A 55,147-nucleotide genomic window follows, 5' to 3' on the forward strand; every position below is an offset into this window, starting at 1 on the left:
GCCGCGGTGGACATCTCGCCCGACGGCCGGCTCCTGGTCGTCGGCCTCGGCGGGGTGATGAACTTCGACGATCTGGGCGGGATCCAGGTCTGGGACATCGCCGACCCCCTCGATCCGCGCCTGCTGGCCCGGCGGCCGGGCGGGCATGCCAACGCCACGATCAGCGTCGACGTCGACCCGGCCGGCAAGCTCGCCGCCACGAGCTCGGTCGACCGGACCGTCGTCCTGTGGGACCTCGCCGATCCCCGCAGTCCCCGGCCCTTCCCCGCCCCCATCAGCCGGGACGACCTGCCCAACGTCGCCGCCTTCGCGCCGGTCGGCGCCACCCTGGCCGTCGGCGGCGACGGCCTGACCTTCTGGGACGTCACCGACCCGGCCCACCCGCGGCAGAAGGGCGATCGCCTGGCCGTGCCCGGCGACCCCCGCCTCGTGTCCGGGGCCTACCGCTGGGACGGCGAACGCTTCGCGGCGGTCTACAACGACGGCACCGTCGTCGTGTGGGACCTGCGGACCGGCCGCTTCCACCCCGTGACGAGCAAGAAGGGCGGCGCGCCCCAGTCGGTGGCCTACTCCGGCGACCGGATCGCCGTCGACTGGTCGGACCAGGAGGTGACGCTGTGGGACGTCGCCGACCTGGCCAGGCCCAAGCGGCTGGGGGAGCCGCTGACCAGCCAGGGCGGCCTGCTGACCTCGGTGGCCTTCTCGCCGTCCGGCGGGCTGCTCGCGGTCGACGGGCCCGACGGGGTGGTGACCCTCCGGGACCTGCGCGACCCGGCGCGGCCGGTCGCCGTCGGCTCCGGGCTGCCCCACCGGGACACCGTGTCGACCGGCCTCGTCTTCAGCCCCGACGGCCGCACGCTGGTGTCGACGTCCTACTCCGGCGCCGCCACCCTGTGGGACGTGGACGCCGCGCTCGGCCTGCGCATGATCGACCCGGTCGTCAGCCGGAGTCCCCAGGCCGAGGGCGTCCGCGGCGACGAGACCGGGAACCCCGCCCACGTCGACTTCTCCCCCGACGGGCGGCTGCTCGCGGCCGGCGAGGGCGATCACGTGCTGCTGCTGAACGCGGCGACCAGGAACCCCATCGCCTATCCGCTGCGCGGGCACACCTCGATCGTCAAGGCCGTGGCGTTCTCGCCCGACGGCACCCGGCTGGTGACCGCGAGCGCCGATGAGCTGCTGGTCTGGGACCTCGCCGACCCCTCCGGGCCGCACCGCCTCGGTGCGCCGCTGCGCCGCGACCCCGGGGTGGCGAGTTTCGTCACGTTCGCCCCCGACGGACGGCTGCTGGCCGGGACGGGCCACTTCGGGGTCACCGCCTGGGACGTGACCGGCCCGGTGCTCCGGGAGATCGGCGTGCCCGAGGGGCTCGGCCAGCCGCTGGTGTTCTCCCGGCAGGGCCTCTTCGCGGTCGCGCCGCCCTACGGCGCGGTCGTCCTGTGGGACGAGGCGGGACCCGTGGCCACCCTGCGCGAGGTCACCGGCCCGGCCGCCTTCTCCCCGGACGGGCGTTACCTCGCCGCCGCCGACGGCGACGGCCGGATCTCCCTGTTCGACATCGCCGACCCGGCCCGCCCGCTGCTGGTCAGCGGACCGTTGAGCGGGCATTCCGGATATGTCAACACGCTGGCCTTCAGCCCCGACGGGCGTCTGCTGGTCTCGGGCGGACGCGAGGGGGCGCTGTTCGTCCGCGACCTGACCGATCCGCACCGGCCCCACGTGCTCGCCGGGCCGATCGCCCTGCCTGACGAGGCGACGTCCGCCGTCTTCGCGCCCGACGGGAGGACTCTGGCGATCGCGGGCTGGTCCGAGGACGCGCCCCGATGGGACCAGAGCGTGACGCTGTGGGACGTGTCACGGCTGTCGGCGCTCCAGCGGGACCCCGTCGCGCGGGCCTGCGCCATCACCCGCGGCGGGCCGAGCCTGACCGACTGGACCCGGAACGTCCCGGCCCTGCGTTACGAGAACGCCTGTCCCTGACGTCCGGCCACGATCGCGTCGAAGTCGGGGATGCGCGCCGAGATGCCGTCGCCGGTGAAGTCGCCGATCCAGCCGTCGTCGTCGTGGAAGAAGCGGATCGCGCAGAAGTCGGGGCTGGTGCCCATGTCGAACCAGTGGGTGGTCTTCGCCGGCACGCTCAGCAGGTCGCCCGCCTCGCACAGCACGGCGTGGATCCTCCCGCCGACGTGCAGGTAGAAGATCCCGGCCCCCCGGGCGAAGAAGCGGACCTCGTCGTCGTCATGGGTGTGCTCGTCGAGGAACTTCGCCCGCGCCCCGGCGACCACCTCGGGGTCGGCGTCGGGCCCGAGCTGGGCCACGTCGACGAACGTGTAGCCCTCGTCGGCGTTCACCTTGGCGATCTGGTCGGCGTACGCCGCCAGCACGTCGTCGGCGGAGGGACCGGCCGGGACGACGTCCCAGCGGCGCAGGCGGACGCCGATCCCGGACAGCGTGTCGGCGATCTGGGCCTGGTCTTCGGTCCGCTGGAGGAGGGCGGCGTCCTCGGTGTAGACGGTGAGGTAGGTCATGCCCTCCAGGGAACCACTCCGCCCGGGTGATCGCCATAGCATGATCGCTTACACTGCTACGCTCCGTGATCGTGACAACACTCTCATGTACCGACCTGGAAAGACTCGTCAGATGATCGATCTTCGCGGGCCCGACGTCCGCCTCAGGAGCCTGAGACCGTCCGACCTCAAGGTCTACACGCAGGTCTACACGAGCGCCGTGCTCACCCGCTATCTCGGCGTCGACCGCATGGACGACGACCGGGCGCGGGCCACCTTCCTGGCGGGGCTGCGCTCCGACCGGCGCATCACCCTGGCCGTCACCGAACCGGACGACGACGCCGTCCACGGGCTGATCGGGCTGCTGCTGGAGGACTACGGCAGCAACGCCATGATCACCGGGCTGGTGCTGCTGCCCGGCTCGCCCGTCCAGGGGCGGGGCGCGCAGGCGGGCCGCCTGCTGATCGACTACGCCTTCACCAGCCTCGGCATCCACCGGGTCTGGGCCTGGCGCCGCCGCGACCACGGGCTGATGGAGCGCATCATGCTCGACGCCGGTCTCCGCCCGGAGGCCACTCTGCGTCAGCTGTTCCGGACCCAGGGCCGCTGGCACGACGTGACCACCTACGCCGCGCTGTCTCACGAGTGGGACCTGGTTCACGCACCGTAGAAGAACCGCCACAACAGGGCGGCGGCATACGTCCGGTAGGGCGCCCACGGCAGTGCCCTGGCCTGCACCTCCGCGATGGAGGGCAGCCCCTCCAGCTGCCAGGCCCGCTCGACGGCCCGCCTGATCCCCTGGTCGCCGGCCGGCAGCACGTCGGGCCGGTGCAGCTGGGCGATGAGGAAGTTCTGCGCCGTCCACAGGCCCACCCCCCGCACCTGCGTCAGCGTCCTGACCACCTCGGCGTCGTCCTGCGACGCCATGTCCTCCAGGTCGATGAGGCCGTCGAGCTGGCGACGGGCCAGGTCGAGCAGGTAGGTCGTCTTCGCCCCGGACAGCCCGCAGGCCCGCAGCGCGCCGGCGCCCATGGCCAGGATCCCCTCCGGCGTCGGGAAACCGCCGGTCGCCGCCTTGATCCGGTCGAAGAAGGTGAACGCCACCGCCGTCGAGATCTGCTGGCTGACGATGTGCAGGACCATCCCCGAGAAGTTGGTCGGGCCGAACCGCTCAGGGCTGAACCACGCGAACGGGTCGGGCTCGCCCACCTCGCCGATCAGCCGCGCGAGCACCGGGTCGGCGGCCAGGTGCCCGTAGGCGTCGAGCCTGGTCATGGGGCCATTATGGAGCGGTGGAAATCGACGTTCTCGCCAACCCCGTCTGGGCCGCGCTGACCGGCCCGCACGCCCACCTCGCCGTCGTCAGCGGCCGGACCAGGCGTTATCCCCTCGACGTGTCGCCGTTCGCGGCGGTCCCCGACGTCTTCGGGCCGGACGACTGGGCCGATCTCGACGGGCAGGTCCTGACCACCTGCGAGGGCCCGGCGGCCGAGGGATGGGAGACGCAGTTCGCGCTGCCCGGCGTGCAGATGGAGGGCTCCGGCGTGGCCGGGGCGGAGTCCGACGTGGTGACGCTGGGGCGAGACGACGTGCCGGAGATGCTCGATCTGGTGGCCCGCACCCAGCCGGGGCCCTTCGCCCCCCGGACCATCGAGATGGGCGCCTACCTGGGTCTCCGCGAGGAGGGCAGGCTGATCGCGATGGCCGGGGAGCGGCTGAAGGTGCCCGGGTGGACGGAGATCAGCGCCGTGTGCACCGACCCCGCCCACCGCGGGCGGGGTCTGGCGTCGCGACTGCTGCTGGCGGTGGTGGCGGGCATCCGCGCCCGGGGCGAGCGGCCGTTCCTCCACGCCGCCACCGCCAACGTCAACGCCGTCCGGCTGTACGAGTCACTCGGGTTCACCGTCGCCCGGAACGTGACCTTCCGGGTGCTGCGGCCTCAGGAGACCCTGACCCGGGACACCGCCGAGGTGGTGTAGCCCGAACCGGCGCCGACCGCGCTCAGGGTGACCTTCCCCTCGGGGGTGCCCGCCGGGATCGCGGCGGTGAAGGTGACCGTGCCGGTGGCGTCGGCGACGGCCCGGCCGAGGACGGTGGCGTCCAGCTTGAACTCCACGCTCTCCCCGGCCCGGTAGCCGCTCGCCTTCACCGGGTTCGAGCCGCCCGCGACCACCGCGTTCGTCACGATGAGGTTCCCCGGCTTCAGCGAGGCGGCGTACTCGGCGCACGCGTCGCCGGGCTTGCCGAAGGCCGGAGTGGTGACGGTGCCGTCGTCCTCGCGGACGGTGAGGGTGCCGAAGCCGCCGTCGCCCATGACCGCCCCGGCCGTGTTGGTGACAGAGACCTTGAACGACGTCGACGCGGTGCCCGTCGCGACCGTGTCGCCGAGGGTCCCGGCCGGGACCGTCACGCAGGTCTGGCCCGGCGCGAAGGTCACCTTGCGCATCGAGATGCCGGCGCGGCCGGTGGTCGTGCCGAAGACGCTGACGTAGCCGGTGACCTCGTGGGCGGCCGGGGCCGACAGCGCCACCGCGATCGACGCCGTGCCCGGGCCGGAGCCCTCGTCGACCCGGGCCGGGGCGACGTCCACCGCGATCTGCTGACGCGGGACCCGGGCGCCGACCGCCCGGTTCTCGGCCGCCAGGTCGGACAGGTAGACGCCGGTTCCGGTGAACGACACCTGGCGGACGTCGCTCGTGTCGATCCCCGACAGCGGGATGTTCACCTGCTGGAGGATGACCTTCTTCAGCCACGGGGAGGTGACGCCCGGCAGGCGGGTGACGGCGCGGGGGTTGAGCGTGGAGACGGGCGCCGACCACGTCTTCCCGGCGCCGTCGGTGACGGTGATCGTGACGTCGGTCGAGGTGGCGACGGTCTCGTCGGCGGCGACCTTGACGGAGAGCTGCTCGTAGCCGGACAGGTCTCCCTGCGGGACGGCCACGCTGACCGTGCCCGACCTCAGCCGCATCATCGGCGACGACGGGATGTTGAACGCCCACGTCGCGGGCGACCAGTGCGGCAGCGCGGCCTGGTTGGTCGCGGTCGCGCAGAACGGCTGCTCCTGCGGGATCTGGAGGCCGCCGTTGCCGCCCATGCTGGAGCAGAGCCCGGCCTCACCGGAGACGGTGACGTTCGCGTCGGCCTTCTCGAAGGTGGCCAGGTCCTTGCGGGAACCGGCCGGCTGGGTCGCCGCGCTGGTCACGTCGGCGAAGGCGATCGAGGGGACCGACACGGCCGAGCCGTCGAACAGCGGCAGGAACCGCTTCTCGCCGCCGAGGACGAGCCGGAAGAAGCCCGGCATGTAGACGGCGCCGACCTTCTCCTGTTCGGGCGCGGTCAGCCGCAGGGTGTCGGCCGCGGCCGGGTTGCAGACCGGGTCGTTGGCGCCGTTGCCGCCCACCGACCAGTCGTCGCCGGTGCTGGCCGGGAAGCCGCCCGGCGTCCAGATGGTGTTGAAGAAGTTGTGGTTGGCGCCCTGGACCAGCACGGCCGAGCGGAGGACGTCGTCGTCGAAGCTGTGCCGGGAGTCGTCCACGATGTGCTGGCCCATGAGGTTCTCCACGTCGCCGTCGCAGTACGGGAGGATCGTGGCCGTCACGGTGTTCGGGAGCGAGATGCGGTCGTAGTCGACCGGCGCCAGCGGCAGCACGGCCTTGATGCCGAACTGCTTGTACAGCGGCAGCGCGTCGTTGAGCGTGGCGGCGGCCACCACGCCCTCACCGCCGCGCGAGTGCCCCATGATGCCGACGTTCTGGAAGTCGAAAGCCCGCTTGAGGTCGGCCGGGGTGACCGCGCCCGTCAGCGCCTGGGCCAGCGTGACGTCGCGCTTGGTGAACGCGTCGTGGTAGACCACCGGGTCGCCGTCGTCGGCGTTCTCCAGCATGGTCAGCGTGTCGAGGATGAGCTGACCCCGCGCCTGCGCGCCGTAGTCGGCGGCGAGCTGGTTGTCGTTGGAGTTGATCGCGTTGGCCGAGATGGAGACCACGGCGTAGCCGTTGCTCGCCAGGGCGCGGGCCGGCAGGTCGTAGCCGATGTAGCTGGGGATCGTTGCCCGCTGCGAGGTGCTGTCGGGCGACGGCTTGCAGGGCCAGCGGTTGGGGTTGGTCGCGCCGGTGCCGTAGCAGGAGCCGTGGCGGCCGTGCAGGAAGACGACCAGCGGCTTGCGCTCGCGGCTGACCGGAAGATAGATCTTCCCGGTCAGCTCGCCCCGGATGCCCCCGATGTTGAGCAGCGGGACGGCCTGGTCGCCGAAGTCGTACACCCCCTCTTTGACCTGGAACGTTCCGGTCTCGGACGGGTCGTCGGCGAGCGCGGCCTTGGCGAGGGCGGGCACCTCGGCGGCGGCGCTCACGCGGGCCGGGGCGGCCTCCTCCAGCACGTCGGCGGTGATCTCGCCGGCGGCGGCGACCGCCGGGTCGGCGGTGACGAGGAAGAGGGACTTTCCGTCGGCCGACTCCGTGGCCGGGCCGAGCACCTTCCCGTCGGCGAGCAGCGAGGGGGCGCTCGAGTCCATCGGCAGCTTGTCGTCGAGGTTCAGGGTGACTCTGTAGCCACCCGCCACGCGGGTCACAGACCAGTCGTCCTCGACGGCGGCCGAGGCGGGGGCGGCGGTGAACGTGGCCAGGCAGGCGAGGGACATTAACGCGGCCGTGCCGCGAAGGGTGTTACGCAAGGGGGAGCCTTACTCGTACGAGCCGGTTTGAGCGATTCGCACGTTATGTGCGGTTTGTTACCGCAGCTTCCTGATCATGTTTCCCGGATGTTCCATGGCCATTTCCCATTGACTATGTAGGGAATGTGGGTAACTTGGCTGGCATGAGTGTCACCGACCGGTTACTCGCCAATGCCGAGACCTACGCCGCGAGCTTCGACCAGGGCGCGCTGCCGCTGCCCCCCGCGCTCGGCGTCGCCGTGCTGGCCTGCATGGACGCCCGACTCAACGTCTACGGAGTGCTCGGCCTGAAGGAGGGCGACGCCCACGTCATCCGCAACGCCGGGGGAGTGGTGACCGCCGACGAGCGCCGGTCGCTGGCCATCTCCCAGCGCCTTCTCGGCACCACCGAGATCATCCTCATCCACCACACCGACTGCGGCATGGTCACCTTCACCGACGACGGCTTCAAGGAGTCGATCCGCGCCGAGACCGGCCTGAAGCCCGACTGGCCGGCCGAGGCGTTCGCCGACGTGGAGGAGGACGTGCGGCAGTCGATCGGCCGCATCCTCGCCGACCCGTTCATCCCCCGCAAGGATGCGGTGCGGGGGTTCGTGTACGAGGTCGAGACCGGCCGCCTCCGCGAGGTCAAGGCCTGAGATGACCAGGACCCTGACGCGCGACCTGCGCCTGCTGGCGGCCGTCGACCTGGCGGAGGCGCGTGACCGCAGGTCGCGGCTGCTGGCGGAGCGCGGCGGGGCCTCGGCGGCGCTGCTCGCCCAGGTGCTGACGGCAGCCATCGAACTCGGCGCGGCCGAGGGCCGGCTGGCGGAGTCGGGGCAGGCCTGCGACGGGCTGCGCGCCCGGCTGCGCGAGGCGGTGCTGTCGCTGTCGGAGGCCGCGGGGGCGGTCGACGGCGACGCCCCGGCCACCGCCGTGGCCGAGGCCCGCGCCCGCATCTCCCGGGTGGCCGCCGAGGTGGCCGTGCTGGCCGTCCCGCCGGCCCGGCGGGAGTTCGTCTGAGCGGTCAGGAGACCCGCGCGAACCTCTTCCTCGTCAGGCGGGCGCGCAGGTCGCCGGTCGGCTGACCCGGCCGGAAGGCCCCCCGCGCGCGCAGCGCGGGCACCAGGTGGCGGGTGATCGCCCGCAGGTCGTGGGGGAGCACGGCGGGGCGCAGCCGGAAGCCGTCGATCCCGGCGGCCTGCCAGTCGAGCAGCAGGTGGGCGAGCCCGGCCGCCGAGCCCGAGTAGACGTGGGCGTCGCCTTCGTACACCTCGCCGTCGAGGTCGTCGAGGCGGCCCTTCTGCTCCGGGCCGCCCAGGAAGACGGCGACGTCGGCGAAGACCGTCACGCCGGGAGCCGCGCGCCGCGCCCGCTCGGCCAGGACGGCGGCCTCGCCGCGCCCGTGCGGGGTCACGAACACCACGTCGCAGCCGCGGGCCGCCACGTCGACCGGCAGGTCGGGACCGGCCAGCCTGGTGACCAGGGGGCGGCCGGGCAGGCGGGGGCGCAGTTCGCCGGTGGCGTGCCAGCCGGCCCGCCCGCCGCTGGCGCGGTCGAGGGCGGCGATCCCGGCCGCGAGGTCGGCCCGCCCGGAGGCGGGGACCAGGCCGATCCTTGACGTCAGCGGCGCGACCGCGGTGGCCACCAGCATGGCGTCGAGCGGGCCGACGACCTCGTCCTCGGGGCAGGTGCGCAGGCGGATGACGTCCTCGAACGTGACGAAGTCGAGGTGCCCCCGTTCGGCCTCCTGGACCAGGTAGGTCCAGTAGGCGGCGGTGAACAGGGCGTCGGGGCTCGCGCCCTCGGCACGCCAGGCGGCGGGATGCCACCCGGCGCCGTCGAGGGCGGCGGCCAGATGCAGGGTCATGTGATCTCCTCGAAGGCTAATTACCCACTAAACTAGTAGGACTTGACGGAAATAGCTATCTCGTGTTCGCTTGGGGCATCCCCAGCGTGAGAAGGCAGGTCCGCGATGACCACGACCGCGCCGGCCGTCCGGTCCGGCACCAGTCCGAAGGTGGCGCCCACCCGACACCCGTTCCGGTGGCTCGCCGCCGCGGGGGTGGTGCTGCTGCTCGCCATGGCGGCCAACTCCCTCGTGACCAACCCGGCCTGGGAGTGGGAGGTGGTGGGGGAGTACCTGTTCGCCCCCTCGGTGCTCCGCGCGGTGCTGCTCACCCTGGAGCTGACGGCGCTCGGCAGCGTCTTCGGGTTCCTGCTCGGCGGGGTGCTCGCGGTGATGCGGCTGTCGCCCAACCCGCTGCTGTCGTCGGTCGCCTGGGGGTACGTCTGGGTGTTCCGGGCCGTGCCGCTGATCCTGCAGCTGCTGTTCTGGTACAACCTGGCGCTGCTGTATCCCCGGCTGTCGTTCGGGATCCCGTTCGGCCCGGGGTTCTTCGACGTCGGCACGATGGACCTGATCGGGCCGGTCACGGCGGCGGCGCTCGGGCTGGCGCTGCACCAGGCCGCCTACGCCGCCGAGATCGTGCGCGGCGGGCTGCTCGCGGTCGAGCCCGGTCAGCGGGAGGCCGCCGCCGCGCTCGGCATCCCGCGGACCCGGCGGTTCTTCCGGATCATCCTGCCGCAGGCCATGCGGAGCATCGTGCCGAACGCGGGCAACGAGATCATCGGCCTGGTCAAGGGCACCTCGGTGGTCTACATCATGGCCCTGCCCGAGCTCTTCTACCAGGTCCAGGTCATCTACATGCGCAACGGCCGGGTGGTCGCGCTGCTCCTGGTCGCCGCCGTCTGGTACCTCGCGCTGACCACGGTCCTGTCCGTCGTCCAGCACTACATCGAACGCCACTACGGACGGGGCCGGGCATGATCGAGATCGACGGGGTGCACAAGAGCTTCGGCCCCCTCCACGTCCTGCGCGGGGTCAGCCTGACGGTCGGGAAGGGCGAGGTCACCGTCGTCCTGGGGCCGTCGGGGTCGGGCAAGTCGACCCTGCTGCGCACCATCAACCACCTGGAGAAGGTCGACGCGGGCACGGTCGCCGTCGACGGCGAGCTCGTCGGCTACCGGCGGGCCGGCGACGTGCTGCACGAACTGCCGGAACGCGACATCCTCCGGCAGCGCACGAAGATCGGCTTCGTCTTCCAGAACTTCAACCTCTTCCCTCACCTGACCGTCCGCGAGAACGTCGCCGAGGCCCCCCTCTCGGCCCAGCGCCGTCCGAGGGCCGAGGTCGCCGCGACCGTCGACCGCCTGCTGCTGCGGGTGGGCCTGTCGGACAAGGCCGACGCCTACCCGGGCACGCTGTCCGGCGGCCAGCGCCAGCGGGTCGCCATCGCCCGCGCGCTGGCCCTCGACCCGAAAGTCGTGCTGTTCGACGAGCCGACCTCCGCCCTCGACCCCGAACTGGTCGGGGAGGTCCTCGACGTCATGCGCGACCTGGCCCGATCCGGCACCACCATGGTCGTCGTCACCCACGAGATCGGCTTCGCCCGCGAGGCCGCCGACACCGTGGTCTTCCTCGACGAGGGCCTCGTCGTCGAACAGGGACCGCCCGGCCAGGTCATCGACCATCCCCGGCACGAGCGCACCCGCGCCTTCATCAGCCGCGTCCTCTGACCCCTAGCCCGTCACACACAAGGAGACACCCCTCATGCGTCGTTTCGTCGTGCCCGCAGCCCTCCTGCTCGCCCTGTCCGCGTGCGGCGCGGATCCCGCTCCCGAGAACTCGGCGGCGCCCCCGCCTCCGGCCGCCTCGTCCGACGGCGGTGTCAACACCAGCCCCGACCAGCAGCGCATCCGCGCCCAGAAGGTCGACGCCATCGCCGCGCAGGTGCCGCCCGCCATCGCGGCCGACGGCAAGCTGCTCGTCGGGCACAGCGGCGAGGGCGCGCCCCCGCTCGGGTTCCTGGCCGACGACGACACCACCTACATCGGCGTCGAGACCGACCTCGCGCAGCTCGTCGCCGACGTGCTCGGCCTCGAGTACGCCAGCGAGATCACCTCGTGGGAGAACCTCTTCGTCGGCGCGAAGTCGAGCAAGCTCGAAGCGGTCTTCAACAACGTCACGGTGACCGAGGAGCGCAAGGACATCTACGACTTCGCCACCTACCGCGTCGACCAGCTCGCCTGGCAGGTCGCGGCTGACAGTCCCATCACGGCCATCGCCAAACCGGCCGACATCGCCGGTCTTAAGGTCTCGGTCGGGTCGGGCACCAACCAGGAGAAGATCCTGCTCGACTGGGACAAGGCCAACAAGGACGCCGGCCTGAAGCCCGCCGAGATCTCCTACTACAACCTCTACGGCGACGCCCTGCTCGCCCTGAAGTCGGGCCGTATCCAGGCCTATTTCGGCCCCAACCCGAGCGTCGCCTACAACGTGGCCGTCGGCAAGGACACCAAGATCGTCGGGGTCGCCTCCGGCGCGGGGCCCGACCTCCAGGGCCTCATCGCGGCCATGACCCTGAAGGACAACGGCCTGGTCAAGCCGCTCAACGAGGCGCTCAACAGCGTCATCAAGGACGGCAGCTACCAGAAGGTGCTCGACCGCTGGGGCCTGGGCAACGAGGCCATCCCCGAGTCGCAGATCAACCCGCCCGGTCTGCCCCGCCAGGAGGGCTAGATGGCACGGCACATCCTCGACAACCCCGCCTGGGCGTCGCTGACCGGCCCGCACGCGCACTTCGCCGAAGTGCGCGGCGGGGTCCGCCGCTACCCGGTGGACGTGTCGGTCTTCGTCGCCCTCGCGGGCGACCCGGCCCCTGAGGACTGGCCGGACCTCGCCGCCTTCGCCAAACCCGACGGCACGGTCGCGGTGACCGGCACCGACCCCGTCCCGCCCGCGGGCTGGGAACTGGTGCAGACCGTGCCGGGCGTGCAGCTCGACGGCTCCGCCGTGTACGGCGCGGCCGACCCCGAGGCCGTCCGGCTGGGCCCCGCCGACGTGCCCGACATGCTCGACCTCGTCGCCCGCACCGAGCCCGGCCCGTTCCTGCCCCGGACCGTGGAGATGGGCACCTACCTGGGGTTCCGCCACGAGGGGAAGCTCGTGGCGATGGCGGGGGAGCGGCTCCACCCGCCCGGCTGGACCGAGATCAGCGCGGTCTGCACCGACCCGTCGTACCGGGGGCAGGGCCTGGCCACCCGGCTGGTGCTCGCGGTGGCGGCCGGGATCCGGGCGCGCGGGGAGACGCCGTTCATGCACGCCGCCGCCTCCAACGTGAACGCGATCCGGCTGTACGAGTCCCTGGGCTTCACCCTCCGCAGGCACACCACGTTCTCGCTGCTCAGGGTCGGCTGAACAGCCGGTCCACCGCCTCGACCGCGCGCGCCAGCCGTTCGGCGGGCGGGCCGGAGACGACCAGGTGCGGCATCCCGCGCGCGGCCAGCAGGTCGCGGAAGCGCCGGTCCATGGCGTGCCGCACGTGCTCGCCGTCCCGCCAGCCGTCCTGCTCGAACGGCACGCCCTCGACGCTGGTGTGGATCCACAGGTCGTGCCGGGCGCGGTCGGCGATCCGCCACACCTCCTCGGTGGTCGTCCCGGCGTAGCGCTCCTGCCAGAGGGCGGTGGCGAAGGGGTCGGTGTCGCAGAACAGCACCGGGGAACCCGTGCGGGCCGCCGCGTCCTCCCAGGCGAGCTGGCGTTCGGCGACCACGGTGAACTCCCCGGGGCTCCACCGGAGGTCGTCCATCCACGGCTCCGGCTCACCGGCCGCCTTCGCCGCCCGCCGGGCCAGCGCCAGCTTCTCCTCGCAGTAGGTGCGGCCGTATTCGGGCACCCAGCGGGTGGCCGCCCAGACGCCGCCGCGCGCGGCGTAGTGCGCGGTCAGCGCGCGGGTCAGGGTGGTCGTGCCGGTGGACTCCGCGCCCACGACGACCACCCGCCTGGCCAGGTGGGCCCGGACCGCCGGGCTCAGCCACGGCCACGCCGCGACCGGGTCCTGCCGCGCCAAGGTGCCGCTGACCGGGTGGCGTTCGCGGGCCGGGTCGACCGCCACGTGCGCGGCGTCGAAGCGGCGGGCCAGTTCGGGGCCGTAGTCCTCGGAGCTGAAGACCGCGTCGACGACCACGCCGGGGCCGTGCGCCAGGGTGAGGGCGAACCGGAAGACCTCGACGTGGGCGGCCCAGATCTCCGGGTCGTCGTAGTCGATCGCGATGTCGTCGACGACCGGCGCGATCACCACGTTGGGCTGGGGGTGGGCCTCGCGCAGCCACGCCGCGCGGTCGGCGAGCGGGATCGTCTCCACCGCGTTGGCCGCCACGACCACCGTGACCAGCGCGCACCGCTCGGCCGCCGTGTCGATGAGGTGGTGGTGGCCGGCGTGCGGCGGATAGAACTTCCCGATGACGAGCCCGTGGGCGAAGCTCACGCGGCCACCGCCCGCCGCCAGGCGCGCAGCCCCATGACGCACAGCGCCAGGAACATCACGTAGAGGACGCTGGTCAGATACAGGTTCTTGTACGCGTAGAGCGGGATGTAGACCACGTCCGCCGCGATCCACAGCCACCACGACTCCACCCGCTTGCGGGTCTGGCCGTAGGTCGCCATCAGCGACAGCGACGTGGTGAGCGCGTCCCAGAACGGCACCGCCGAGTCGGTGTGGTTCGACAGCGCCACGGTGAGCAGCGCGGTAACCGCCACCCCCGCCAGGATCAGCCAGCCCCACTCGGCGGGGCCGGTCCGCGAGACCCGCAGGACGGTCCGCCCGGCGCCGCCGTAGGACCACTGCCACCAGCCGTACAGGCCCAGCACGACGTAGACGATCTGGAGCGCCGCGTCCGCGTACAGCCCGGCGGTCAGGAAGACCAGCCCGAGCAGGACGACGTTGGCCACCCCGATCGGCCAGTTCCAGATGTTCTGCCTGGCCACCAGCCACACGGTCAGCAGGCCGGTGGCGAATCCGAGGAGTTCCGCCCAGCTCGTGGGCACCCCGCCGAGGGTGAACGCGGAGTCGAGTAACGGTCCGAGCAGATCGGTCATAGCGCCCGAACGCTACCATTTCGGCCCGCGTGTTATTAAGCCCCGTCCGTTGTCAGGCCCGGTCCGTTGTCAGGCCCGGTCCGTTGTCAGGCCCGGTCCGTTGTCAGGCCAGGTCCGGGGAAAGCCGCGGCCCCGGAGCGGGGCCGCGGCGTCCGGGTCAGGCGTTCGCGCAGATGGCGAACACGCTGATGCCGACGGTGGAGGTGCCGATCTGGCGGCCGAGGCCGATCCAGCCGTTGCCGCCGTCAGTGGGGAACGAGCCGACCAGGACCGCGTTCGGGCCCTGCGCCTCGGCGCCGCCGCCGATCACGCGCTTGCCCGCGGGGCAGAACACGGTGCGGCGCTGGAAGTTCGGCACGTTGGCGTTGGGCAGCGTGACGACCTGGTAGCCGTCGACCGCCTGCGGGACGACCGGCGTGGACGTGGCTCCGGCCGGCGCCGACATGGTCAGGCAGGCTCCCGCCGCGAGGACGGCGAGGGAGATGCTCAGAAAGCGCATCGATACTCCTGTGGTGTTCGAAGAGGGTTCCGGGGGGAGCGCGTCGAGTATCCAGCCGGTGACGCTCCGTGTCCAAGATCGACACGGCGAAAACCGTTGGCCTCGCCTTCACGTGCTGCGACACCATGGCTGCGGACAGCGAATTGGGGGATTCACTTCATGTCGGAATCAGGTGACATACCGGGACCGCGAAAATCGGCAGTACGGCTCGTTCTCCGCTACTACGTGACGCAGCTGCGCCTCAAGTGGCCCGTGGCCACACCCGCCCTGCTCCTTCCGGCGCTGGGCAACATCTGTCTCTTCTACCTGGCCCCGCTCCTCGTGGCCTCCCTGGTCGGCCGCCTTGCCGCCGGGGAGAGCGAGATCGACGCCCTGATCCCCTACGTCATCGGGTTCGGCGCGATCCTGCTGCTCGGCGAGATCGTCTGGCGGGGCGGCCTCCACTTCCTCAACCGCATCGACGCGCGCGGCATGGAGGATCTGGGCGTCATCGGCATGGACGAACTGCTGGCCAAGGACGCCGCGTTCTTCCATGACAACTTCGCCGGATCGCTCACCAAGCGGGTGCTGGGCTTCTCCCGCTCGTTCGAGCAGTTCGTCGACACCCTGATCTTCGGGATCATGGCCAAGCTGCTGCCGCTGATCTTCGCGTCGGTCGTGCTCTGGCGGTACCACCCGATCCTGGTGGTGGTGCTGCTCGGGCTGATCGTGGTGACCGGCTTCGTGGTCTCGCCGCTGATCGTGCGGCGGCAGCGGCTGGTCAACCTGCGCGAGGCGGCCAGCGTGCGCATGTCGGGGCACGTCGCCGACGTGCTGTCCAACATGGACACGGTCCGCGCCTTCGCGGCGGAGGACCGGGAGGCGGCCGAGACGCGCGTGCGGCTGGCCGAGGTGCGCCGGGCCCAGCTCCGCTCGTGGGACTACGGCAACCTGCGCGTCGACACGGTCGTCGCGCCGATGTCGGTCATCACCAGCACGGTCGGGGTGCTCCTGGCCGTGGTGCTGCGCGGCGGTCTCGGGATCGAGGCGCTCATGGTGACGTTCACCTACTACTCGCACGCCACCGGCATCATGTTCGAGTTCAACCAGGTCTACCGCCGGATGGAGAGCGTGCTCACCGAGGCGGGGCAGTTCACCGAGCTGCTGCTCGACCCGCCGAAGGTGGTCGACCGGCCCGACGCGCAGCCGCTCCGCACCGTCCAGGGCACTGTCCAGGGCGCGGTGCAGGGTTCGGTGCGGTTCGAGCGGGTGGTCTTCGCCCACGAGGGCAACCCGCCGCTGTTCGACGGGCTCGACCTCGACGTGCCGGCCGGGACCAAGATCGGCCTGGTCGGACGGTCGGGCGGCGGCAAGACCACGCTGACCCGGCTGCTGCTGCGGCTGATGGACATCCAGGGCGGCCGCATCCTGGTCGACGGCCAGGACATCAGCCGGATGAGGCAGGCGGACCTGCGCGGCCTGATCGCGTACGTGCCGCAGGAACCGGCGATGTTCCACCGCACCCTGCGGGAGAACATCGCCTTCGCCCGGCCCGGCGCGACCGAGGCCGAGGTCATGGAGGCGGCTCGCGCCGCCCACGTGACCGAGTTCGTGGAGGGCCTGCCGATGGGGTTCGACACCCTGGTCGGCGAGCGCGGCGTGAAGCTGTCGGGCGGCCAGCGTCAGCGGGTCGCGCTGGCGCGGGCGATCCTGCGCGACGCGCCGATCCTGCTGCTCGACGAGGCCACCAGCGCCCTCGACTCCGAGAGCGAGATCCTCGTGCAGGAGGCGCTGTGGCGGCTCATGCGCGACCGGACCGCGCTGGTGGTGGCCCACCGGCTGAGCACGGTCGTGCGGATGGACCGCCTGGTCGTGCTCGACCGGGGCGAGATCGCCGAGCAGGGCTCCCACGCGGAGCTGCTGGAGGCGCGGGGGCCCTACTCGCGGCTCTGGCACCACCAGTCGGGCGGGTTCCTCGTCGAGGAGGAGGCGGAGACGGTCAGTTCGGCGAGTGGATCTGGATGAGGTTGCCGAAGGTGTCGTCGAACACGGCGGTCGAGACCGGCCCCATGTCCGCCGGGTCCTGGGTGAACCTCACGCCGAGGCCCTTCAGCCGCTCCGACTCCTTGTAGACGTCGTCGACCCCGAACACGACGATCGGGATGCCGTCGGCGAGCAGGGCCGACTTCCACGGCTTGGCGGCCGGGTGGGCGTCGGGCTCGATCACGAGCTCGGGCCCATCGGGCTGCTCGGGCGAGACGACGGTGAGCCACTTGAACTCGCCCATCGGGATCTCGTGCTTCTTCACGAAGCCGAGGACGTCGGTGTAGAAGGCCAGCGCCCTGTCCTGGTCGTCGACCATGACGCTCATCATGGTGATCTTCATGCCGGTTCCTCCGGTGGAATCCACCGCGCGGCGATCTGCCGCAGCGGCTCGGGATCGATGAAATGGAATTTGTACCGGCCCTCCCGCCGCGTCTGGACGAGACCGGCCGCCTCCAGCACGTCGAGGTGCTGCGAGACGGCCTGTCTCGACGAGGCGAGCTGGTGCTTGGCGGCCAGGCGGGAGCAGATCTCGAACAGCGTCTGACCGTCGCGTTCGGTCAGGGCGTCGAGGATCTTCCTGCGGGTGGGGTCGGCGAGGGCTCTGTAGATGTCACCCACGCGGCCGAGTATAGGCAAGTCGTCACTTGCCTATCAAGGCGACAATCATCCGCACGTGCCTTCCGGCGACGGTCAGCGGATGTTCCTCTACCGTTCTCCACCGGCGGTCGAGGCGCTGACCTTCGCCCAGGACGGCGACCAGCCGCTCGGCTTCGGGCCAGCCCCGGGAGAAGCGCGCGGTGGCCGGGAGCCGGACACCCCACGGAGGGTTGGCCAGGATCCGGTCGGGGTTCCTCTCCTCGGTACGCCAGTCGATGGCCGGCTCGTTGAGCCGGGCGGCCTCGATCGCCTTCGGGTCGACGTCCCGGCCGTGGTAGCTCGCGCCCGGTTCCCGCAGCCTGGCCTCGATGAGCAGCGTGCCGGCCCCGCAGCACGGGTCGAGGACCACGTGACCCGGCCGGAGGTCGGCCAGCCGGGCCATCGCGGCGGCGACCGGCGGATGCAGGCTGCCGACCACGGTGGCCCTGCGCCAGGCGCGGCGGTGCAGGGGGACGGCGTGCGGGCGTACGCCCAGCCACATGACCTTCCCGTCGAGGGCCACCCGGACGTCGGTGGTGCCGGGCGGCGGGGGAGTGCCGTGGCGGCGGGAGAAATAGGGGGCGCCGAGGCGCGCGCCGACGGCGTCCTCGATGTCGTAGCGGCTGAAGTTCCGCGCGCCGGTGAACGAGGCGGTGACGCTGAGCCGCGGTTCGGGGGCCAGGTGCCTGGTCAGTTCGGCGACGGCCCGGCCGAGCGCGGTCCGGGTGTGGCCGGGGTCGGGCACCGAGGCCCTGATCGTGAACTGGTCGTCGGCCAGGCGGGTCTCGACGGGCCCGGCGGCCTCGACGACGAGCTGCCGTTTCGTGACGTCGACGACGCGGTGACCGGCCTCGGTGAGCTCGGCGGCGGTCAGCCGCTCCAAGCCGGTGACGGTACGGACGAGGAACTCTGCGGAACGCGCAGAGGGCATGACGGTTCCTCCGGGTCAGCGCCCGGGAACGGTCGGATGACGGTTCCCGCGTCGCCAGCCGCGGGCGGGGCCTCGGAGTGGCTGGCGGAGCGCTAGCCGACTCGGAAGAACGTCGTGAACATGCCGAGAATGGTGCCACAGCCTCGTCGCCGGCGGCGACGGGTTTTCCGGTGTGGACCGTGCCACCGAAGTGTTGCGCCGGCGCTATCGACCGGCCCCCGCGAGACAGGCGAGCCTTCTGCCCATGAGGGGGACAGAAGTGGACTTACCCGAGCTTTTCCATAGACCCGAGGTCCGCGAACTCGCGGCGGCGTGCGCCGAATGGACCGGCCGCCGCGGACTGCACCTGTCACTCGACCACGACCTGCGCACCTGGGCCGGCACCGTCCTGGCCGCCATGGGGCCCGACGGCGTCAACCCCACCTTCGACCCGGCCCGCAGCCGCGTCGACCCCGGCTCGGCCTTCCACCTCCAGGTCCGCGACGCCACCGGCGAGGACGTCGCCTGCGGCGCGGGCCGCCTCTTCCGCACCGGCGACCTCACCGCGCTGATCGCCTCGCTCGGCCTGTGGTTCGACCCGGTCCCGCCCGGCATGGACGCGGCGCTCGCCGTCCCCGAGTCGGTGCCCGTCCTGTCGGGCCGGGTCGGGCACGTCGGCGGCCTGTGGGTGCACCCGCGCCTGCGCGGGTCGGGACTGTCGTTCATGCTGGCCCGGCTGATCAGGGGAGCGGCGCTCGACCTGTTCGACGCCGACTGGGACACCTGGGTCGCCTTCCAGGACGTCGCCCTGCGCCCCGGCACCGGCTCCGCCTACGGCACGGCCACGACGGTGCTCTGCGTCGACGGCTTCTTCCCGCCCCGCGACCGTCCCGAGCGGGTCTTCCTCAGCTACGCGACCGCCGCCCAGGTGCTCGGCGTGGTCCGGGAGACCGTCGGCATCCTCCGCGACGACCTCTACACGGCGGTGTGACATGGATTCTCACCAGGACGAGTGGCGTCCTCTCCTCCTCGACGACCCGCGTGCCGTGAAGGAACTGCTCGAATCCGGCTCCGTACGCCGCTCGCTCGACACCCTCGACGACGCCGAGCCCGGTTACGGCGTCCACGTCTGGTACCCGTGGTCGGGGGTGCTGGTCCGCACCCACCCCGCCGAGGAGTTCCGGCGGCTGCGCACCGACCGCAACCGCAACAAGATCACGGTGGCCGAGCAGCGGCGGCTCGGCGGCATGCGCGTCGGCGTGGTGGGCCTGTCGGTCGGGAACGGCACCGCCGTCACCCTGGCGATGGAGGGCGTCGGAGGGTCGTACCGGATCGCCGACTTCGACCGGCTCGACCTGACCAACCTCAACCGCATCCGAGCCGGCCTCCCCGACCTGGGCCTGGAGAAGACCGTCGTGTCGGCCCGCCAGATGTACGAGCTCGACCCCTACCTGGACATCGAGCTCTTCCGCGACGGCGTCCACCCCGGCAACGTCGACGAGTTCCTCCTCGGCGGCGGCCCGCTGGACCTGGTCGTCGAGGAGTGCGACGACCTGTTCGCCAAGGTCGCCGTCCGGGAACGCGCCCGCGCCCACCGCATCCCGGTCCTGATGAGCACCAGCGACCGGGGCATGCTCGACGTCGAACGCTTCGACCTCGAACCCGACCGCCCGATCTTCCACGGCCTCCTCGGCCCGGTCAGCGCCGGGGACCTGGCCGATCTGGCCCCACAGGACAAGATCGAGTTCGTGCTGGCCCTGTTCGACTCCCTGAGCCCCAGGATGCGGGCGTCCCTCCCCGAGATCGGCCGCACGCTCGCCAGCTGGCCCCAGCTCGCCTCAGACGTGACGATGGGCGCGGGCGCCCTGGCCGACACCGCCCGCCGCCTCCTCCTCGGCGAACCGGTCGCCTCCGGCCGCTACCACCTCGACCCGGCCACCCTCGTCACGGAGGAGACGCGTCTGCACGGGTGATCAACCGCTCGAACGCCCGCGGGGTCACGATCGGGATACCGTAGGCGCGGGCCTTGACCGCCTTCCCCGAGAGGCTGTCCGGATCGGCCGCGATCAGCAGCCGGACCTTCTTGGTGACGTTCCCGTGGGGGACGACCGCCGCCTCCCCGGCCCGGCCCTCCCAGTAGTCGCGGCCCTCGTCCATCTCCCCGGTGAAGACCACCAGGTCACCCGGCCGCAGCCGGAACCGCTCCCGCGCCTCGGTCATTCTCCGGAGATGTCGCCATCAGGGGTGACGTGGACGACGCCTGTTTCCACCACCCGGTCGTTCCATGACGGGCGGAGGCCCGTGGTCTCCACGTCGATGACCGCATAGCCACGCATGCGGGAAAGCGTTCCATCGCGGGGACGCCTGCCCCGGCGGAGTGATGGTCTTGTTATTCGCGAAGCCGTAAAGAGAAAAGAAAGCCGCGCGGCGCCTGAGCGGCCGCGCGGCGGTGTTCTTTCGCGGGTCTACCTGCGGACCCGGCCACGGCGCCAGGAGCCGCCGTTGCCGACGCTCGCGGTGCCGATGCCGGCCTGGTGGAGCGCCAGCAGGCAGAGGCCGAGCGCGATGAGCGCGGTCAGGCCGATGCCGATGTCGGCGTTGAGGAGGTCGAGAAGGAAGGCGATCCCGAAGACGACCGCCGCGGCGATGGCCAGCATGTGAGTTATCCCTTCAGCCGGTCGAACAGGTTGCGGTATTCACGGAGGGCGAGCCGGAGCTGCTCGGTGTCGTTGGTGCCGGAGTTCTTCCACTGGTCGACGAGCGACTGACGGGTGCTGGTCAGCGCGCTGAGAGCCTCGTCGATCAGCGCGTCGGCCTTCTCGACCGACTCACGCGGGTCGTCGACGAAGGCGGCCTTGATGTCCCGCCAGCGGTCGTCGAAGTCGATGTCGTCGACGGTGCCGGTCTCGGTGGAGGTCTCGGCCACGGCGACCGACTCGGCGTCGGGGTCGGCGAGGGCCGGGTCACGGTGCGCCTCGTCGGCGGCCTCCTGCGAGGTGACGGCCGCGCTGCCGGCCACGCCCACCGGGGCGGTCTCGGCGTTCAGGTCGTCGTCCCGGTGGTCCCGGTCGGCCCGGTCGTCCCGGTCGGTCCAGGCGCCGTCGGCGGTCCGGGGCTCCGGGACGCTGTCGGAGGCGACCAGCTTGTCGTCGTGACGCCGCTCGTCGGCCAGGACGTCGTCCCTGTCGAGCTCGGCCGCGTTGTTACGGTCGTAGGGGTTGTTCGTGATCATCAGTGATCGGCCTCCTTGCGGGGAGTGTGGGCGTGCACGTCGTCGAGAAGCTCGTCGAAGAGGGCGCGGTAGTGGACCATGGCCTGGCGGAGGTCCTCCGTCGTGGCCTCCTGGCGGGCGGCCCGGCCGCTGATGTCGTGGGCCTCGCGGTAGCGGTCGAGGGTCCCGGCGTGCCCGACCGACAGGACGTTCACCCGCTCCTCGAACTGCTCCGTCGGGTAGCCGCGGTCGGCCATGACGGCGGTGACCAGGGCGTCCGCCTCGGTGACGGCGAAACTCGGCGCGTCGACGAACCGCTCCTGCACCTCCCGCCACTTCTTCGCGTACATGTCCCGGGCCTCACCGTCGAGGGGACGGATGTCAAGGTCGGCATACCGGGCCTCACGGTCCAGCAGCTGCTGCTCGGCGTCCCTGCGGGAGTCGGTCTCCTGGACGACGCGGTCGTACTCGGGGCCGAATCGTTCCTGCAGGTGGCGCCGCCGGCTCTGGCCCGCCACGACGTACCCGATGGCTCCCAGCGCCACGACGACGGCTACGACCACGACCACCCATGCGATGGCGCTCATGTCTGCCTCCGGCTGTCTGTTTGGTGTTCGACAGTCCGGACTGCCCTCCAAATGAGGGCCTAACCCACAATTTGCCGGGTAGGCGTGCTGACCATGGGATTCGCGGCCAGCGTGGCGTTATTGGTGGTAGGTGCGGTTCTGGCCTTCGCCGTGAAATGGGAGGCCCCGGGGTTCGACCTCCAGGCGATCGGCTGGGTCCTCATGTGCGCGGGGGTGATCAGCGGGGTGGTCACCGCCCTGCTGGCGCGGCGGCGGGCCGACGATCAGGCGGTCGAGAACGACCTGGTCAACATGGTCGACATCCGGGACGAGACCCTCTAGCCGAGCCTTTCCCGCGCCGACCGGAGGACCTGCTCCAGGTGCGATCCGGCAGTGGCTTCCTTCTCGAAGAAGCCCTTCTCGGGGTCGTAGTCGATGTCGAGCCCGTTCTCGACCAGCCGGGAGGCCCACCGGAGGGCCGTGTTGATCTTCTCTTTCGGTACGGCCTTGCCCTGGGCCGCGGCGGAGAGATTGCGCAGGTTGGTGGCCGGGCCGGACTGGGAGTGCGACCGGTTCAGCTTCCACGGGAGGGCGGCCGAGTGATCGGTCATGGGCTTCGACAGGCCCGCCGACCGCTTGGCCTGGAGGACGCCCGACTCGGTGACACCGAAATGAGCGGCCAGGTCGGCGTTGGACCACCCCCTGGCGGAGAGCCTCGCCAGTTCCTCGTGATCGACCTGCGGACGCCTTCCCATGATCGCCACACTACGTGTCGGTGCACGCGGGGCGCGAATCTGCGCTAAGGTTGTTCCGTGCCTGAGGGGCACGAAGCAGGGAACGGGACGTAGCGCAGCTTGGTAGCGCACTTGACTGGGGGTCAAGGGGTCGCAGGTTCAAATCCTGTCGTCCCGACCAGATTTTGCTGGTCGGATAAGGTGCCACGTGATCACGTGGCACCTTTTCATGTGCTGAGTGTCTCTCTGGGTGACAGTCATGACGCCCAGTGCGGCGGCGAGGCAGGCCACCGGGATCGCGGGCAGCACGTAGCGGTGGTCGAAGTCCAGTGCGGCGATGGGCGCGACGAGCAGGAACGCGGCCGTCGACCATGGCAGCAGCGCCGCCCGCCGCCGACCGATCGAGCCGAGGCCGCCCAGCAGCAGCACGATGCCGAACAGCGGGCCGTACAGCACCGTGGGATAGGCATAGGCGGAAAGGATGCTGCCGTACGGCTCGACGGAGGACATCCCGCGGATGTCGCCGTCGTACTCGGCGCGTACCTTGTCGATCAGCGGGAAGGTCGGCAGCGGCCAGGAGCCGTGCGGGAACGTCAGCGCGGGCGAGACGCGCAGGGGGTGGCGTATCGGGGTCCACGCGAAGGCGAGCGACGTGTCACGGACGACCGCGCCCAGGTAGTCCAGCGGCTGCGCGACGATGGCGCGCAAGGCGAAGGAGCGGGCCAGATCGTTGTGGGAGAACCGGTCGCCCGGCAACCGGTTCAGTGAGGCACCCGGGGCCCACACATACTCCGAGGCGGCGTCGACCCGCGTGCCGTTCGGGCAGAGCCGCGCCTCCTCGGGCAGCGGCTTGATCACCGAGCAGTCGGCGAACGTCATCGTGCGAGCCCACAACGCCACACCGTCCGAACCGCTGAGCGCGAATCTGCCGTGATGCGCCTGATACCAGCTCGCGTAGCCGGCGAGAGGCAGCAGCCCGGCCACGGCGAGCGCGATCACCTGCCGGCGGCCGGCCCGCCGGACGATCAGATGGATCAGTACGAGGCCGACCAACGGCACCGCGACCGTTCGGGTGAGCCCGGCCAGCGCCAGCAGGAGGCCGACCACGACGCAAGCGCGTACCGACGGTGTGGTCCGCCACAGCAGGACGGCCAGCGCGGCCACGACGAGGAAGGTGACCTGGGTGTCGGACAGCACGGCGTGTTCCTGCCTGACGAACGCCGGGTGGAACAGCACGGGCAGGGTGGCCAGCGTCGCACCCCACCCCGGAAGCGACCGGCGGCGGAGCACCAAATAGATCATCACAGCCGTGCCGAGCCCCATGACGTGCTGCACTCCCGCCACGAGTTCGACACTGTGGAACGGCAGCAGCAGCCGCAGGAAGAACGAGTACCCGGCGGGGTGGAACGCCCCGGACGGCCGCAGGTGGACGGCGGTGTCCAGGTAGGTGAAGGAGTCGTACCAGTAGAGTTGCGCGGTGTCGTAGCCCAGCATGACGAGGCAGCGAAGCGTCGCCGCGAGGACGATCACGACGGCGAAGACACCGTGGCCGGTGCCGAAGAACCGGCGGAGGACGGACGGCCTGCCCTGGTCCAGAGTGTGGACAGCCTGGCCGCCGGCGGTGGAGACGAGCATGTCGAGCCCCCGATCGGGTGCCGGGCGGTTCCCGGCAGAGATGAGGGCAGTCCAGCGATCGATCGATAACCTTGGCGTGACCACATCCGGTTATGTCGGCGTTATGCCGCGTCTGGCACGCTGGCGCGATCCGAGATCGAGGAGCTGTCGTGCGGGTACTGGTCGCCGAGGACGAGCGCATGCTCGCCGACTCCATCGGCGAGGGGTTGCGCGCCGAGGCACTCGCCGTCGACATCGCCTACGACGGCGGGGCGGCACTGGAGCGGCTCCGCGTCCACGACTACGACGTGCTCATCCTGGACCGCGATCTGCCGGGCGTACACGGTGACGACGTGTGCAGGGCCCTGGTCGCCGACGGCGCGCTGGTGCGCGTCATCATGCTCACCGCGTCCGGCGACGTGCGCTCCCGGGTGGAGGGCCTGTCCCTCGGCGCCGACGACTACCTGCCCAAGCCGTTCGCCTTCGAGGAACTGGTCGCACGCGTCCACGCCTTGGGGCGCCGGGTACGGCCGGCCGACCCGCCGATGCTGGAGCGGGCAGGCATCCGCCTGGACTGGGCGCATCGGCAGGTGTTCCGGGACGGCCGCTACGTGCCGCTCGCCCGCAAGGAGTTCGGCGTGCTGGCCGAGTTGCTGCGCGCCGACGGGGCGGTGGTCTCCACCGAGACTCTGCTGGAGAAGGTGTGGGACGAGCACATCGACCCGTTCACCAACACCGTGAGGACGACGATGATGAAACTGCGGCGAAAGATCGGCGATCCGGCGGTCATCGAGACCGTCACCGGAGCCGGGTACCGCATCCCATGAAGACGAGCGTGAGGCTGCGGTTCGCCCTCGTCTGCGGCGCGGTCTTCGTCCTCTCCGGCGCCGTGCTGCTGGGCGCGATCGCCGTGATCGTCCGGCAGAGCCTGGAACCTCGGGACGGGCTGCGACAGCCCCAGTTCATCCAGGTGGCCGGCCAGTTATATCCGCCCTGGAACCATGAGTACTCCGTGGCCCAGCAGCGGGTCGCGCAGGTCAGGCGGGTCTACCAGGGCGACACCATCAAGAACGTCCTCACGGTGGGCGGCCTCGCGCTCCTAGCGGCCGGCGGCCTCGCCGCCGCGGCCGGCTGGCGCGCCGCCGGCTGGGCGATCCGCCCCGTCAGGTCGGTGACCGAAAGTGCGCGGCGCGTCGCGCAGAGCCATGACCTCTCCGGCCGCATCGGTCACGACGGACCGGACGACGAGATCAAGGAGCTCGCCGACATCGTCGACGCCGTCCTCGGTCGTCTGGCCCGTTCGTACGACGGCCAGCGTCGTTTCATCGCCAACGCCTCACACGAGCTGCGCACCCCGCTCACCATCAACCGCACCCTCGTGGACGTGGCGGTCCGGCGGCCTGACGCCACCGAGGACGTCAAGCGGCTGGGCGAGTCGCTGCTGGTGGTCAACACCAGGCACGAGCGGCTGATCGACGCGCTGCTCGCCCTGTCGGAGGGTGAGCGCGCGGTTCTCGACCGGCGTCCCTTCGACCTGGCCGACGTGGTCGAGCACGTGCTGGACCTGGCGGCCAAGGAGGCCGCCGACGCCGAGGTCACCGTGCACCGGCTGCTGGATCCCGCGCCGACCGCCGGTGAGGCGGTGCTCGTCGAGCGGCTCGCGCAGAACCTCGTGCAGAACGCCATACGGCACAACCATCCCGGGGGCGAGGTGTGGGTGTCCACCCGTCAGCGGGCCGACCGGGTGGAACTCGTGGTGGCGAACACCGGGCTCCCCGTGCCTCCCTACGAGATCGAGACGATCTTCGAGCCGTTCCGGAGACTGCACGGCGACCGGCTGCGCTCCGACCGCGGCAGCGGCCTCGGGCTGTCGATCGTCAAGGTCGTGGCAGAGGCCCACACCGGCAGCGTGACCGCCACCCCTCGCGAGGAGGGCGGCCTCACCATCGCCGTAGAACTGCCGCACGAGGAGCCGTGAGCGTCGACGATCACAACGCCTGCGGTTCGCCTGGGCGAGTGGGCGGCGCCGTGCCCGCGGGCGCGTCGAGCCTTGAGCTCGGGTGCGGCACCGGGCCGATCCTGCGGCCCCTCGCCGAGCTCGGGCATCCGGTCCTGGACGTCGACGAATCGCCTGCCGTGCTCGCGCGCATTCGATCCGGCGAGGGACCAGGGAGGTCCACCGGGATGCGCCGCGTATCGACGTCGTGATGGATCACCACGTCTGCGACCAGACCTGGACGCACGGCTTCGGCCGCCATTTCATCGACGAGAACGAGTCGGCGGCGGATCTGGCTTCAGGTTCGAATTCTGTCGTCCCCGCCAGTAGTCGCTGGTCGTAAGGGGTTGCGGAGTCAATCCGAGACCCCTTTTTCCGATTTCCGGGAGCCAAGCGGAGAGCCAGAGGGTTACGCCGCCTTTCTCGAAGACCTTTCCCCGCCCTCGGCGGCTCCTTGATCTCGTGTCGCTGGACGGTTTCGGTCGCGTGCGTGCGGCGTTCGCCCGCCAGACGCCGGAGACGGCCTTCACGACCCCTGCCTGAGAGCGGACCGGGCTATCTGGCCGTGCAGGTGATGGGCGACGGAGTCCCGACGTTTCCGCCGGACCAGCCGACCGGGAACGACACCGTCACCGAACCGCCTGGCGGCAGCAGGCCGGTCTGGGTGGCGGTGACCGTGGCTCCCGGCAGGTGGTAGCCGTTCAGCTGCAGGTAGGTCAGCCCGGTGGGGACCTTGAAGGTGACGGTCCACGAGGTGATGGGCAGCGTTCCCGTGTTGCGCACCGTCAGCTCACCCCACGAGGCCGTCGTCCACTGGAGAAAGAACCGGATCGTCGCTTCACAGGAGCGCGTCCCCGCGGACGGCGACGGGCTGGGTGACGGGCTGGGTGACGAACTGGCTGACGGACTGGGTGACGGTGACGGGCACGGCGAGGCGCTTGGTGACGGCGTCGGGCTGGGTGAGGGCGTCGGGCTTGGTGACGGCGTCGGGCTGGGTGAGGGCGTCGGGCTTGGTGACGGCGACGGGCTGGGTGATGGCGTCGGGCTGGGTGAGGGGGAGACGCTGGGGGACACCGACGGGCTGGGTGTCGGGGATGGTGACGGGCTGAACGAAGGGGAGGGGCACGGTGCGGGGCCGCCGGGCGAGGGGGACGGGCTGGCCGGTGGGGAGACCCCTGGGCCGGAGGGTGAGGGCGAAGGGCCGGAGGGTGAGGGCGAAGTGCCGGATGGTGAGGGCGAGGGGCCGGAGGGGCCGACGGGCGGGATTCGGATGATCAGGTCGTCGCCGGGGATGGGAGTCCCCCGGCCGTCGCGGTTGCTCGTCGTGACCCAGAGCCAGCCGTCCGGACCGATCGCCACGGTGCGCAGCCGGCCTGGTTGCCCTTGAAGCTCGGCGACCGGGGTGCCCGCGTTGCCGCCGCTGACCGGCACCGTCCACAGGCGCTTGCCGGCGAGGGCCGCGGCGAAGAGCGTGTTGTTGGCGTAGGCCAGGCCGCTGGGGGACGCCTCGGGGCCGCTCCAGGTCACCAGGGGGTTGGTGAAGCTTGGGCTGCTGCACGTGCCCTCGCAGGCGGGCCAGCCGTAGTTGTGACCCGGCCGGATGTGGTTGATCTCGTCGGTGAGGTTCTGGCCGAACTCCGTGGCGTACAGCCGGCCGGCCTGGTCCCAGGCGAGGCCCTGGACATTGCTGTGGCCGTAGCTGTAGACCGGTGAGCCGGAGAACGGGTTGTCCGTGGGGACCGCGCCGTCGCGGGTGATGCGCAGGATCTTGCCGGCGAGGGTCGTGCTCTGGGCGTTCGGGGGGTAGCCCGCGTCGCCGGTGGCGACGTACAGCATGCCGTCGGGGCCGAACGCGATGCGCCCGCCGTTGCGGGACTGGCCCCGGGGGATGCCGGCGAGGATCACCTGCTGGACCGACGGAGCGCTGAGCCGGAACCGGACCACCCGGTTGTCGGAGGCGGAGCTGATGTACGCGTAGACCCACTGGTCCTGCGCGAACATGGGGGAGAGGGCGATGCCGAGCAGGCCACCCTCACCTGTGGGGTACACGTTCGGGACCGTGGCCACCTGCACGGGTGAAGTGCCGGGCCGCACCCGCGCGAGGGTCGCGGTGTCGCGTTCGGAGACCAGGGCGCTGCCGTCGGGGAGGAAGGCCATGCCCCAGGGCACCCGCAGCCCGACAGCGACGACCTGTGCCCGGGAGAAGTCGAACCCGCCCGTCTCCGCACCCGCGGCGGCGGGCCGGGTCACGACGATCGCCGTGGCGGCGACGACAGCGCAAAGGACGAGGGAGAGTGCCGAGGACAGGTGCTTGGGCATCACACGCTCCGGGGCGGGATGGGGCTGCCGGCTCGCCCTCCATCGAAAACGCCGGCCGCGCCCGGAGCAATCATCGGGTCGGGTGCCCGCCCGCCCATCTGCGCGTATGCCAGGGGCCGCCCACCGGGACGGGAAAGTTTCACGACCCGGCGCGAGGCGCCGTGGCTCGGCGGCACTCTGCCGCCGTCGAGCGGCCGGCGCTCGCCTGTGAACGTCGGGGTCGTCGGCTGACGAGCGCTGCGGTGACCTGTCACCCGGTCTGCCGGCCATGATCTCCGACGTCCTGAGCCGGAGGCTACGCGACCTGGCCGGGCACTCCCTGTCCCATGCGAAAGGGCGCCCCGCGAGTCGCGGGGCGCCCTTCTCGGTTCGGTCAGCGGAACGCCCAGGTGAACAGGTGCAGGGCTCCGTTGGCCGAGGGGCCGAAGGTGATGCTCTTGAGCTTCTTCGCCGGGTTCAGCGCGATCGGCTGGGCGGCGAACACGTGGGCGGGGATGGGTTGCATGGCCCACGAGCCGCCGTACAGGCGATAGGGGCTGGAGGCGATGATCTGGTTGCCGTACTGGGGGGAGCCGCCGCCGTAGCTGAGCAGCCAGTCGCTCATGCCGAGCCTGGCGGTGGTCGTGGTGCCGTCGGTGTAGGTGAGCGTCGCGTCCACCTCGGGGTAGCCGCCGGTGCCGGCGCCGAGGAAGGCGATCTGGGTGGCGCCGGTGGGGGCGGCGACATTTAGGGGTTTGACGCCGGGCAGGATGTCGTCCCACTCGCCGGGGGCGCGGTTCGGCCAGGTGAAGGTGAAGCCGTTCCAGTTGACCGCCGCGCCGGGGGTGAGGCCGGCCGCGGCGAGCCCCTGGGCGGAGTAGCTGAAGTTCGCGCCGTCCACGTTGGCGCTGCCGGGCTTGGTGTCGTCGCCGATGCTGGCGTTGTTGTGGTGCCAGGCGGGGGTGCCCGGTTTGGCGACGTTCACGCGGATGCCGGCGCTCACCTGGCCGGAGCCGATGATCGGGATGCTGATCATGCCGAGCGGGGTGCCGGCGGGCACGGTCACGGTGATCCGCTGTGAGGCGGCGGCGCCCGCCGCCGGGGTGAGGGTGCCGCTGATCGGGGCGACGGAGATGCCCGGCGGGGGCTTGGCCTCCCAGCGCACCGACGCGGTTGCCTTGCCGGTCGAGCGGGCGGTGATCGTGGTCTCGAACGTCCTGCCGGGCTCGGCCGGGCCGCTGCCGGGGTTCAGGCCGAGCAGCACCGGCTTGGCGCCCTCGTTGAAGGCGGGGGGCGCGTCGGCGGCGGTCGAGCCGAAGGCGGTGTTCGGGACGGTCGAGGTGGTGAAGTCGAGCCGGCCGCCGCGCTGCGCGATCGACTCCGGCACCCACGCCTTCGTGGTGGCCACGCCGTTGACCTTCAGGGTCCTGACGTAGCGGTTGGCGGAGTTCGGGGCGTTGACGACCAGGTCGCCGGCCGGGCGCTTGATCGTGATCGAGTCGAACAGCGGCGTGTTGACCAGCAGTTCGGCCCTGCCGGGGATGGCCGGGAACAGGCCGATCGCCGACCAGACGTACCAGGAGCCCATCGCGCCGAGGTCGTCGTTGCCGACCAGGCCGTCCGGGGCCGAGGAGAACAGTTCCTTCTGGACCCGCCGGACCAGGTCCTGAGTCTTGTACGGCTGACCCGCCCACGCGTACAGCCACGGCGTGGCGGCCGACGGTTCGTTGCCGAGGTAGGCGTACGGCTGGTTCGGGCCCGCGTTGAGGACCTTGAAGAAGCCGTCCAGGCGGGCGGCCGCCGCCGCGTCGCCGCCCATGGAGTCGAACAGGCCGCGCACGTTGTGCGGCACCAGCCAGTGGTACTGCGCGCCGTTGCCCTCGATGTAGGAGTTCATCGTGCCCGGGTCGAACGGCGACCGGAACGCGCCGTCGGCCATCTTCGGCTGGATCCAGGTGTTGGCCGGGTTGTACGTGGCCTGCCAGGCCTGGGCGCGCTTCATGAACTCGCCCGCCAGCGCGGTGTCGCCCAGGCGGGCGGCCAGCTGGGCGATGCCGAAGTCGGCGATGCCGTACTCCAGGGTGGTCGACACGTCCATGGGGACGTGGCCCTTGGCCATGAAGTCGGCGTTGCCGGGGCGCTGGTCGTAGCCGAGCTGCGGGTGGCCGATGTCCTTGGGGCCCACCCGGCGGGCCGACTCGGCCATCGCCTTCAGGGCGGAGGCGGCGTCGAAGTCGCGGGCGCCGAAGGCGTACATGCTGGACAGGATCGAGTGGAACGGGTCGCCGACCATGACGCCGGTGATCGCGTTCTGGTGGGACCAGCGGTCCCAGACGTTGCCGACCGACTGGGCGTTGGCGTACATGGACTGGGCGATGTCGCTGGCGACGTCGGGGGCGAGCAGGGCCAGGAGCTGGACCTCGCTGCGGTAGATGTCCCAGCCGGAGAACGTCGCGTAGTGGTGCCGTCCCGGCGAGACCTTGTACGTCTGGCCGTTCATGCCCGTGTAGGCGCCGTCGACGTCGTCGAAGACGTAGGGCTGGAGCAGCGCGTGGTAGAGGTTGCTGTAGAAGGTGCGCTGCTGCTCGGCGGTGCCGCCGGTGACCTTGACCTGGCCGAGCCGGGTGTTCCAGAGGGCCCGTGCCTTCGCGGCGACCTGGTCGACGCCGTCCTGGCCGATCTCGGCGGCCAGGTTGGCCTTCGCGCCGGCCAGGCTCACGTAGGACAGGCCCACCCGCATCTGGACCGGCCTGGCCGGGTCGAACTCCAGGTACGCGCCGGAGCCGGGCCCGTTCACCGAGATGTCGCCGGGGGTGACCACCTCGGCGTTGGCGACCTTCGCCTCCGACGCGTTCCGCACGGCCGCGCCGCCCGGTGTGACGGTGCCGTCCTTCCACGTGCCGTAGCCGAGGATCGGCTGGTCGAACGTGGCGTGGAAGTACACCTTGTACCGCATCGGCGGGCCGCAGAAACCGCCCGTCTGCACCCAGCCGGTGACGGTGTTGCCGCTGATCCTGGTCTCGCCGTCGTCCACGCCGTTGACCGAGCCGCTGGTGTTCAGCAGCAGCGTGCCGGGCTTGCCGGCCGGGAAGCCGAAGCGGGCCACGCCCCCGCGCGTGCTCGCCGACAGCTCGGTCTTGATCCCAGTGTCGAGGACGGAGCTGTAGAAGCCGGGGGCGGCCTTCTCGTTCTCGTGCCGATACGTCTGGACGTAGTCACCGCCATGGGTGGCGGGCGAGCGGCCGATCCGGCCGGAGATCGGGATCACCGGGAAGTCCTGCGCGCCGGTGCACCCGGGCCCGGAGATGTGGGTCATCGAGAACCCGCGCAGGCGGTTGTCCTCCCACGCGTAGCCGCCCCCGGCGTTCTCCATCGTGTCGGGGCTCCACTGCATCATGCCGAACGGCACGACCGCGCCGGGGAAGTTCATCCCCGCGCCGCCGCCGTGGCCGAAGTCGGCGGCGCCCGCCTTGGTGCCGAGGAACGGGTTGACCAGTGCGGCCACGTCGCTGACCGGGGTGGGCACGGTGTCGGCCGTGTTCTCGGCCATCGCGCCCGCCGGCAATGCCATCGCCGCGAGAAGCGCGGCGACGGTCGGTGCTGACCATATGGACAAAGTGCCCTCCGTTATTCAGGTGATCACAGAGAGGAAACGCGGATGTGAGCTGACACGTCAATTGGCAGAAATGGCGGTCACAAGTTGCCAATACACGTATTTGCTGGTCACGGGCTTGCGAGCAGAGATGGCCGAAAATAGGGGTTGGCCGCCGGAGGCGCGGCTGGGCACATTCGGCGAAACACCTCTCAGGAATCGGGATTCGCGGATGACCACCATGCCGATCGTCGCAATCGAAATGGATCACCGGGCTCCTTCGGTCCGGCTGGCCCGGCTGCTCGACCCCGGTTCGGCGGTGCCGCTGCACGCCGCCGACGACAGCGGGGTCCACGCCGTGTGCGGGCGGGTGGACGGTTCGGTGGTCGTCGCGTACTGCACCGACGCGACCCGGATGGGCGGCGCGCTCGGGGGAGCGGGCGCGGAGCGCGTCGTCGAGGCCATCGGCGCGGCCGAACGGCTCGGCTGCCCGGTGATCGGGCTGTGGCACTCGGGCGGGGCGCGGCTGGCCGACGGCGTGGAGTCGATGGACGGGGTGGGGCGGATGTTCGCGGCGATGACCCGGGTGTCGGGGGTGATCCCGCAGATCTCGGTCGTCCTGGGTCCCGCCGCGGGAGCCGCCGCGTACGGGCCCGCGCTCACCGACATCGTGATCATGGCCGACGACGCGCGGATCTTCATCACCGGTCCGGAGATCGTCCGCAGCGTCACGGGGGAGCGCATCGACATGGCCGGGCTCGGGGGCCCCGAGGCGCACGGCCCCAAGTCGGGGGTCGCGCACCTGGTCACGGCCGGTGAGGACGAGGCGTACGAGCGGGCCCGCCGGCTCACGGGCATCTTCACCCGCCCCGGCAGCTTCGACTTCGGCGCGCTCGCCGAGAGCCGCGACCTGGCCGCGATCCTGCCGGACTCGCCGCGCCGCGCGTACGACGTCCGGCCGCTCGTGCGCGCCATCGTCGACGAGGGGTTCCTGGAGCTGCAGCCGCGCTGGGCCGGCAACATCCTCGTCGGGCTCGGCCGGCTGGGCGGGCGTTCCGTGGGCGTGCTGGCCAACAACCCGATCCGCAAGGGCGGCTGCCTGGACACGCTCTCCGCCGAGAAGGCGTCCCGGTTCGTCCGGATGTGCGACGCGCTCGGCGTGCCGCTGGTGGTGGTCGCCGACGTGCCCGGGTACCTGCCCGGGGTCGCCCAGGAGTGGGACGGCGTCGTCCGGCGCGGCGCGAAGCTGCTGCACGCCTTCGCCGAGTCGGTGGTGCCCCGGGTGACCCTGATCACCCGCAAGTCGTACGGCGGCGCGTACATCGCGATGAACTCGCGCTCCCTCGGCGCCACCGCGGTCTTCGCGTGGCCCGACGCGGAGGTCGCGGTCATGGGGGCCGAGTCGGCCGTCGGCATCCTGCACCGCAAGGCGCTGGCCGCCGCGCCCGAGGACGAGCGCGCGGAGCTGAGGGCGCGGCTCACCCAGGAGCACCAGCGCGTCTCCGGCGGGGTCGAACGGGCGCTGGCGCTCGGCGTCGTCGACGAGGTGATCCCGCCCGAGACCACCAGATTGCGCCTGGCGGAGGCGCTGGACCGGGCCCCCTGGAGGCGGGGGCGGCACGGCAACATCCCGCTGTAGGTCATCCGATGCGCGCGAGGGTGGCCGGCAGCTCCGTGCGGCGGGACACGTTCAGCTTGCGGAAGACGCGGGTCAGGTGCTGCTCGACCGTGCTGACGGTGATGTAGAGCCGGCTGGCGATCTCCAGGTTGGTGTGACCCTCGGCGGCCAGTTCCGCCACCCGGAGTTCGGCGTCGCTGAGCTGCGCGGGCAGGCCGGCCGCCGGATCGTCCCTGCGGGCCAGGGCCCGGGTGAGCGGCTCGGCGTGGCACTCCTTGGCCATGGCGCGGGCGCGCTGCTTGAGCATCCCGGCCCTGCGGTGCTCGCCGACGGCGTGGTAGGCCTCGGTGAGGTCGCACAGCAGGCGGGCGTACTCGTAGCGGTCGCCGCCCTCCTGGAGCGGGTCGGCGGCCTGGCGCAGGAGCGAGGGGCGCTCGTGGACCTCGCTGACGGCGGCCAGCAGGCGCAACGCCGAACCGCGGACCCGCTGGGACCGGGGGCCGCAGCGGGCGAGCTGCTCCTTCACGAGCCGCCGGGCCTCCTCTTCCTCGCCCAGCGCGATCAGGGCCTCGGCGGCGTCCAGCCGCCAGGCGATGAAGCCGGGGGCGTCCAGGCCCCACCGGGTCATCAGCTCGCCGCACAGCCGGAAGTCCCGCAGCGCCTCGCCGGGACGTTCGGCCGTCAGGTTGAGACGGCCCTTGCCGCGCAGGTAGTGCAGGCCGTAGCGGGTCTCCAGCATCGCCTCGGGGACGGGCAGGGTGGACTCGGGCAGGCACTCGTCGAGCCGGCCCATCGCGGCGCCGGCCAGCAGCAGGGTGCCCAGCGGCCCGCCGACGCCCACCCCCCAGCTCCCGGCCGGGATGATCTTCAGGGCGCGCCGCGCGTCCCCGGCCGCCGCGGCCAGGTCGCCCTCGCGGAGGCGGATCTCGGCCCTGATGGCGGACAGGCGGGCCTGCCGGCTGGGCGCGCGCCGGGCCTCGGCCTCGGCGATGAAGGCGTCGCACCACGGGGCGGCGCGGCCGGGGCGGTCGGTGTAGGTCAGGGCCAGCAGCGCCGTCTCCACCGTGTCCATGGTCACCTCGTCGAGACGGCAGCCGCGCAGGATGTGCTCGGCGGCGGCCATGGTCCCGTCGCCGGGGCCGTCGGTGAGGACGTCGGCGAGCACGCCGGCCGACTGGATCCGGCGGCCGACGCCCAGGGCCGGGCCGGGCGGCACGCCGACCTCCGGCAGGTGCGGCAGGAACGACGGATAGAGGGCGCGGAACCACGGGCGGGCGGCGGCGAGCTCGGCCGCGGTCTCCCGGTCGGGTTCGCCCAGTTCGTTCAGGCGGTCCAGGACCTCCAGGGCGTCCCCGGTGTGGCCGTGCCAGAGCAGCGCCTTGGCCAGCACGACCGTCTCGCCGCCGCCGAGATGGCCCTTGTGCAGGGCGTCGGTCAGCCCGGCCAGGTGGCCGGCGGGCGTGCCGGGGTCGATCCGCCATTCGGCCCGGACCAGCGCGGTGCCGATCCTGGCCCGGCGGCGCTCGTCGCCGCAGGCGCGCCAGGCCAGCCTGAGGTACTCGATCGCGGACTCCACGCCGTCGTCGCGCAGGGCGATCCTGGCCGCCTCCTCCAGGGCCGACAGCGCCCACGGATCGCCCGCGTGGCTGGCCTGGAGGAGATGGCCGGCCACGACGTCGGCCGACGCGCCGTCCCGGTGGGCCATCTCGGCGGCGCGGCGGTGCAGGTGGATGCGGTCGGCGGCGTCCAGTTCGGACAGGACGGCCGAGCGCGCCGCCTCGTGCCGGAACCGGCCGCCGTCCAGCAGCCCGGCCCCGGCCATCGCCTGGAGCGACTTGGCGACGACGGCCTCGCTCTCGCCGAGGCCGAGCAGGCGGCTGATCGAGCCGGGCTCGCCCAGCACCGCCAGGCCGTAGGCCGCCTCCTGGACGCACGGCCCCAGCCTGCGCACGCACGCCAGCACCGCCTCGCCGTAGCGGTCGCCGGGGGCGCCGGTGATCTGGAGGTCCTCCCGCAGGGCGTCGACGAGCAGCCGGTTGCCGCCGCTCAGCGCGTGGACGAGCTCGCCGAACCGCTGGGCGGCGTCCTCGCCGAGCCGGGCGTCGACGCCGTCGCGGGACAGGTGGGTGAGGCGCACCGGACGGCAGTGCGGCTGCCGGAGGACCTCGGTGTGGAAGAGAGTGCGCAGGTGAGGGCTGTGGTCGGGGGCGCTGAAGACCAGCAGGACGTTGGCGAACCTGATCCGCCTGGCCAGGTAGGCCAGGCAGAGCTGGGAGGCGCGGTCGGCGTGGTGCACGTCGTCGACCGTGATCACCAGCGGGCAGCGCCCGGCCAGGTCCAGCAGGACGGCGCAGAGGGCGTCCACGATCTGCGCGTCCACGTGCTCGATCGACTCGGCGCGCGCATCGCCGGCCAGTTGCCTGCGGGCGCCCTCGTGCAGGAGGCCGAGCGCGGCGGCCCGCTGCTCGTCCTGGAGCGGCGCGTGGTGCAGGAGCTGGGACAGCACGCCCAGAGGCAGGCCGCTCTCGGCCGGTGAACCGGTGGCCGTCAGCGGCAGCGCGCCCTGGTCGAGGGCGTGCTCGGCGATCAGGTACAGCAGCTCGCTCTTGCCGGTCGCCACCGCCCCGGTGACCATCGCGATCCGGCCCTTGCCCGCGACCGTCTCGGCGAGCAGCGCCCGCAGCGTCGCCATGCCCTCGTGCGTGTCGTCCACCGTCGTTCCCCTCGTGATTCGCCGGTCAGTGCCCGGCGGCGGCCAGGTGGGCGTTCAGCCGGCCGTTCCCGGCGAGCCGGCCGGCGGCGGCGCGGACCGCGGAGAAGGCCGCCGCCGCGACGTCCCGGTCGATGCCCGCGCCCCAGGCGGACGCCCCGCCGCTGCGGCACTCGGCGTAGATCACGGTCTCGTCGCCGGACCTGACCGCCCGGTCCGGGCTGAGGTCGTCGTGGTCGAGCGGCCGTCCGGTGCGGTGCACCACGTCGACCCGGATGCCCCACGGGCTCAGCACCGAGCCGAGGACGCCGATCGCGTCCGACTGGTCGCCGCCGACCTCGAACCCGCCGTCCACGTGCAGCGTCGCCGCGAGCGGTTCGCGGCCCACCGGGAGCGGGTCGGTCGGGTCGCCGTGGAAGAGGTACTCCTCGGAGAACAGCGCGCCGATCCGGTTCGGGGTCAGTTCGCCGCCGTCCGCGTCGGCGTGCCACTGCACCCGGGCGGACAGGTCGGCCTGGAGGCCGCGCGGCAGGTTCAGGCCGTGCCAGGCGCTCATCACGTAGGCCACGCCGCCCTTGCCGGACTGGCCGTTGACCCGGACCACCGCCTCGTACGTGCGGCCGACGTCCTTGGGGTCCACCGGCAGGTACGGCACCTGCCACGGCAGCGCGTCGGAGGTCGTCCCGGTGTCCTCGGCCTGCCGGACGCGGGCGTCGAAGCCCTTCTTGATGGCGTCCTGGTGCGACCCGGAGAACGCGGTGTAGACGAGGTCGCCGCCGTAGGGGTGGCGGGGGTGGACCGGCAGCCCGGTGCACCGCTCGACCGTGCGCCGGACCGCGTTGATCTCCGAGAAGTCGACGCCGGGGTCGACGCCGTGGCTGTACATGTTCATCGCGAGGGTGACCAGGCAGACGTTGCCGGCGCGCTCCCCGTTGCCGAACAGGCAGCCCTCGACCCGTTCCGCGCCGGCCAGCAGGGCCATCTCGGCGGAGGCGACCGCGGTGCCCCGGTCGTTGTGGGGGTGCACCGACAGGCAGACGTGCTCGCGCCGGGACAGGTGGCGGTGCAGCCACTCGATCTGGTCGGCGAAGACGTTCGGGAGCGACCGCTCGACCGTCGTCGGGAAGTTCAGGATGATGCCGCGCCCGCGTTCGGGCTGCCAGACCCGCATCACGGCCTCGCAGACCTCCAGGGCGAAGTCGGCCTCGGTCTCGTTGAACAGCTCGGGGGAGTACTGGTAGCCCAGGTCGCAGCCGGGCAGCACCCGCTCGGCGTGGCGCATCATCGTCACGGTGCCCTGGACGGCCAGGTCGCGCACGCCCGCCCGGTCGAGGTTGAAGACGGTGTCGCGGAACAGGGGGGACGTCGCGTTGTAGATGTGCACGACGGCGCGGCGCGCGCCCTTCAGGGACTCCACGGTCCGCCGGATCTGGTCGTCGCGGGCCTGGGTGAGCACGGTGATCGAGACGTCGTCCGGGATCCGGTCGCGTTCGATGAGCATCCGCACGAAGTCGTGGTCGGTCCGGCTGGCCACCGGGAAACCGATCTCGATCTCCTTGTAGCCGATCGCCACCAGAAGTTCGAACATCAGGAGTTTGCGCTCGGGTGTCATCGGATCGGCGAGCGACTGGTTGCCGTCCCGCAGGTCGGTGGAGAGCCACCGCGGCGCGGTGAGAATGCGGTTTCCCGGCCAGGTGCGATCGGTCAGAACTAGGGGGGTGAATCCGGAATAACGCTCGACACCCTTCATCCTCGCATTTCCTTCCTGTATGACTCCTGGGGTGGATCGGACGCGGAGAATGAGGGTGACGAGGAGCCCGGCGCGGCCTGACCTGTGCGACTGCGTGGGGGGAACCCGGCGATTGGAGTTGTTGAATCTTGTACGATCCCTTTTCCGCTGAACTCAAGCTAATAGGGGCCGTGACGGACGACAAGCAGGGGTGTCGGCAGTTCGGATAAGGTGACCCCGAGTGGTAAGGGGGGATATCGAAAGTTGTATTGCCCCCTGCAACCCTCGGATCATCCCCCTTATTCGGGCGTGGATTCCGGCGTAACAATCCCGTCATGGCGAGCACCTGGGTATCGGGCCGGGCATCCGGACCTTCCACCCTCAGACGCGCGACGAGAACGCTGTGGTTCTGCACCATCGAGGCCAGGCCGGCCGTGCTGGCCGTGTCCCTGCTGAGATTCCTGGCGGGGGCGACGCTGGCACTGCCGGTCGCCGCCGCTCCCGACCCGGCGAAGGTGCTGCAGGGCGCCGTCGCCTGGGTGTTGTCGATCTTCGCGGTCTATCTGGGCAACGGTGTCTCGGACGTCCACGAGGACCGGGTCAACGGGTCACGCCGGCCGATCGCCCGCAGTGACCTGGACCCGCGCACGGCGACCGCGGCGGTCGCGGTGGCCGCGGCCCTGTCGCTGCTGGCGACCGCGGGGCTGCCCACCGCGATGACCTGGGTCATCCTGGCCAACCTGGCCCTCGGCTACCTGTACTCGGGCGCCCCGTTCCGCCTCAAGCGGCGCTCCGGCGGCACCGTCTTGGTGGTCTGCGGGTCGGGGCTGCTGGCTTACTGGGGCGGGTTCACCGTGGTCGTCAACGGGGCGGAAGGGGTCACGCCGCTCAGCCTGATCGTGTTCGCGACGGCCGCGACCTGCTGGATGACGCTCGTCGGCGTCCCGGCCAAGGACCTGTCCGACATCGAGGGGGACGCCGCCGCCGGCCGGCGCACCATCGCGGTGATCTGGGGCGCGCGGGTGGCCAGGAACGTCATGTCAGCCGCCGCGCTGCTCCTGGCGGGGGCGTTCTGGGTGGCCGGCGTGGCGGTCTCGGCGCCGCTCGCCGTGACCGCGCTGGCCATGTTCGCCGGAGCGGTGGCGGTCACCCTGGCGGGTCGCGCCGCGGATGCCGACGCCGCCCGAGGCTGGCGGCGCAGACCTTATCGGGCGTTCATGGCGACGCAATACGTGGTCCACATTACCGTCCTGTCCTCTAATATTGGGAAGGATATGTTGCTTTTGTGACGTAAGTGGGAGATTGTAGGCTCGCGCGCGCGTCCCAAATCGAGAGGGATTTCCTTGAGTGCTGATTTCGGGGCGGAGGGGGATCCGGCGAGATTCGTAGACGCGTGCCGGGACGAAATCCTTGAGGAATTCGAGTCGGAGCTGCACTCCACCGGCAACGCGCTCTCCACGGATCCGAACGCGGTTCGACAGGCCCTTATGACGGCCGAGTACGTTCTCGACGACGTGGCCGCGACACTGCGTGCCGGAAAAGTGCAGGTCAACGAACTCTATAAGTTTCACGCCTGGGAAGTCGGCGCCAGCAGGGCGGCTTCCGGAGTTCATCCGAAGGCATCTCTTGAGGCGGGCTCACTTTTTTTCAGGTCCGCGCTCACGCATCTCGCCCGTCACATCGCGGCGGGCTCCGGCAATCCCACCGAGGTCTTCGCGCTGGTCGCCACCGGCATGGAGGAGAGCCTGTCGCGCCGGGTGAGGGAGGCCTCCGAGAGCTACCACGGGTTCCTGCTCAACGAGGTCCAGCAGGCGCAGGAGGAGGAGCGCCGCCGGATCGCGCGCGATCTGCACGACCGGATCGGTCACGGCGTCAGCGTCGCGCACCAGCAGCTCGCGCTGTCGGAGCTGCACCGCGGCACCGACCCCGCCAGGGCGGCCATCAAGATCGGGGTCGCCCAGCAGGCGATCCAGGAGGCGATGGAGCACCTGCGCCAGATCACCTCGGACCTGCACCCGCAGGTGCCGGTCAGGAGCCTGGAGAAGGCGCTGCTGGAGTTCCTGGAGACGGTCGAGGACGACGGGGTGTCGGTCGGCCTGGACGTGAACGGCGACGAGTCGTGGGCCGAGCCGCGCGTCCTGGACGAGTCCTTCCTCATCCTCCGCGAGGCGGCCAGGAACGCGCTGACCCACGGCGGGCCGTCGGTGGTCCTGATGCGGGTCGACATCGCCCCGCACGAACTCCGGGCCTTCGTGCAGGACAACGGCCGGGGCTTCGAACCGTCCCGGGTCCGTGGCCGCGGGGTGGGGCTGGCCTCCATGCGGGAGCGGGCCGAGCTGCTCGGCGGCCGGCTGGTGATCGCCAGCGAGCCGGGCAACGGCTGCCGGGTCGACCTGTCCATCCCGCTCAAGAGGCAGGTCAGTGAACTCGACGAGCTCTAGCGGGAAGATCTCGGTCGCGCTCGTCGACGACCACGCCCTGTTCCGCGAGGGTCTGCGCGAGATCCTCGAATCGACCACCGACCTGGCCATCGCCGGCGAGGCAGGCAACTCCTCCGACGCCGTGCGGCTCGTGCGGGAGACCCGCCCGAACGTCGTGCTGCTGGACGTGGAGATCCCCGGCGACGACGTGCTGGAGACCGTCACCCGGATGCGGGCGTTCTCGCCGTCCACCCGGATCATCATCCTCAGCATGTACGACGGCCCGCACCTCCTCACCCGCCTGCTGGCGGCCGGGATCAGCGGCTACCTGCTCAAGAGCATTCACCGGCACGAGCTGTTCGCGGCCGTCCGGAGCGTGTACGAGGACCCGGGCCGGGTCGTCCTCGCCGTGTCGCGCGCCAGCCTGGCCCAGGTGGAGGGCCCCCAGGTGGGGGTGCTGACCGAGAAGGAGAAGGAGATCCTGCAACTGGCCGCGCAGGCGCTGAGCAACCTCCAGATCGCCCGCCGGCTCGGGCTGGCCGAGGCGACCGTCAAGCGGCACATGCGCAACATCTTCGTGAAGCTCAACGCGGTCTCCCGGATCGACGCGGTCAACAAGGCGATGGCCGCGTCGCTGATCCCGGCTCAGATCAGGAGAGAGCCCGACTGATCCGCCGTCACGGGCGGGAAGATCCGGCTGAGCTCGTCCCGGACGCCGGGGGCGAGCCGCACCTCGGAGGCGGCGAGGTTCATCTCCAGATGCACCTCGTCGCGGGTGCTCGGCACCGGGACGACATGGTCGCCCTGGGACAGCAGCCAGCCGAGCGCCAGCCGGCCCGCGCCCAGGTCCAGCCGGGCGGCGACGTCCTCGACCGCACGCAGCGGGTCGAGGCCGCGGCGCAGGCCGGCGGGCTCGAACCGGGGGTCGCGGCGCCGCCAGTCGCCGGGTGTCAGCTGGTCGGCGGAGCGGATGCGGCCGGTCAGGAACCCCCGGCCGACCGGGCGGGCGGCCACCACGCTGACGCCCAGCCGCCGGGCCTCGGCCAGCAGGCCGGGCTGGGCGCGCAGCCCCCACAGTGAGTACTCCACCGCGAGCGCGGCCACCGGATGGACGGCGTCGGCCTCGCGGAGCTGCCGCAGCGTCCCGTCGGACAGGCCGATGTGACGGACCTTCCCGGCTCTGACCAGGTCGGCCAGCCCGGCCATGCTCTCCTCGACCGGGGCGTCCCGGTGGGGGGAGCGCAGGTAGTAGAGGTCGATGGCGTCCACGTCGAGCCGTTTCAGCGACGCCTCGCACGCCTGCGCGGTGCCGCTCCCGCGGGTGCAGACCACGATCTCCTTGCGGCGGCTCGCGACCGCCCGGCCGATCAGGCGCTCGACCTGGCCGTCGTCGTACAGGTCGGCGGTGTCGACGATGCTGACGCCGGCGTCCAGGGCGCGGCCGATCAGGCGGAGCGCGTCGCCGGGGTCCACCGCCCCGTACGCCCCGGACAGCGCGAGGGTGCCGAGCCCGATATTGGAGATCACCGGGCCGTCCCGGCCGAGTCTCGTGTAACGCAATTTCCCCCCTCGGCGGTCCCTGTGTGCCGGTCAAAGTCCGGACAAAAGCGTACAGTGACGGTTCGGCCTCCGCCGGTCTCCCGGAGAAATAGGGGAATTCCGATCGGGCGGCGGGGTGCCGGGTTAAAGGGGGTTGGTAGGGGTGCCGGGAGGGCCGGAACCCTTATTAGCTTCGGTGCTAGGGGATGCCCTGCCAGTAATCTGCGCGGGAGGGATTCTTAAATGGCTCGATATTGTCTCTTCATATTTTCTCCGGGCGATTCATGGGCCCGATGACGGACGACGGTTTCAGATTCCGGGTGCTCGGCCCGATGCAGGTTCTGCGGGACGGCGCCGAAGTGCGGATCTGCGCCAGCCGAGAGCTGGCGATCCTGGCCAGCCTGGTGCTCAACGCGGGCCGCGCGGTCAGCGTCGACCGGCTGATCGAGACGGTCTGGACGGAGTCCGCGCCCTCCAGCGCCCGCCGCCAGATCGCCATCTGCGTGTCCCGGCTCCGCCGTGTCCTGGGGGCCGGCGTGATCGAGACGTCCAGCCCCGGCTACCTGATCCGCCCGGCCCCCGACAGCATCGACTGGCTGCGGTTCCAGTCCCTGGTGGCCCGCTCCCGGGGCGAGGCCGCGGGCAAGAACCGCGAGCAGGCGGTCCGCCTGCTGCGGGAGGCGCTCGCGCTCTGGCGCGGGAACCCCTTCGAGGACATCCGGGGCCTGCGCTACGACGTGGCCCGGATGGAGGAGTCCCGGCTGGAGGCCGCCGAGGCCTGCCTGGAGCTGGAGATCGAGCTGGGCCACCACCACCAGGTGATCCCCGAACTGCTGGCGCTGGTCGCCGAGCACCCGTTCCGCGAACGGATCAGAGCCCAGCTCATGCTGGCCCAGTACCGGGCCGGCCGGCGCGCCGACGCGCTGCACACCTACCAGGAGACCCGCCGCTACCTGCGCGACCAGATCGGCCTGGAGCCCGGCCCGGCCCTGCGCCACCTGCACGAACGCATCCTGCGCGACGAGTCCGGCCTGATGCGGCAGCCCGTTCACCGGGCCGGGACGGTGGTGCCGTCCCAGCTCCCGCCCCGGGTCCTGCCCTTCGTCGGGCGGGGGGAGGAGCTGGCCGCGCTGGACGCGGTGCTGCGGCCCGACCCCGAGGTGGCGCTGCCCGGCACGACCGTGCTGAGCGGCCCGGCCGGCATCGGCAAGACCGCCCTGGCGCTGCGGTGGGCGCACGACCGGGCCGACTGGTTCCCCGACGGCCACCTGTTCGCCGACCTGGCCGAGACCGAGCCGGCCGCCGTGCTGGGCCGGTTCCTGCGCGCCCTCGGCGTGCCCCGCGCCGACATCCCCGCCGACCGCGACGAGGAGGTCGCGCTGTTCCGCAGCTGGACGGCCCGCCGCCGGATGGTCGTGGTGCTCGACCGGGCCAGGGACGCCGCCCAGGTGCTGCCGCTGCTGCCCGGCGGCGCGAACTGCCGGGTGATCGTGACCAGCACCGACCCGCTCGACGAGCTGGTGGCCCGGCAGGGCGCGCACCGCGAGTTCGTCCGGCCGCTCGCCGCCGAGGCCGCCCGGGAACTGGCCGGACTGCTGGCCGGTCCGGCCGGGCCGCAGGTCGTGACGGACCTGCTGGCGCACTCCTGCGGCAATCCGCTGCGGTTGCGGATGGGCGCCGCCCGGATCCTCTCCACGGCAGGGTCGGTCACGTCCGGCTGAGGATGACGTCGAGGGCCTTCTCCAGGTCGGCGTGGTCGCCGCCCTGGGTGCGCCAGCCGACATGGCCGTCGGGGCGCACCAGCACCGCGCCCTCCGGGCCGACGCCGTACGCCTCCGCCCACTCCGCCGAGTCGACCTCCACCACCTTCACCCCCGGAACCGGCGCCCACCCGCTGCCCGGCGCGGTGAGCAGCGTGAACGCCGGGCCGAGCAGGTCGAGCGTGGACACGCCGGGGGACACCCAGAGGTGCGGGGCGCGGTGGCCCGGCCGGGCGGTCGGCACGTACGTCCGGTAGGGATCGGCCGGCGCGGGCTCCGGGGTGCCGTCCGGGACGACGGCGGCCGAGTCGTAGTGGAAGCCCAGCACCAGGCCCTCCGACCCGCGCCGCCCGGCCTGCTGCTCGATGGCCTCGTGCATGGACAGCCGCCCGGCCATCATCTGGAACGTGATCATGGCGTTGACCAGGCTCTCGTCCACGGTCCGCACCGCGATCGGGCGGCGTTCGGCCGCGTAGGTGTCCAGCAGTCCCCGGCCGGCCTCGCCGCGCAGGACGGCGGCCAGCTTCCAGGCCAGGTTGTGCGCGTCCTGGATGCCGCAGTTCATGCCGAACCCGCCCTGCGGGGTGGCCACGTGGGCGGCGTCCCCGGCCAGGTAGACGGGGTCCCTGGCGAACTCGGCGGCGACCACGGCCTGCTGGAGCCAGGGCATCACGCCGACGATCTCGACCGGGTGGTCGGGGATGCCGATCGCCGACCGCACGGCGGCCAGGCAGTACTCCTCGATGAAGTCGTCGGCGCTGCCGCCCTTGGCGGGGTCGTACCCGGTCTGCATGATCCAGCGGCGGCGGTTGTCGACCGCCTCGATCGCGCCGCCCGGGGTGCTGCGGACGAAGGACAGGGCGGCGCGGCGGCCGGGCGGCAGGAAGCCGAAGTCGGCGTCGAACATGATGCTGACCATGTGCCCGAGCGGGGGCGGGCCCTCCACGGCGATGCCGAGCCGCTCGCGGATCGAGCTCCGGCCGCCGTCGGCGGCGACCAGGTAGCGGGCCCTGACCTGGGTGGACATCCCGTCCGCGATCACCGTCGCCACCACCCCGCCGGGGTCGATCCGCAGGTCGGTCATGGTGGTGCCGAAGCGCACGTCGGCGGCCGAGGCGGCCACCCTGCGCATGATCACTTCCAGGATGTCCTGGGAGCACAGATAGGTGTAGGTAGGGCTCTGCGCCGCGTCCTCGGCGATGGCCGCCGCCTTGCGCAGGTAGTCGCCGGCGCTCAGCGAGGTGCCGACGCCGACCGCCAGCACGTCCTCACGCGGCATGCCGGCCCGCTCGACCTCCTCCTGGACGCCCCAGGAGCGCAGGATCTCCATCGTCCGGGTGGTGACGAGCCGCGCTTTCGGGAAAAGCGAGGTGCCCGGATGTCTTTCGACGAGTACCGAGGATATTCCGTGCCGGGACAACTCGACGGACGCCGCCAGCCCGACCGGGCCGCCGCCGACGATGAGAGTCTCGACGTTCTCCACGCGTGGTTCAGCCACGGAGCCAGAATCATATATCCCCTAAAACGCGTCAATGCTCGGATAACTCGGTGATACAGGCGTGATATCGCGCCTTAGTAGCTTGATTCTTGAAGTTTCGGACTAATTCCGGGTGCGATTGTCGGGAGACGATGATGCTCTTTGCCGAAGGCTCCGTGGCCCTGGTCACGGGTGGCTCCCGCGGAATCGGCCGGGCCGTCGCGCTCGACCTCGCCGCCGAGGGCGCGCACGTGATCGTCAACTACGCCCGCTCCGAGGCGGACGCCAAGGAGGTCGTCACCCTCGTCGAGGAGCGCGGCGGCACCGCGACGGCCGTCCGCGCCGACGTCACCGACGAGGACCAGGTGCGGGCGATGTTCCGCGAGGTCCGCGCCGTCCGGGGCCGGCTGGACGTCCTGGTGACCAGCGCCGGCATCACCCTGGACCGCTACCTCGTCGCGATGAACATGGAGCAGTTCCGCACGCCGATGGACGTCAACATGACCGGCACGTTCCTGGCCTGCCGGGAGGGCCTGCGGCTGATGCAGCACCAGCGGAGCGGCGCGATCGTGACGCTGTCCTCCACCAGCGGCCTGGACGGCGGCTTCCCCGGCCAGACCAACTACGTGGCGTCCAAGGGCGCGATCATCGCCTTCACCCGGGCGCTGTCCAACGAGGCCGCCCCCCACGGGGTGCGCGCGAACGTCGTCGCGCCCGGTTTCGTCGCCACCGACATGACCCGCAGGGTGCCCGCCGAGATCAGGAAGCAGTACGAGTCCCGCATCCGGCTGGGCCGGATGGGGCGGCCCGAGGAGATCGCCTCGATCGTCAGCTTCCTCGCATCCGACAAGGCGTCCTACATCTCCGGCTCTGTCGTGGTCGCCCACGGCGGCGGCCTCGGCTGAAGAACCCAACCTGGAGGACAGATGACCATCGACGAGCTCCGCGCCAAGGCCGCCGAGCGTCAGCAGACGTGCAGCCAGATCAAGAAGATGATCGTGTCCCGCCTCGACCTGGAGGTCGAGCCCGACTGGATCACCGACGACCAGCCCCTCTTCGGGCGCGGCCTCGAACTCGACAGCCTGGACGTGCTGGAGCTGTACGTCGCGATCGAGGCCGAGTTCGGGGTGGCCCTGTACGACAGCGAGATGGCCGTCTTCGGCTCCATCTCCCGCCTCGCCGACGAGGTCAACCCGCGGCTGAGGGCGGCCGCATGACGATCACGGCGGCGGCCCCCGTCACCGGGCTGAGCAACGACCAGATCCGCGAGGTGCTGCCGCACCGCTGGCCGATGCTGCTGCTGGACCGGGTCGGCAGGGTCGAACCGGGCGTCAAGGGCACGGCGACCAAGAACGTGACCGGCACCGAGCTGTGGTTCCAGGGCCACTTCCCGACCGAGGCGGTGCTGCCCGGCGTGGTGATGATCGAGGCCATGGCGCAGCTCGCCGGCGTGGTCTTCGCCCTGGCCGGGGCCAGCCGGATCAGCTACCTGGCCGGGGTCAGGTCGATGCGGTTCCGCCGCCCCGTCGTCCCCGGCGACCGGCTCACCCTGACCGCCGAGCGGACCGGGGGCGGCACGGGCTTCGCCGAGTTCCGGGTCTCGGCCCGGGTCGACGGCCAGGTCGCGGCCGAAGGAATCCTCACCATCGTCGATCCGGCGGGCAACGCCGCCGCAGGAAAGGTGTGACCAGATGACGCTCACGCACCCCGAGGGCACCGTGTACGGCCAGGTGGGTGACGCCACCGTCCCGCTCCGCTTCACCGACCTGTCGGCCGAGTACAAGGTGCTCAGGGACCGGGCGGTGGCGCTCGACCTGAGCGGGCACACGCTGATCGAGATCAGCGGCCCCGCCGCGGTGGACTTCGCGCAGCGGGTGCTGGCCCGCGACGTCGAGTACCTGACCTCCGAGCGCTGCATGATGAGCCTGGTGCTCGACGACGACGGGCGGGTCGTCGACCAGGTCCTGGCGTTCGGCCGGGAGGACGGGCTGCTGCTGGAGAGCTCGGTCGGGGCGGGCGCCCGGCTGCTGGAGCATCTGCGGGCCGTCGCCGACGACGACGTGGAGATCGTCGACCGGTCCGCCGACCTGACCGTGATCGGCCTCGAAGGGCCGTACGCCTGGGGCGTGGTCGGCCGCCTGATCGACGGCGAGCTGGCCTCGTTGCCCTTCGAGGCGGTGTCGGACACCGTGTGGAACGACGTCGAGATCATCTTCGCCCGGACCGGGTTCACCGGCGAGTACGGCTACCAGATGATCGTCCCGGTCGAGTCGGCCGCCGACCTGTGGCAGGCCACCCTGGAGCACGTCACCCCCTCCGGGCAGGAGGCGCTGGAGCTGGCGATGCTGGAGGTGCGCCAGCCCATTCCCCGGCTGGAGACCGCCGGCGACGTCAACGTGATCGAGATCGGCGCCAACTGGCTGGTCGACGTCACCAAGGACGAGTTCGTCGGCAAGGAGGCGGTGCTGGCCGCGTTCGAGTCCCGGCAGGGGCTGCGGACCGTCGGCTTCTCCGGCGGCGACACCGTGCCCGAGCCGGGCGCGCGCGTCCTGGCCGGCGGCGAGGACATCGGCGAGGTGGTGTTCGCGGTGCGCAGCGTCGGCCTCGGCACGACGCTCGGCCTGGCCAGGGTGGAGTCCGGGCTGGCCGCCGCCGGGCTGGAGCTCACCGTGGAGGGCGCCGACGTGACCACGCTGACCAGCCCTTACATCGTGCCCAAGAGCTGGAGCATCCCGATCATCTGATCGGGTCCGCCAGGTAAGGAGATCCAGAATGGCGCTGCGGCCCGTCGTCGTCACCGGCCTGGGAGTCATCTGTGCCATCGGCCGAGACCCCGAAGAGTTCTGGCACCGGCTCACCGCCGGCCAGGGCGGCCTCACCCCCATCCAGGACCCGGCCTTCGAGGTCTTCGAGGCCCGCTACGCCGGACAGGTCCCGGACGAGTGGATCACCGGGCAGCTGCCCGAGCCCGACACCGCCCTGGACCGCACCGCCGGACTCGCCCTGATCGCCGCCCGCCAGGCGATCGCCCAGGCGGGGCTGACCGGCGTCGACGCCACCCGGTTCGGGATGATCCTCGGCAAGTGCCAGGCCACCCCGGACGCGGCCGGCCACTACCAGCCCATGCACCACACCCAGGACGTGATCGCCGACCGGCTGGGCCTGCGCGGCCCGCGCATCCTGGTGTCCACCGCCTGCGCGGCCGGCGGCAACGCGGTCGGGCTGGCCAAGGACAAGATCCGCGCCGGGGAGGCCGACGCCGTCCTGGCCGGCGGCGTCGACCCGCTGCTGTTCGGCACCTACGCCGGATTCGCCGGGCTCAAGGCCCTCAGCACCGGCCCGTGCCGGCCCTACAGCCACTCCGACGGCCTGAACCTCGGCGAAGGAGCGGCGTTCCTGCTGCTGGAGCCGCTGGACCTGGCGCTGGCCCGGGGCGCGGTCCCGCTGGCCGAGGTCGCCGGGTACGGCCTGTCGGCCGACGCCTACCATGCCACCGCCCCCGACCCCACCGGCCGAGGCGGGGTGTCGGCGATGCGGCGGGCGCTGGCCGACGCCGGCCTGACCACCGACGACGTCGGCTACGTCAGCGGCCACGGCACCGGCACCCCGGCCAACGACGCGATGGAGGCCAAGGTCATGCGCACGGTCTTCGGGCCGCGCGCCGGGCAGGTGCCGACCAGCAGCATCAAGTCGTTCGTCGGCCACACCCTCGGCGCGGCCGGGGCGGTCGAGGCGGTCGCCGCCGTGCTCGCCCTGCGCGACGGCGTCGCCCCGCCCACGATCGGCTTCGACGCCGACGCCGTGCCGGGCGACCTCGACTTCGTGCCGAACCGGGCGCGCGAGCTCTCGACCGACACGGTCGTCTCCAACAACTACGCGTTCGGCGGCAACAACGTGTCGCTGGTCCTGACCACGCCGGGCCCCGGCCGGGAGTGGGCGGAACCGGCGCCGCGCGAGGTCGTGATCACCGGGCTCGGGCCGGTCAGCGGGCTCGGGGCCGGGATCGCCGAGACGACCGAGGCCGTCCTGGCCCGCCGTCCCGCGCTGGGCGCGCGGCCCTCCCTGGAGGGACGGACGTTCGCGCCCCGCTCCCTGTGGCGGCACATGAACAACCTGTCCAGGATGGCCATCGCGGCCGCCCGGCTGAGCTGGGAGGACGCCGGGCTGAAGCTGCCCAGGAAGGAACTCGACGACGTCGGGCTGGTGTTCGCCACCGGCGCGGGGTCGGCGGAGAGCACCGGCGGCTTCGACGACAGCATCGCGGCCAACCCCAACAAGCCGGCCGTGCTCAGCTTCTCCAACGTGGTGCTGAACGCCACCGGCGGCGCGGTCTGCCAGACCCTCGGGCTGCGCGGGCCGACCACGACGATCTGCAACGGCGGGGCGTCGGCGTCGATCGCGCTGACCTGCGCGATGGAGATGATCAGGGACGGCAAGGCGGACGTGGTCCTGGTGGTGGCCGCCGACGAGCACGTCGGCCTGGTGCCGCAGGACGCGGTCGTGTCGCCGTACGACCGGGACTCGGGACGGGTGCCCGGGTCGGCGGCGGTCGCGTTCGTGGTGGAGGCGGCCGACCACTGCACGGCGCGGGGCGGCACCCCGTACGCGCGGGTGCTGGCGGCCAGCCACGTGAGCGGCCCCTTCGACGGGCTCACCGGCCTGGCCGGGCTCACCGAGCCGCTCGACCTGGTGGTCGGCGCGGCCACCGGCGGCGGCGACGACGCCGAGGAGGCCGCCTCCGTGCTGGCCGCGCTGCCCGGCGTGCCGCTGACCGCCTCGGCCGGGCTCACCGGCGACTGCCAGGCCGCGACCGGCGCCCTGAACATCGCGCTGGGCGCGCTCGCGGTCAGGGACGGGGTCGCTCCCGCCCTGGCCGGCCCGGCCACCCCGGCGGCGGGCACGCCGGCCGACTACCTCGGCGACCCGGAGCTGCCCGAGCCGGCCCGGCGGGCGCTGGTGCTCAGCTCCGCGCCCGGCTCGGTGCGCGGCGCGGTCGTGCTGGGGGCGGCATGACCCCCTTCGAGGTGAGCGAGACCGACCGGCTGCTGACCACGACCCGGTCCGTGCGCCGCCGCCTGGATCTCGACCGGCCGGTGCCGAGGGAGATTGTCGAGGAGGCCCTGGAGGTCGCCGTCCAGGCGCCCACCGCCAACAACCACCAGAACTGGCGCTGGCTGGTGATCAGCGACCCGGCCGTCAAAGAGAAGATCGCCGAGATGACCCGGGCGTCGTGGCTGTTCCACCGCAACGACGTGTGGACCAACGCGGGGCGGCGGCGGAACACCGCGCAGGCCCGCCGCAACAACGAGTCGGTGATCGCGCTGGACGAGACGATCGCCCGGGTGCCGGTCCTGGTCATCCCGTGCGTGCTCGGCCGCCCCCCGGACATGGAGGCGATCGACGCCGCCTGGCGGGAGCGCATGTCGACCAAGCCGCCGGAGGACCCGGGCCACCACGTGCGGCTCGGCCCGATGCGGGCCAGCATCTTCTACGGCTCGATCTTCCCCGCCATCTGGTCGTTCCAGCTGGCGCTGCGCAGCCGCGGCCTCGGCAGCACGATCACCTGCATGCACATCCCGCACGAGCGGCAGGTCGGCGAGCTGCTGGGCATCCCGACCGGGGTGACGCAGGTCTGCATGATCCCGGTGGCCTACACGGTGGGCACCGACTTCCGCCCGGCGGACCGGGTCGGCGCGAAGGAACGCACGTACTGGGAGAGGTGGGAGGCATGACCGATGTCGTGATCGTCGGAGGCGGCATCGCGGGCGCGTCGGCGGCCTGCAGACTGTCCGCCGGTGGCTTGGAGGTCGTGCTCCTGGAGAAGCAGCGGGAGTACCACGACCTGGTCCGCGGCGAGTGGCTGGCCCCCTGGGGCATCCGCGAGGCGCAGCGGCTCGGCGTCTACGACTGCTTCGGCGCGGGCGGCGCCTGGGAGATCCGCGAGTGGATGACCTGGGACGAGGCCGTCGAGGACGACGAGGTCGAAGCCGTCGACATGACCGGGTTCATCCCCGGCATCGGCGGCCCGATGTCGTTCCCGCACCACGCGGTGTGCGAGCTGATGGCCGCCCAGGCCGCCGGTTCGGGCGCCCGCCTGGTGATGGACGCCTCCCGCATCCACGTCACCGCCGGACGGGAACCCGTCGTCACCTACCAGACCGCCGAGGGGCAGCACGAGATCCGCCCGAGGATGGTGCTCGGCGCGACCGGCCGGGGCTGCACCGTCGGGCGGCAGATCGGCGTCACCATGCGCAACTCCATGCACCACTGGGGCGGCGGCATGATGGTCGAGGGCCTGGACTCCTGGCCGGCCGACGTGCAGGCCATGGGCACCGAGGGCGACGTGATGTTCATGGTCTTCCCGCAGGGCTACGGCCGCGCCCGCCTCTACCTGAACTTCCCCGCCGAGAACAAGCTGCGCTACCGGGGCGAGGGCGGGGTCGAACGGTTCCTGGCCGCGTTCGAGCTCGACTGCCTGCCCGACCGGGGCAAGGCCGTCACCGAGGCCGTCCCGGCCGGGCCGCTGTCGGTGTGGCCGTCGGTGTCGAGCGTGCCCGAGGGGCCGCCGCTCGCCGAGGGGGTCGTGCTGATCGGCGACGAGGCCGGCAACGCCGACACCGTGCTCGGCACCGGGCTCTCCTGCGCGATGCGCGACTCCAGGACCGTCTGCGACATCCTGCTCGGCTCCGGCGACTGGTCGCCGGGGGCGTTCGACCCTTACGTGCGGGAGCGCGAGTTCCGGCTGGACCGGCTCGCGTTCGGCGCCGACATCGTCAGCCGGCTGCACGTGGAGTTCGGCCCCGAGGCGGTGGAACGCCGGCGGCGGGCCCGCCGGTTGATGGCGAAGAACTTCGCCGCCCAGGTCACGGGCCTGCTGAACATGGTGGCCCCCGAAGATGTGCCCGAGTTCGGATTCAGCGAGTTCTTCGCCGAACGGTTGTTCAGGGAGACGGCATGACCGAGAAGAAGACGGTGCGCGTCAACGACGTCGACATCGCCTACGTGGACGAGGGCGAGGGCGACCCCGTCATCCTGCTGCACGGATACCCCGACTCCTCCTACCTGTGGCGGCACCAGATCCCGGCGCTCGTCGACGGCGGGTTCCGGGTGATCGCGCCCGACCTGCGCGGCTTCGGCGACTCCTCCAAGCCGCAGGAGATCGAGGCCTACGGCATGCAGACGATCGTCAACGACGTCGTCGCGCTCACCACCAAGCTCGGCGTCCGCCGACCCCACGTGGTCGGCCACGACTGGGGCGCGGCCATCGCGTGGATGTACGCGTTCCTGATGCCCCGCAGGATCGACCACCTGGCCGTGCTGTCGGTCGGCCACCCCGGCGTGTTCGCCCGGCCGTCGATCGAGCAGCGCATGGCCTCCTGGTACATGCTGCTCTACCAGTTCCCCGGCATCAGCGAGGAGCTGCTGCGCCGCAACGGCTGGCGTCTGTTCAAGGAGATCATGGGCAAGGAAGGCGACCACGACCGGTACCTCCGGGACATGGCCCGGCCCGGCGCGCTGACCGCGGGCCTGAACTGGTACCGCGCGAACCGCTCGCCCGAGGCGGAGCTGCGGCCCGCCCGGCCGTTCCCGCCGGTCCTGGCCCCGACCCTGGGCATCTGGGGGGCGGGCGACCAAGCGTTACGTGAAGAGGGCATGCTCGGCTCGGCCAAGTTCGTGAAGGGCCCGTGGCGGTACGAGCGGGTCGAGGAGGCCGGGCACTGGATCCCGCTCGACGCACCTGAGGTGGTCAGCAAACTGCTGCTGGGCTTCCTCGGCACGGAGGACTCGGCCCAGGCCGAACGACGCCCGCGCAGGCGGCTCTGATGCTCGGCTACCTGTTCCCCGGTCAGGGCACCGTCCGGGTCGGCATGGGCGCCTGGCTGCGCCGCCGGCCGGTCGCCCGCGCCGTGCTCGACGAGGTGGACGACCTGCTGGAGCGGCCGATCTCGGCGCTGTGCGTGCGCGGCCCGATCGACCGGCTGGTGGCCACCGAGCACGCCCAGATCGCGGTGACCGCCTGCAACCTGGCGGCGCTGGCCGTGCTGCGGGAAGAGGGCTACGAGCCGGGCGTGGTGGCCGGTCACAGCGTCGGCGAGCTGACCGCGCTGCACGCCGCCGGGGTGCTCGGCCTGGCCGACACGGTCCGCCTGGTGGAGACCCGGTCGCGGCTGATGTCGCGGGTCGGCGTCACGGGCGGGATGCGCGCGGTCATGGGCCTGCCGGTCGAGCGGGTCGAGGAGCTGGCCGCGCTCGCGGCGGCCCCGGCCGAGCCGCTCGTGGTCGGGCTGGAGAACGCGCCGGGACACGTGGTCGTCTCCGGTTCGACGGCGGCGCTCGACCGGCTGACCGGCCTGGCCGTCGACGCCGCCAAGGTCGTGCCGCTGGCGGTGGGCAACGCGTTCCACTCGCCGCTGATGGCCGCCGCCGTGCCGGGGTGGGCCGAAGCCGTCCGGGCCGCGCCGATGGCCGCGCCCCGGGTGCCGGTCGTCCCCAACGTCACCGGCAGGCCCACCGAGGACCTCGGCGTCCTCAGGGAATCGCTGATCGCCCAGCTCACCGGCCGCGTCCGCTGGACGGACACCGTCACGGTCGTGGACGCGCTCGGGCCCGCCGTCGAGGTGGGCGACAGCAAGGTGCTGGCCGGGCTGTCCCGCCGGGCCGGGGCGCGCTGCCTGAGCATGGCCGACCCGGGCACGCTGCGCCGGCTGGCCAGGGAGTTCGCGGCATGAGCCGGTGGGGCAGCGCCGTGGTCGCCTTCGCCGGGCTCACCCGGCCGCAGGACCTGCTGGACGGCATGCGGATCGAGGACGTCTACACCCCCGCCGAACGGCTGCGCTCCGGCGCGGGCCGGTCGCTCCAGCACTGGGCCGGGCGGCTGGCCGCCAAGCGCGCCGTCCTGCGCCTGCTCGGCGTCCCGGCGACCGCCGAGCACCTGGCCCAGGTCGAGGTCCTGCCCCGGCCCACCCCGGCCTGCGCCCGCACCGCCGCCTGCAACGACGGCCACCCCCCTTCGGTACGGCTCGGACCCGCCCTGGCCACCCGGACCGACCAGCGCATCCGGCTCTCGCTCAGCCACACGTCCGGCCGCGCGCTGGCGATGGCCGTGGCCTCGGCCGGGCTCCCTGAGGACGGTGACACGTGATGGACGCCAGGAAGACCGCCGAAGCGCATCTGGAGGCGTGGCGGAACGCCGACCCCGCCGCCGTGGCCGCCGCCGTCACCGGGTTCCGGGACCCCGACACCCCCGGCTGGCTGAGCGGCGAGGCGCTGGCCGCGCACGCGGCGGCCGTCCTTTCGCGCTTCAGGAACCCGCGCCTCCAGGTCGAGGAGATGACCGGGGACGCCGGCGCCGTGACCGTCTGGTGGACCATCGAGGCCGACCACCGCGACTCCTACCTCGGAATCCCGGGCGTCGGCGGCGTCGCCACGATCGCCGGGAGCGACCTCGTCACCGCCGAGGGGCGGGTCAGGCGCTCCTTCGACCGGCTGGCCGTCGCCGAGGCGCTCGGATACCGGGCCGCCTTCGTGCCCGCCGCCGACGACGTGCGCGAGTTCGGGGTCAGCGCGCGGGCGGCCGGCGGCCGTACCGACCGGCCCGGCGCGTTCACCCTCACCTGGGTGGAGGTCCGCGACCCGGCGGAGGCCGCCGAGGTGGACCTGCTCAGCGTGGAGATCGTCAAGGGGCTGCGGGCGTCCAAGGGCTTCCTCGGGGTCG

Annotated in this window: 54 protein-coding genes and 1 tRNA gene (2 of these 55 only partly in view); 33 read left to right on the forward strand and 22 right to left on the reverse strand. The window is 72.0% G+C overall.

The annotated features are described in order from the left end of the window. On the forward strand, positions 1–1,980 hold the 3' end of the coding sequence (locus AW270_RS24310) for an AAA family ATPase (RefSeq protein ID WP_061297736.1). It extends 2,145 nt beyond the left edge of the window; 1,980 of the gene's 4,125 nt are visible here — the last part of the coding sequence; the start codon falls outside the window, past its left edge; the stop codon is at positions 1,978–1,980. On the opposite strand, the gene AW270_RS24315 is transcribed toward AW270_RS24310, so the two are convergent. Next, positions 1,959–2,528, reverse strand: coding sequence for a 1,2-dihydroxy-3-keto-5-methylthiopentene dioxygenase (locus tag AW270_RS24315; RefSeq protein ID WP_061297739.1), 570 nt, complete (start codon positions 2,526–2,528; stop codon positions 1,959–1,961). The two genes, AW270_RS24310 and AW270_RS24315, sit on opposite strands and share 22 nt — an antisense overlap. A 112-nt stretch (positions 2,529–2,640) precedes the next feature. Here AW270_RS24315 and AW270_RS24320 point away from each other — a divergent pair, with 112 nt between their 5' ends. Next, the gene (locus AW270_RS24320) at positions 2,641–3,177 is read left to right on the forward strand and encodes a GNAT family N-acetyltransferase (RefSeq protein WP_061297741.1); all 537 of its coding nucleotides are present in this window, start codon (positions 2,641–2,643) and stop codon (positions 3,175–3,177) included. Here AW270_RS24320 and AW270_RS24325 read toward each other — a convergent pair. Then, a complete protein-coding gene (locus AW270_RS24325; RefSeq protein WP_061297743.1) occupies positions 3,165–3,782 on the reverse strand; it encodes a DNA-3-methyladenine glycosylase family protein in 618 nt (205 codons plus the stop codon). The two genes, AW270_RS24320 and AW270_RS24325, sit on opposite strands and share 13 nt — an antisense overlap. Positions 3,783–3,799: 17 nt before the next feature. Between AW270_RS24325 and AW270_RS24330 the strand changes: the two genes are divergently transcribed. After that, a complete protein-coding gene (locus AW270_RS24330; protein WP_061297745.1) occupies positions 3,800–4,486 on the forward strand; it encodes a GNAT family N-acetyltransferase in 687 nt (228 codons plus the stop codon). Here AW270_RS24330 and AW270_RS24335 read toward each other — a convergent pair. Next, positions 4,447–7,146 (reverse strand): alpha/beta hydrolase, encoded by a 2,700-nt coding sequence (locus AW270_RS24335; RefSeq protein WP_061297746.1) that lies wholly within the window; start codon positions 7,144–7,146, stop codon positions 4,447–4,449. The genes AW270_RS24330 and AW270_RS24335 overlap by 40 nt on opposite strands. A gap of 176 nt (positions 7,147–7,322) precedes the next feature. Here AW270_RS24335 and AW270_RS24340 point away from each other — a divergent pair, with 176 nt between their 5' ends. Next, a complete protein-coding gene (locus tag AW270_RS24340) occupies positions 7,323–7,817 on the forward strand; it encodes a beta-class carbonic anhydrase (protein WP_061297748.1) in 495 nt (164 codons plus the stop codon). Between the two features lies 1 nt (position 7,818). Beyond that, positions 7,819–8,181: a hypothetical protein gene (locus AW270_RS24345; protein ID WP_061297750.1), complete on the forward strand. Its 363-nt coding sequence runs from the start codon at positions 7,819–7,821 to the stop codon at positions 8,179–8,181. Between the two features lie 4 nt (positions 8,182–8,185). On the opposite strand, the gene AW270_RS24350 is transcribed toward AW270_RS24345, so the two are convergent. Continuing rightward, positions 8,186–9,028, reverse strand: coding sequence for an LLM class oxidoreductase (locus tag AW270_RS24350; protein WP_061297752.1), 843 nt, complete (start codon positions 9,026–9,028; stop codon positions 8,186–8,188). A 105-nt stretch (positions 9,029–9,133) separates the two neighbouring features. On the opposite strand from AW270_RS24350, the gene AW270_RS24355 reads away from it, so the two are divergent. The 4 genes from AW270_RS24355 to AW270_RS24370 are packed head-to-tail and all read left to right on the forward strand — an operon-like array spanning position 9,134 to position 12,418. Next, the gene (locus AW270_RS24355) at positions 9,134–9,988 is read left to right on the forward strand and encodes an amino acid ABC transporter permease (protein ID WP_061297753.1); all 855 of its coding nucleotides are present in this window, start codon (positions 9,134–9,136) and stop codon (positions 9,986–9,988) included. Beyond that, the gene (locus tag AW270_RS24360; RefSeq protein ID WP_061297756.1) at positions 9,985–10,737 is read left to right on the forward strand and encodes an amino acid ABC transporter ATP-binding protein; all 753 of its coding nucleotides are present in this window, start codon (positions 9,985–9,987) and stop codon (positions 10,735–10,737) included. Before AW270_RS24355 ends, AW270_RS24360 begins: the two co-directional genes overlap by 4 nt. Positions 10,738–10,771: 34 nt before the next feature. Next, entirely contained in the window at positions 10,772–11,740 is a 969-nt protein-coding gene (locus tag AW270_RS24365) for an ABC transporter substrate-binding protein (protein ID WP_061297759.1), read from the forward strand. After that, the gene (locus tag AW270_RS24370; RefSeq protein ID WP_061297761.1) at positions 11,741–12,418 is read left to right on the forward strand and encodes a GNAT family N-acetyltransferase; all 678 of its coding nucleotides are present in this window, start codon (positions 11,741–11,743) and stop codon (positions 12,416–12,418) included. On the opposite strand, the gene AW270_RS24375 is transcribed toward AW270_RS24370, so the two are convergent. From AW270_RS24375 to AW270_RS24385, 3 genes are all read right to left on the reverse strand, one after another. Beyond that, a complete protein-coding gene (locus tag AW270_RS24375; RefSeq protein WP_061297763.1) occupies positions 12,405–13,487 on the reverse strand; it encodes an AAA family ATPase in 1,083 nt (360 codons plus the stop codon). The genes AW270_RS24370 and AW270_RS24375 overlap by 14 nt on opposite strands. Continuing rightward, a complete protein-coding gene (pnuC, locus tag AW270_RS24380) occupies positions 13,484–14,098 on the reverse strand; it encodes a nicotinamide riboside transporter PnuC (RefSeq protein ID WP_061297765.1) in 615 nt (204 codons plus the stop codon). Before pnuC ends, AW270_RS24375 begins: the two co-directional genes overlap by 4 nt. Positions 14,099–14,255: 157 nt before the next feature. Further along, positions 14,256–14,597 (reverse strand): hypothetical protein, encoded by a 342-nt coding sequence (locus AW270_RS24385; protein WP_061297767.1) that lies wholly within the window; start codon positions 14,595–14,597, stop codon positions 14,256–14,258. 225 nt (positions 14,598–14,822) lie between these two features. Here AW270_RS24385 and AW270_RS24390 point away from each other — a divergent pair, with 225 nt between their 5' ends. Continuing rightward, positions 14,823–16,601 carry an ABC transporter ATP-binding protein gene (locus AW270_RS24390; protein ID WP_245674837.1) on the forward strand — a complete coding sequence of 593 codons (1,779 nt, stop codon included), beginning with the start codon at positions 14,823–14,825 and terminating at the stop codon, positions 16,599–16,601. Here the strand turns inward: AW270_RS24390 and AW270_RS24395 are convergent. Genes AW270_RS24395 through AW270_RS24405 form a run of 3 tightly spaced genes read right to left on the reverse strand, consistent with a single transcriptional unit; the run spans position 16,576 to position 18,189 of the window. Then, the gene (locus AW270_RS24395) at positions 16,576–16,962 is read right to left on the reverse strand and encodes a VOC family protein (protein ID WP_061297773.1); all 387 of its coding nucleotides are present in this window, start codon (positions 16,960–16,962) and stop codon (positions 16,576–16,578) included. The two genes, AW270_RS24390 and AW270_RS24395, sit on opposite strands and share 26 nt — an antisense overlap. Beyond that, positions 16,959–17,240 carry an ArsR/SmtB family transcription factor gene (locus tag AW270_RS24400; RefSeq protein WP_174549889.1) on the reverse strand — a complete coding sequence of 94 codons (282 nt, stop codon included), beginning with the start codon at positions 17,238–17,240 and terminating at the stop codon, positions 16,959–16,961. Before AW270_RS24400 ends, AW270_RS24395 begins: the two co-directional genes overlap by 4 nt. 22 nt (positions 17,241–17,262) lie before the next feature. Continuing rightward, the gene (locus tag AW270_RS24405; RefSeq protein ID WP_061297775.1) at positions 17,263–18,189 is read right to left on the reverse strand and encodes an N-6 DNA methylase; all 927 of its coding nucleotides are present in this window, start codon (positions 18,187–18,189) and stop codon (positions 17,263–17,265) included. A gap of 259 nt (positions 18,190–18,448) precedes the next feature. Here AW270_RS24405 and AW270_RS24410 point away from each other — a divergent pair, with 259 nt between their 5' ends. Both AW270_RS24410 and AW270_RS24415 read left to right on the forward strand, forming a co-directional pair. Continuing rightward, positions 18,449–19,159, forward strand: a complete 711-nt coding sequence (locus AW270_RS24410) for a hypothetical protein (RefSeq protein ID WP_061297777.1) — start codon at positions 18,449–18,451, stop codon at positions 19,157–19,159. A 1-nt stretch (position 19,160) separates the two neighbouring features. Then, a complete protein-coding gene (locus tag AW270_RS24415) occupies positions 19,161–20,141 on the forward strand; it encodes a ThiF family adenylyltransferase (protein ID WP_082801803.1) in 981 nt (326 codons plus the stop codon). On the opposite strand, the gene AW270_RS24420 is transcribed toward AW270_RS24415, so the two are convergent. From AW270_RS24420 to AW270_RS24435, 4 genes are all read right to left on the reverse strand, one after another. Next, positions 20,113–20,388: a hypothetical protein gene (locus AW270_RS24420; RefSeq protein ID WP_061297779.1), complete on the reverse strand. Its 276-nt coding sequence runs from the start codon at positions 20,386–20,388 to the stop codon at positions 20,113–20,115. The genes AW270_RS24415 and AW270_RS24420 overlap by 29 nt on opposite strands. Before the next feature lie 245 nt (positions 20,389–20,633). Beyond that, complete coding sequence (locus AW270_RS24425; protein ID WP_030450147.1) at positions 20,634–20,825, reverse strand: hypothetical protein; 192 nt, start codon at positions 20,823–20,825, stop codon at positions 20,634–20,636. 5 nt (positions 20,826–20,830) lie between these two features. Further along, positions 20,831–21,400 carry a hypothetical protein gene (locus tag AW270_RS24430; RefSeq protein WP_061297783.1) on the reverse strand — a complete coding sequence of 190 codons (570 nt, stop codon included), beginning with the start codon at positions 21,398–21,400 and terminating at the stop codon, positions 20,831–20,833. Further along, on the reverse strand, positions 21,400–21,966 hold the full coding sequence (locus tag AW270_RS24435) for a hypothetical protein (protein ID WP_061297785.1): 567 nt from the start codon (positions 21,964–21,966) through the stop codon (positions 21,400–21,402). The genes AW270_RS24430 and AW270_RS24435 overlap by 1 nt, the downstream gene beginning before the upstream one ends. Before the next feature lie 93 nt (positions 21,967–22,059). Here AW270_RS24435 and AW270_RS24440 point away from each other — a divergent pair, with 93 nt between their 5' ends. Further along, the gene (locus AW270_RS24440; protein ID WP_063819324.1) at positions 22,060–22,287 is read left to right on the forward strand and encodes a DUF6458 family protein; all 228 of its coding nucleotides are present in this window, start codon (positions 22,060–22,062) and stop codon (positions 22,285–22,287) included. Here AW270_RS24440 and AW270_RS24445 read toward each other — a convergent pair. Continuing rightward, positions 22,284–22,700, reverse strand: coding sequence for a hypothetical protein (locus AW270_RS24445; RefSeq protein ID WP_061297950.1), 417 nt, complete (start codon positions 22,698–22,700; stop codon positions 22,284–22,286). The two genes, AW270_RS24440 and AW270_RS24445, sit on opposite strands and share 4 nt — an antisense overlap. 83 nt (positions 22,701–22,783) lie before the next feature. Here AW270_RS24445 and AW270_RS24450 point away from each other — a divergent pair. Then, a tRNA-Pro gene (locus AW270_RS24450) sits at positions 22,784–22,860 on the forward strand. Here the strand turns inward: AW270_RS24450 and AW270_RS24455 are convergent. Next, positions 22,839–24,314, reverse strand: a complete 1,476-nt coding sequence (locus tag AW270_RS24455) for a hypothetical protein (RefSeq protein WP_245674838.1) — start codon at positions 24,312–24,314, stop codon at positions 22,839–22,841. The genes AW270_RS24450 and AW270_RS24455 overlap by 22 nt on opposite strands. Before the next feature lie 149 nt (positions 24,315–24,463). Here AW270_RS24455 and AW270_RS24460 point away from each other — a divergent pair, with 149 nt between their 5' ends. From AW270_RS24460 to AW270_RS38995, 3 genes are read left to right on the forward strand one after another with little or no spacing between them, the layout of a single operon-like run. Continuing rightward, the gene (locus tag AW270_RS24460; protein ID WP_082801804.1) at positions 24,464–25,120 is read left to right on the forward strand and encodes a response regulator transcription factor; all 657 of its coding nucleotides are present in this window, start codon (positions 24,464–24,466) and stop codon (positions 25,118–25,120) included. An 8-nt stretch (positions 25,121–25,128) separates the two neighbouring features. Then, entirely contained in the window at positions 25,129–26,271 is a 1,143-nt protein-coding gene (locus tag AW270_RS24465) for a sensor histidine kinase (protein WP_218009333.1), read from the forward strand. Then, positions 26,268–26,501, forward strand: a complete 234-nt coding sequence (locus tag AW270_RS38995) for a methyltransferase domain-containing protein (protein ID WP_157522516.1) — start codon at positions 26,268–26,270, stop codon at positions 26,499–26,501. Before AW270_RS24465 ends, AW270_RS38995 begins: the two co-directional genes overlap by 4 nt. 343 nt (positions 26,502–26,844) lie before the next feature. On the opposite strand, the gene AW270_RS37085 is transcribed toward AW270_RS38995, so the two are convergent. Beyond that, positions 26,845–28,608 carry a PQQ-dependent sugar dehydrogenase gene (locus AW270_RS37085; RefSeq protein WP_082801815.1) on the reverse strand — a complete coding sequence of 588 codons (1,764 nt, stop codon included), beginning with the start codon at positions 28,606–28,608 and terminating at the stop codon, positions 26,845–26,847. A gap of 373 nt (positions 28,609–28,981) precedes the next feature. Next, positions 28,982–32,158 carry a GH92 family glycosyl hydrolase gene (locus AW270_RS24475; RefSeq protein ID WP_061297792.1) on the reverse strand — a complete coding sequence of 1,059 codons (3,177 nt, stop codon included), beginning with the start codon at positions 32,156–32,158 and terminating at the stop codon, positions 28,982–28,984. A 262-nt stretch (positions 32,159–32,420) separates the two neighbouring features. On the opposite strand from AW270_RS24475, the gene AW270_RS24480 reads away from it, so the two are divergent. Continuing rightward, positions 32,421–33,818, forward strand: coding sequence for an acyl-CoA carboxylase subunit beta (locus tag AW270_RS24480; protein WP_245674839.1), 1,398 nt, complete (start codon positions 32,421–32,423; stop codon positions 33,816–33,818). Between the two features lies 1 nt (position 33,819). Here the strand turns inward: AW270_RS24480 and AW270_RS24485 are convergent, their stop codons facing one another. Further along, entirely contained in the window at positions 33,820–36,510 is a 2,691-nt protein-coding gene (locus AW270_RS24485) for an AAA family ATPase (protein WP_245674840.1), read from the reverse strand. A gap of 25 nt (positions 36,511–36,535) precedes the next feature. Continuing rightward, positions 36,536–38,257 (reverse strand): 2-isopropylmalate synthase, encoded by a 1,722-nt coding sequence (locus tag AW270_RS24490; RefSeq protein WP_061297796.1) that lies wholly within the window; start codon positions 38,255–38,257, stop codon positions 36,536–36,538. A 314-nt stretch (positions 38,258–38,571) separates the two neighbouring features. Between AW270_RS24490 and AW270_RS24495 the strand changes: the two genes are divergently transcribed. From AW270_RS24495 to AW270_RS24505, 3 genes are all read left to right on the forward strand, one after another. Further along, the gene (locus AW270_RS24495; RefSeq protein ID WP_082801805.1) at positions 38,572–39,525 is read left to right on the forward strand and encodes a UbiA family prenyltransferase; all 954 of its coding nucleotides are present in this window, start codon (positions 38,572–38,574) and stop codon (positions 39,523–39,525) included. Between the two features lie 198 nt (positions 39,526–39,723). Then, positions 39,724–40,677 carry a sensor histidine kinase gene (locus AW270_RS24500; protein ID WP_061297799.1) on the forward strand — a complete coding sequence of 318 codons (954 nt, stop codon included), beginning with the start codon at positions 39,724–39,726 and terminating at the stop codon, positions 40,675–40,677. Continuing rightward, on the forward strand, positions 40,658–41,326 hold the full coding sequence (locus AW270_RS24505) for a response regulator (protein WP_061297800.1): 669 nt from the start codon (positions 40,658–40,660) through the stop codon (positions 41,324–41,326). Before AW270_RS24500 ends, AW270_RS24505 begins: the two co-directional genes overlap by 20 nt. On the opposite strand, the gene AW270_RS24510 is transcribed toward AW270_RS24505, so the two are convergent. Beyond that, positions 41,302–42,216 carry an aldo/keto reductase gene (locus AW270_RS24510; protein WP_063819320.1) on the reverse strand — a complete coding sequence of 305 codons (915 nt, stop codon included), beginning with the start codon at positions 42,214–42,216 and terminating at the stop codon, positions 41,302–41,304. The two genes, AW270_RS24505 and AW270_RS24510, sit on opposite strands and share 25 nt — an antisense overlap. 272 nt (positions 42,217–42,488) lie before the next feature. Between AW270_RS24510 and AW270_RS24515 the strand changes: the two genes are divergently transcribed. Next, on the forward strand, positions 42,489–43,916 hold the full coding sequence (locus AW270_RS24515) for an AfsR/SARP family transcriptional regulator (RefSeq protein ID WP_157522518.1): 1,428 nt from the start codon (positions 42,489–42,491) through the stop codon (positions 43,914–43,916). Here AW270_RS24515 and AW270_RS24520 read toward each other — a convergent pair. Continuing rightward, positions 43,903–45,453 (reverse strand): FAD-dependent monooxygenase, encoded by a 1,551-nt coding sequence (locus tag AW270_RS24520; protein WP_245674841.1) that lies wholly within the window; start codon positions 45,451–45,453, stop codon positions 43,903–43,905. The two genes, AW270_RS24515 and AW270_RS24520, sit on opposite strands and share 14 nt — an antisense overlap. A gap of 134 nt (positions 45,454–45,587) precedes the next feature. On the opposite strand from AW270_RS24520, the gene AW270_RS24525 reads away from it, so the two are divergent. The 11 genes in view from AW270_RS24525 to AW270_RS24575 are tightly spaced (at most 28 nt apart) and all read left to right on the forward strand, a layout consistent with a single transcriptional unit that may run on beyond the window. Then, positions 45,588–46,337, forward strand: a complete 750-nt coding sequence (locus AW270_RS24525) for a 3-oxoacyl-ACP reductase family protein (protein WP_061297956.1) — start codon at positions 45,588–45,590, stop codon at positions 46,335–46,337. 21 nt (positions 46,338–46,358) lie between these two features. Next, entirely contained in the window at positions 46,359–46,649 is a 291-nt protein-coding gene (locus AW270_RS24530; protein ID WP_061297807.1) for an acyl carrier protein, read from the forward strand. Then, positions 46,646–47,119 (forward strand): 3-hydroxyacyl-ACP dehydratase FabZ, encoded by a 474-nt coding sequence (fabZ, locus tag AW270_RS24535; RefSeq protein WP_061297809.1) that lies wholly within the window; start codon positions 46,646–46,648, stop codon positions 47,117–47,119. The genes AW270_RS24530 and fabZ overlap by 4 nt, the downstream gene beginning before the upstream one ends. Positions 47,120–47,123: 4 nt before the next feature. Then, positions 47,124–48,176 carry an aminomethyl transferase family protein gene (locus AW270_RS24540; protein WP_061297811.1) on the forward strand — a complete coding sequence of 351 codons (1,053 nt, stop codon included), beginning with the start codon at positions 47,124–47,126 and terminating at the stop codon, positions 48,174–48,176. A gap of 28 nt (positions 48,177–48,204) precedes the next feature. Then, the gene (locus AW270_RS24545; RefSeq protein WP_061297815.1) at positions 48,205–50,445 is read left to right on the forward strand and encodes a beta-ketoacyl-[acyl-carrier-protein] synthase family protein; all 2,241 of its coding nucleotides are present in this window, start codon (positions 48,205–48,207) and stop codon (positions 50,443–50,445) included. Beyond that, positions 50,442–51,164 carry a nitroreductase family protein gene (locus AW270_RS24550; RefSeq protein WP_061297818.1) on the forward strand — a complete coding sequence of 241 codons (723 nt, stop codon included), beginning with the start codon at positions 50,442–50,444 and terminating at the stop codon, positions 51,162–51,164. The genes AW270_RS24545 and AW270_RS24550 overlap by 4 nt, the downstream gene beginning before the upstream one ends. Next, on the forward strand, positions 51,161–52,390 hold the full coding sequence (locus AW270_RS24555; RefSeq protein ID WP_061297820.1) for an FAD-dependent oxidoreductase: 1,230 nt from the start codon (positions 51,161–51,163) through the stop codon (positions 52,388–52,390). The genes AW270_RS24550 and AW270_RS24555 overlap by 4 nt, the downstream gene beginning before the upstream one ends. Continuing rightward, complete coding sequence (locus tag AW270_RS24560) at positions 52,387–53,256, forward strand: alpha/beta fold hydrolase (protein WP_061297822.1); 870 nt, start codon at positions 52,387–52,389, stop codon at positions 53,254–53,256. The genes AW270_RS24555 and AW270_RS24560 overlap by 4 nt, the downstream gene beginning before the upstream one ends. Continuing rightward, entirely contained in the window at positions 53,256–54,161 is a 906-nt protein-coding gene (locus AW270_RS24565; RefSeq protein ID WP_061297823.1) for an ACP S-malonyltransferase, read from the forward strand. The genes AW270_RS24560 and AW270_RS24565 overlap by 1 nt, the downstream gene beginning before the upstream one ends. Next, positions 54,158–54,574, forward strand: a complete 417-nt coding sequence (locus tag AW270_RS24570) for a holo-ACP synthase (RefSeq protein WP_061297825.1) — start codon at positions 54,158–54,160, stop codon at positions 54,572–54,574. The genes AW270_RS24565 and AW270_RS24570 overlap by 4 nt, the downstream gene beginning before the upstream one ends. Further along, on the forward strand, positions 54,574–55,147 hold the 5' portion of the coding sequence (locus AW270_RS24575) for a hypothetical protein (protein ID WP_061297828.1). Its footprint extends 266 nt past the window's final position; the window shows 574 of its 840 coding nt (coding positions 1–574); its start codon is at positions 54,574–54,576; the stop codon falls past the right edge of the window. Before AW270_RS24570 ends, AW270_RS24575 begins: the two co-directional genes overlap by 1 nt.

The sequence above is a fragment of the Herbidospora cretacea genome, from assembly GCF_001570605.1.
GTDB lineage: Bacteria > Actinomycetota > Actinomycetes > Streptosporangiales > Streptosporangiaceae > Herbidospora > Herbidospora cretacea.

Bases quoted from the DNA above. Each gene is read 5' to 3' on its own strand.
- AW270_RS24315 (WP_061297739.1), bottom strand. From the start codon at position 2,528: ATGACCTACCTCACCGTCTACACCGAGGACGCCGCCCTCCTCCAGCGG.
- AW270_RS24320 (WP_061297741.1), top strand. From the start codon at position 2,641: ATGATCGATCTTCGCGGGCCCGACGTCCGCCTCAGGAGCCTGAGACCG.
- AW270_RS24325 (WP_061297743.1), bottom strand. From the start codon at position 3,782: ATGACCAGGCTCGACGCCTACGGGCACCTGGCCGCCGACCCGGTGCTC.
- AW270_RS24335 (WP_061297746.1), bottom strand. From the start codon at position 7,146: ATGTCCCTCGCCTGCCTGGCCACGTTCACCGCCGCCCCCGCCTCGGCC.
- AW270_RS24340 (WP_061297748.1), top strand. From the start codon at position 7,323: ATGAGTGTCACCGACCGGTTACTCGCCAATGCCGAGACCTACGCCGCG.
- AW270_RS24345 (WP_061297750.1), top strand. From the start codon at position 7,819: ATGACCAGGACCCTGACGCGCGACCTGCGCCTGCTGGCGGCCGTCGAC.
- AW270_RS24350 (WP_061297752.1), bottom strand. From the start codon at position 9,028: ATGACCCTGCATCTGGCCGCCGCCCTCGACGGCGCCGGGTGGCATCCC.
- AW270_RS24355 (WP_061297753.1), top strand. From the start codon at position 9,134: ATGACCACGACCGCGCCGGCCGTCCGGTCCGGCACCAGTCCGAAGGTG.
- AW270_RS24360 (WP_061297756.1), top strand. From the start codon at position 9,985: ATGATCGAGATCGACGGGGTGCACAAGAGCTTCGGCCCCCTCCACGTC.
- AW270_RS24365 (WP_061297759.1), top strand. From the start codon at position 10,772: ATGCGTCGTTTCGTCGTGCCCGCAGCCCTCCTGCTCGCCCTGTCCGCG.
- AW270_RS24370 (WP_061297761.1), top strand. From the start codon at position 11,741: ATGGCACGGCACATCCTCGACAACCCCGCCTGGGCGTCGCTGACCGGC.
- pnuC (WP_061297765.1), bottom strand. From the start codon at position 14,098: ATGACCGATCTGCTCGGACCGTTACTCGACTCCGCGTTCACCCTCGGC.
- AW270_RS24385 (WP_061297767.1), bottom strand. From the start codon at position 14,597: ATGCGCTTTCTGAGCATCTCCCTCGCCGTCCTCGCGGCGGGAGCCTGC.
- AW270_RS24395 (WP_061297773.1), bottom strand. From the start codon at position 16,962: ATGAAGATCACCATGATGAGCGTCATGGTCGACGACCAGGACAGGGCG.
- AW270_RS24405 (WP_061297775.1), bottom strand. From the start codon at position 18,189: ATGCCCTCTGCGCGTTCCGCAGAGTTCCTCGTCCGTACCGTCACCGGC.
- AW270_RS24415 (WP_082801803.1), top strand. From the start codon at position 19,161: ATGGATTCTCACCAGGACGAGTGGCGTCCTCTCCTCCTCGACGACCCG.
- AW270_RS24420 (WP_061297779.1), bottom strand. From the start codon at position 20,388: ATGACCGAGGCGCGGGAGCGGTTCCGGCTGCGGCCGGGTGACCTGGTG.
- AW270_RS24425 (WP_030450147.1), bottom strand. From the start codon at position 20,825: ATGCTGGCCATCGCCGCGGCGGTCGTCTTCGGGATCGCCTTCCTTCTC.
- AW270_RS24430 (WP_061297783.1), bottom strand. From the start codon at position 21,400: ATGATCACGAACAACCCCTACGACCGTAACAACGCGGCCGAGCTCGAC.
- AW270_RS24435 (WP_061297785.1), bottom strand. From the start codon at position 21,966: ATGAGCGCCATCGCATGGGTGGTCGTGGTCGTAGCCGTCGTCGTGGCG.
- AW270_RS24440 (WP_063819324.1), top strand. From the start codon at position 22,060: ATGGGATTCGCGGCCAGCGTGGCGTTATTGGTGGTAGGTGCGGTTCTG.
- AW270_RS24445 (WP_061297950.1), bottom strand. From the start codon at position 22,700: ATGGGAAGGCGTCCGCAGGTCGATCACGAGGAACTGGCGAGGCTCTCC.
- AW270_RS24455 (WP_245674838.1), bottom strand. From the start codon at position 24,314: ATGCTCGTCTCCACCGCCGGCGGCCAGGCTGTCCACACTCTGGACCAG.
- AW270_RS37085 (WP_082801815.1), bottom strand. From the start codon at position 28,608: ATGCCCAAGCACCTGTCCTCGGCACTCTCCCTCGTCCTTTGCGCTGTC.
- AW270_RS24475 (WP_061297792.1), bottom strand. From the start codon at position 32,158: ATGGCATTGCCGGCGGGCGCGATGGCCGAGAACACGGCCGACACCGTG.
- AW270_RS24480 (WP_245674839.1), top strand. From the start codon at position 32,421: ATGCCGATCGTCGCAATCGAAATGGATCACCGGGCTCCTTCGGTCCGG.
- AW270_RS24490 (WP_061297796.1), bottom strand. From the start codon at position 38,257: ATGAAGGGTGTCGAGCGTTATTCCGGATTCACCCCCCTAGTTCTGACC.
- AW270_RS24495 (WP_082801805.1), top strand. From the start codon at position 38,572: ATGGCGAGCACCTGGGTATCGGGCCGGGCATCCGGACCTTCCACCCTC.
- AW270_RS24500 (WP_061297799.1), top strand. From the start codon at position 39,724: ATGACGGCCGAGTACGTTCTCGACGACGTGGCCGCGACACTGCGTGCC.
- AW270_RS24515 (WP_157522518.1), top strand. From the start codon at position 42,489: ATGACGGACGACGGTTTCAGATTCCGGGTGCTCGGCCCGATGCAGGTT.
- AW270_RS24525 (WP_061297956.1), top strand. From the start codon at position 45,588: ATGCTCTTTGCCGAAGGCTCCGTGGCCCTGGTCACGGGTGGCTCCCGC.
- AW270_RS24530 (WP_061297807.1), top strand. From the start codon at position 46,359: ATGACCATCGACGAGCTCCGCGCCAAGGCCGCCGAGCGTCAGCAGACG.
- fabZ (WP_061297809.1), top strand. From the start codon at position 46,646: ATGACGATCACGGCGGCGGCCCCCGTCACCGGGCTGAGCAACGACCAG.
- AW270_RS24540 (WP_061297811.1), top strand. From the start codon at position 47,124: ATGACGCTCACGCACCCCGAGGGCACCGTGTACGGCCAGGTGGGTGAC.
- AW270_RS24545 (WP_061297815.1), top strand. From the start codon at position 48,205: ATGGCGCTGCGGCCCGTCGTCGTCACCGGCCTGGGAGTCATCTGTGCC.
- AW270_RS24550 (WP_061297818.1), top strand. From the start codon at position 50,442: ATGACCCCCTTCGAGGTGAGCGAGACCGACCGGCTGCTGACCACGACC.
- AW270_RS24555 (WP_061297820.1), top strand. From the start codon at position 51,161: ATGACCGATGTCGTGATCGTCGGAGGCGGCATCGCGGGCGCGTCGGCG.
- AW270_RS24560 (WP_061297822.1), top strand. From the start codon at position 52,387: ATGACCGAGAAGAAGACGGTGCGCGTCAACGACGTCGACATCGCCTAC.
- AW270_RS24565 (WP_061297823.1), top strand. From the start codon at position 53,256: ATGCTCGGCTACCTGTTCCCCGGTCAGGGCACCGTCCGGGTCGGCATG.
- AW270_RS24570 (WP_061297825.1), top strand. From the start codon at position 54,158: ATGAGCCGGTGGGGCAGCGCCGTGGTCGCCTTCGCCGGGCTCACCCGG.